At 71.7% G+C, this 57,671-nt stretch carries 40 protein-coding genes, 1 tRNA gene and 1 pseudogene (1 of these 42 only partly in view); 9 read left to right on the top strand and 33 right to left on the bottom strand.

Annotated elements, in window-relative coordinates:
- Window positions 1–169: 169 nt before the first annotated feature.
- From B7P34_RS03060 to B7P34_RS03080, 4 genes are all read right to left on the bottom strand, one after another.
- Complete coding sequence (locus B7P34_RS03060) at window positions 170–1,354, bottom strand: L,D-transpeptidase family protein (protein ID WP_106674188.1); 1,185 nt, start codon at window positions 1,352–1,354, stop codon at window positions 170–172.
- 197 nt (window positions 1,355–1,551) lie between these two features.
- Window positions 1,552–1,923, bottom strand: a complete 372-nt coding sequence (gene panD / locus B7P34_RS03065) for an aspartate 1-decarboxylase (RefSeq protein WP_106674189.1) — start codon at window positions 1,921–1,923, stop codon at window positions 1,552–1,554.
- A gap of 189 nt (window positions 1,924–2,112) precedes the next feature.
- Complete coding sequence (locus B7P34_RS03075) at window positions 2,113–2,655, bottom strand: PadR family transcriptional regulator (protein WP_106674191.1); 543 nt, start codon at window positions 2,653–2,655, stop codon at window positions 2,113–2,115.
- Window positions 2,656–2,695: 40 nt separating this feature from the next.
- Window positions 2,696–4,738 (bottom strand): NADPH-dependent 2,4-dienoyl-CoA reductase, encoded by a 2,043-nt coding sequence (locus tag B7P34_RS03080; protein WP_106674192.1) that lies wholly within the window; start codon window positions 4,736–4,738, stop codon window positions 2,696–2,698.
- 228 nt (window positions 4,739–4,966) lie between these two features.
- Here B7P34_RS03080 and B7P34_RS03085 point away from each other — a divergent pair, with 228 nt between their 5' ends.
- Window positions 4,967–5,638 (top strand): hypothetical protein, encoded by a 672-nt coding sequence (locus B7P34_RS03085; protein WP_223267440.1) that lies wholly within the window; start codon window positions 4,967–4,969, stop codon window positions 5,636–5,638.
- Window positions 5,639–5,693: 55 nt separating this feature from the next.
- Here the strand turns inward: B7P34_RS03085 and B7P34_RS03090 are convergent, their stop codons facing one another.
- The 4 genes from B7P34_RS03090 to B7P34_RS03105 all read right to left on the bottom strand — a co-directional run bounded on the left by B7P34_RS03090 (window position 5,694) and on the right by B7P34_RS03105 (window position 11,961).
- Window positions 5,694–6,905: a cytochrome P450 gene (locus tag B7P34_RS03090; protein ID WP_106674194.1), complete on the bottom strand. Its 1,212-nt coding sequence runs from the start codon at window positions 6,903–6,905 to the stop codon at window positions 5,694–5,696.
- 74 nt (window positions 6,906–6,979) lie between these two features.
- Window positions 6,980–8,239, bottom strand: a complete 1,260-nt coding sequence (locus tag B7P34_RS03095) for a cytochrome P450 family protein (protein WP_223267441.1) — start codon at window positions 8,237–8,239, stop codon at window positions 6,980–6,982.
- Window position 8,240: 1 nt separating this feature from the next.
- On the bottom strand, window positions 8,241–11,429 hold the full coding sequence (locus B7P34_RS03100) for an amino acid adenylation domain-containing protein (RefSeq protein WP_106674195.1): 3,189 nt from the start codon (window positions 11,427–11,429) through the stop codon (window positions 8,241–8,243).
- Window positions 11,430–11,490: 61 nt separating this feature from the next.
- Window positions 11,491–11,961: a pyridoxamine 5'-phosphate oxidase family protein gene (locus B7P34_RS03105; protein WP_223267442.1), complete on the bottom strand. Its 471-nt coding sequence runs from the start codon at window positions 11,959–11,961 to the stop codon at window positions 11,491–11,493.
- 455 nt (window positions 11,962–12,416) lie between these two features.
- Between B7P34_RS03105 and B7P34_RS03110 the strand changes: the two genes are divergently transcribed.
- Window positions 12,417–13,454: a PP2C family protein-serine/threonine phosphatase gene (locus B7P34_RS03110; RefSeq protein WP_223267443.1), complete on the top strand. Its 1,038-nt coding sequence runs from the start codon at window positions 12,417–12,419 to the stop codon at window positions 13,452–13,454.
- A gap of 98 nt (window positions 13,455–13,552) precedes the next feature.
- Here the strand turns inward: B7P34_RS03110 and drmB are convergent, their stop codons facing one another.
- The 4 genes from drmB to B7P34_RS03130 are packed head-to-tail and all read right to left on the bottom strand — an operon-like array spanning window position 13,553 to window position 25,348.
- Window positions 13,553–15,418, bottom strand: coding sequence for a DUF1998 domain-containing protein (gene drmB / locus B7P34_RS03115; RefSeq protein WP_106674198.1), 1,866 nt, complete (start codon window positions 15,416–15,418; stop codon window positions 13,553–13,555).
- Window positions 15,415–18,678: a helicase-related protein gene (locus B7P34_RS03120; RefSeq protein ID WP_106674199.1), complete on the bottom strand. Its 3,264-nt coding sequence runs from the start codon at window positions 18,676–18,678 to the stop codon at window positions 15,415–15,417. Before B7P34_RS03120 ends, drmB begins: the two co-directional genes overlap by 4 nt.
- Window positions 18,675–20,591, bottom strand: a complete 1,917-nt coding sequence (locus B7P34_RS03125; protein ID WP_106674200.1) for a UvrD-helicase domain-containing protein — start codon at window positions 20,589–20,591, stop codon at window positions 18,675–18,677. The genes B7P34_RS03120 and B7P34_RS03125 overlap by 4 nt, the downstream gene beginning before the upstream one ends.
- Window positions 20,588–25,348, bottom strand: coding sequence for a DEAD/DEAH box helicase (locus tag B7P34_RS03130; RefSeq protein ID WP_106674201.1), 4,761 nt, complete (start codon window positions 25,346–25,348; stop codon window positions 20,588–20,590). Before B7P34_RS03130 ends, B7P34_RS03125 begins: the two co-directional genes overlap by 4 nt.
- Window positions 25,349–26,080: 732 nt before the next feature.
- Here B7P34_RS03130 and B7P34_RS03135 point away from each other — a divergent pair.
- Genes B7P34_RS03135 through B7P34_RS03145 form a run of 3 tightly spaced genes read left to right on the top strand, consistent with a single transcriptional unit; the run spans window position 26,081 to window position 30,125 of the window.
- Window positions 26,081–28,225 carry a helix-turn-helix domain-containing protein gene (locus B7P34_RS03135; protein WP_106674202.1) on the top strand — a complete coding sequence of 715 codons (2,145 nt, stop codon included), beginning with the start codon at window positions 26,081–26,083 and terminating at the stop codon, window positions 28,223–28,225.
- Window positions 28,222–29,226, top strand: a complete 1,005-nt coding sequence (locus B7P34_RS03140; protein WP_106674203.1) for a hypothetical protein — start codon at window positions 28,222–28,224, stop codon at window positions 29,224–29,226. The genes B7P34_RS03135 and B7P34_RS03140 overlap by 4 nt, the downstream gene beginning before the upstream one ends.
- Window positions 29,223–30,125, top strand: a complete 903-nt coding sequence (locus tag B7P34_RS03145; protein WP_106674204.1) for a DUF6339 family protein — start codon at window positions 29,223–29,225, stop codon at window positions 30,123–30,125. Before B7P34_RS03140 ends, B7P34_RS03145 begins: the two co-directional genes overlap by 4 nt.
- Here B7P34_RS03145 and B7P34_RS03150 read toward each other — a convergent pair.
- Both B7P34_RS03150 and B7P34_RS03155 read right to left on the bottom strand, forming a co-directional pair.
- Window positions 30,050–31,405, bottom strand: a complete 1,356-nt coding sequence (locus B7P34_RS03150; protein ID WP_106674249.1) for a DNA cytosine methyltransferase — start codon at window positions 31,403–31,405, stop codon at window positions 30,050–30,052. The two genes, B7P34_RS03145 and B7P34_RS03150, sit on opposite strands and share 76 nt — an antisense overlap.
- Window positions 31,406–31,651: 246 nt before the next feature.
- Window positions 31,652–31,725 (bottom strand) — tRNA-Pro (locus tag B7P34_RS03155).
- Between the two features lie 409 nt (window positions 31,726–32,134).
- On the opposite strand from B7P34_RS03155, the gene B7P34_RS03160 reads away from it, so the two are divergent.
- Complete coding sequence (locus B7P34_RS03160; protein ID WP_223267444.1) at window positions 32,135–35,197, top strand: amidohydrolase family protein; 3,063 nt, start codon at window positions 32,135–32,137, stop codon at window positions 35,195–35,197.
- 286 nt (window positions 35,198–35,483) lie between these two features.
- Here the strand turns inward: B7P34_RS03160 and B7P34_RS03165 are convergent, their stop codons facing one another.
- Window positions 35,484–36,671: an MBL fold metallo-hydrolase gene (locus tag B7P34_RS03165; protein ID WP_106674206.1), complete on the bottom strand. Its 1,188-nt coding sequence runs from the start codon at window positions 36,669–36,671 to the stop codon at window positions 35,484–35,486.
- 352 nt (window positions 36,672–37,023) lie between these two features.
- Complete coding sequence (locus tag B7P34_RS03170; protein WP_106674207.1) at window positions 37,024–37,686, bottom strand: alpha-ketoglutarate-dependent dioxygenase AlkB family protein; 663 nt, start codon at window positions 37,684–37,686, stop codon at window positions 37,024–37,026.
- A 147-nt stretch (window positions 37,687–37,833) separates the two neighbouring features.
- On the opposite strand from B7P34_RS03170, the gene B7P34_RS03175 reads away from it, so the two are divergent.
- Entirely contained in the window at window positions 37,834–38,436 is a 603-nt protein-coding gene (locus tag B7P34_RS03175) for a carboxymuconolactone decarboxylase family protein (protein WP_106674208.1), read from the top strand.
- A gap of 64 nt (window positions 38,437–38,500) precedes the next feature.
- Here B7P34_RS03175 and B7P34_RS03180 read toward each other — a convergent pair whose 3' ends face one another.
- The 3 genes from B7P34_RS03180 to B7P34_RS03190 all read right to left on the bottom strand — a co-directional run bounded on the left by B7P34_RS03180 (window position 38,501) and on the right by B7P34_RS03190 (window position 40,638).
- Entirely contained in the window at window positions 38,501–39,358 is an 858-nt protein-coding gene (locus B7P34_RS03180) for an SAM-dependent methyltransferase (RefSeq protein ID WP_223267445.1), read from the bottom strand.
- Between the two features lie 152 nt (window positions 39,359–39,510).
- The gene (locus B7P34_RS03185) at window positions 39,511–39,768 is read right to left on the bottom strand and encodes a DUF397 domain-containing protein (protein ID WP_030365045.1); all 258 of its coding nucleotides are present in this window, start codon (window positions 39,766–39,768) and stop codon (window positions 39,511–39,513) included.
- A gap of 3 nt (window positions 39,769–39,771) precedes the next feature.
- A complete protein-coding gene (locus B7P34_RS03190) occupies window positions 39,772–40,638 on the bottom strand; it encodes a helix-turn-helix domain-containing protein (protein ID WP_106674210.1) in 867 nt (288 codons plus the stop codon).
- A gap of 166 nt (window positions 40,639–40,804) precedes the next feature.
- On the opposite strand from B7P34_RS03190, the gene B7P34_RS03195 reads away from it, so the two are divergent.
- Entirely contained in the window at window positions 40,805–41,263 is a 459-nt protein-coding gene (locus B7P34_RS03195; RefSeq protein ID WP_223267446.1) for an ATP-binding protein, read from the top strand.
- Between the two features lie 74 nt (window positions 41,264–41,337).
- Here the strand turns inward: B7P34_RS03195 and B7P34_RS03200 are convergent, their stop codons facing one another.
- Window positions 41,338–42,129, bottom strand: coding sequence for an SGNH/GDSL hydrolase family protein (locus B7P34_RS03200; RefSeq protein WP_030365048.1), 792 nt, complete (start codon window positions 42,127–42,129; stop codon window positions 41,338–41,340).
- Between the two features lie 212 nt (window positions 42,130–42,341).
- Between B7P34_RS03200 and B7P34_RS03205 the strand changes: the two genes are divergently transcribed.
- Window positions 42,342–43,148 carry a tyrosine-protein phosphatase gene (locus B7P34_RS03205; RefSeq protein WP_223267447.1) on the top strand — a complete coding sequence of 269 codons (807 nt, stop codon included), beginning with the start codon at window positions 42,342–42,344 and terminating at the stop codon, window positions 43,146–43,148.
- 61 nt (window positions 43,149–43,209) lie between these two features.
- On the opposite strand, the gene B7P34_RS03210 is transcribed toward B7P34_RS03205, so the two are convergent.
- The 13 genes and pseudogenes from B7P34_RS03210 to B7P34_RS03265 all read right to left on the bottom strand — a co-directional run.
- On the bottom strand, window positions 43,210–44,619 hold the full coding sequence (locus B7P34_RS03210; protein ID WP_106674213.1) for an aspartate aminotransferase family protein: 1,410 nt from the start codon (window positions 44,617–44,619) through the stop codon (window positions 43,210–43,212).
- Window positions 44,616–46,541: a 1-deoxy-D-xylulose-5-phosphate synthase gene (gene dxs / locus B7P34_RS03215; protein ID WP_106674214.1), complete on the bottom strand. Its 1,926-nt coding sequence runs from the start codon at window positions 46,539–46,541 to the stop codon at window positions 44,616–44,618. Before dxs ends, B7P34_RS03210 begins: the two co-directional genes overlap by 4 nt.
- A 77-nt stretch (window positions 46,542–46,618) precedes the next feature.
- Complete coding sequence (gene ispG / locus B7P34_RS03220; protein ID WP_106674250.1) at window positions 46,619–47,767, bottom strand: flavodoxin-dependent (E)-4-hydroxy-3-methylbut-2-enyl-diphosphate synthase; 1,149 nt, start codon at window positions 47,765–47,767, stop codon at window positions 46,619–46,621.
- 26 nt (window positions 47,768–47,793) lie between these two features.
- Window positions 47,794–48,816: an adenosyl-hopene transferase HpnH gene (hpnH, locus tag B7P34_RS03225; RefSeq protein ID WP_106674215.1), complete on the bottom strand. Its 1,023-nt coding sequence runs from the start codon at window positions 48,814–48,816 to the stop codon at window positions 47,794–47,796.
- Window positions 48,817–48,821: 5 nt separating this feature from the next.
- A complete protein-coding gene (locus B7P34_RS03230; protein ID WP_106674216.1) occupies window positions 48,822–49,472 on the bottom strand; it encodes a phosphorylase family protein in 651 nt (216 codons plus the stop codon).
- Window positions 49,472–51,511: a squalene--hopene cyclase gene (shc, locus tag B7P34_RS03235; protein ID WP_106674217.1), complete on the bottom strand. Its 2,040-nt coding sequence runs from the start codon at window positions 51,509–51,511 to the stop codon at window positions 49,472–49,474. Before shc ends, B7P34_RS03230 begins: the two co-directional genes overlap by 1 nt.
- 119 nt (window positions 51,512–51,630) lie before the next feature.
- Window positions 51,631–52,695, bottom strand: a complete 1,065-nt coding sequence (locus B7P34_RS03240) for a polyprenyl synthetase family protein (protein WP_223267448.1) — start codon at window positions 52,693–52,695, stop codon at window positions 51,631–51,633.
- 71 nt (window positions 52,696–52,766) lie between these two features.
- Complete coding sequence (gene hpnE / locus B7P34_RS03245) at window positions 52,767–53,927, bottom strand: hydroxysqualene dehydroxylase HpnE (protein WP_286157442.1); 1,161 nt, start codon at window positions 53,925–53,927, stop codon at window positions 52,767–52,769.
- A gap of 86 nt (window positions 53,928–54,013) precedes the next feature.
- Window positions 54,014–54,235, bottom strand: a pseudogene (locus B7P34_RS39255) (FAD-dependent oxidoreductase); the annotation flags it as partial.
- 82 nt (window positions 54,236–54,317) lie between these two features.
- Entirely contained in the window at window positions 54,318–55,256 is a 939-nt protein-coding gene (gene hpnD / locus B7P34_RS03250; protein ID WP_223267449.1) for a presqualene diphosphate synthase HpnD, read from the bottom strand.
- 8 nt (window positions 55,257–55,264) lie between these two features.
- A complete protein-coding gene (gene hpnC, locus B7P34_RS03255) occupies window positions 55,265–56,161 on the bottom strand; it encodes a squalene synthase HpnC (protein WP_223267450.1) in 897 nt (298 codons plus the stop codon).
- 432 nt (window positions 56,162–56,593) lie between these two features.
- The gene (locus B7P34_RS03260) at window positions 56,594–57,388 is read right to left on the bottom strand and encodes an ABC transporter ATP-binding protein (protein ID WP_106674220.1); all 795 of its coding nucleotides are present in this window, start codon (window positions 57,386–57,388) and stop codon (window positions 56,594–56,596) included.
- On the bottom strand, window positions 57,381–57,671 hold the final stretch of the coding sequence (locus tag B7P34_RS03265; protein WP_106674221.1) for an ABC transporter permease. It continues 654 nt past the right edge of the window; only the last 291 of its 945 coding nucleotides appear in the window; its start codon lies beyond the right edge, outside the window — the gene reads right to left on this strand; its stop codon occupies window positions 57,381–57,383. Before B7P34_RS03265 ends, B7P34_RS03260 begins: the two co-directional genes overlap by 8 nt.

Here is a 57,671-nt window from a genome sequence, read left to right on the forward strand (position 1 = left end):
CCTCCCACTGCATAGGCCACGGGCCTTAGTCCGCACGCCAGGCGCCCCGCGAGCCCTGGGCCGGGCTTCGCGGGGCGCGAGGGTGAGAGGGTGCCGCAGCGGCTTCGCGGGTGGCCGGAAAGCGGCGCCGTCACCCGGGGTGGTCACTGCGGGGCGCTCGTCCCTGCCGTCACTTGAGGGCGCTGCGCTTCTGCCACTGCTCCCACGTCTCCTGCCAGACCTCCAGGCCGTTGCCGGGGTCGGTGACCTTGGTGCTGGTGGTGTTCTTGACCTCGACGGTGGAGCCGATGGGCAGGAAGTCGTAGGCCCGCTTCGCGTCGGAAGTGGTCATGCCGAAGCAGCCGTGGCTGTTGTTCTCCACACCGATGGAGTTGTTCCACGGCGCGGAGTGCAGGAAGGTGCCGGAGGCGGTGAGGTGCGTGACCCACTTCGCGTCCAGCATCCACTCGTTGCCGTGGCCGATGGTGGAGGAGTCCATGACCTCGTCGGCGTTCTTGCTGCGGACGGTATGGATGCCGCCGCGGGTCGGGTCCACCGGGGAGCCGGCGGAGCCCTTGATGGTGCCGACGGCCTTGCCGTCCTCGAACATGGTGAGGGTGTGCGAGGGGACGTCGATGACGGCCTTGTGGTCGGCGCCTATGGTGAAGCCGAAGTCGTAGTTGCGCGCGAACACGCCGCCCTCGCCGGAGTCGACGCCGGCCAGCAGGCCCTTGACGGAGACCTTGGTGCCGCTGGGCCAGTACGTCTTGGGCCGCCAGTCGATGCGGTCCTGGCCGGACCAGTCCTTCACCCAGCCCCAGGCGCCCTCCACCTTCGGCTCGGAGGTGACGGTCAGGGACTTCTCGATCTCGGCGCGCTTGCTCTTGTCCACGGCGTGGTCGAAGAGGATCGAGACGGGCATGCCCGTGCCCACGGTCTGCCCGTTGGAGGGGGTGTTGGCGAGCTTGTTGACACTCGCCGCCGCCTGCGTGGTGAAGGTCGCGCTCGCGGACGCCTCCTTGCCCTTGCCCTCCTTGCCGCCCTTGGCCTTGGAGCGCACGGTGTAGGTGGTCTCCGGGCCGGCCTTGCCGTCGGAGGTCCAGGTGGCGCCGTCCTCGGCCATCCGGCCCGGAACCTCGTTGCCCTTGGCGTCCTTGACCTCGACGTCCGTCAGCCGGCCGCCCTCGGCGCGGACGGATATCGGGGAGCCGAACTTCACGTCCTTGCCGTCCCCCGGAGTGACGGTGATCTTCGGCTCGGCTCCCGCGTCGGTACTGGCCGCGCCCGACCCTCCCGAACAGGCGCTGAGCACCAGCGAGCCCACGAGAGCGGCGGATGCCCACAGGGCGGAGCGACGACCCGGTCCGAGGTGCACGGTGAGACGACCTTTCTGGCTATCTGTACGTTTCTTCCTACGCTCGTACAGATGATCCACACGCTCGTACGGTTGCAGCGAGAAAAGAAACGTTTGTGCATCGGAGCGCACCGGAACGCCCGGGCGCCCTCGCCGTCCTCACGGACAACGGCGGCCCCGGGCGCGGCGGATCGGGCGCGAAGGATCGGTGCGGAGGATCAGACCGACGGATCGTCACCGACGCTGACGGCCTTGTTCTCGCCGTCGACGAAGACGACGCGCGGCTTGAGGGCGCGGGCCTCGTCGTCCGTGACCGACGCGTAGGCGATGATGATCACGATGTCGCCGGGAGCCACGAGGCGGGCCGCGGCGCCGTTGATGCAGACCACGCCCGAACCGCGCTCGCCCTCGATGACATAGGTCTCCAGGCGGGAGCCGTTGTTGACGTCGACGATGTGGACCTGCTCGCCGGGCAGCAGGTCGGCCTGCTCCATCAGCACGGGGTCGAGGGTCAGCGAGCCGATGTAGTTGAGGTCGGCCCCGGTGACGGTCGCGCGATGGATCTTGGACTTGAGCATGGTGCGGAACATGAGGAACTCCTGAGGTGTCGGCTCCCTGCCTGCTCCTGCAGGTCAAGGGCTGTCTCCGCACCTTACAACGGGGCCCGCGCGCGGCCGGGTCGCCGGTCGCGCCGCCGTTCGTCTTCATGACGGACGTCACGGCGGAGCAGGCCCTGGTGACGAGCGGCACCACCGGCGCCGACGGCCCGGCGCCGGCGCCTAGTCCTCCTCCCGCTCCCCCACCACCGCGAGCGTCTCGGTGAGCCACTCGGTCCAGAAGGTCTCCAGGCCGATGCCGCCGCGCAGCACCGCGTGGCGCAGCCGGTCCTCCTCGCTGTCGCGCTCCGGCGGGAAGTCGCGCTCCTCGATCGCCCGGTATTCGGCCAGCTGGCGCCGGTGCAGCTCCAGGTGGCGCCGCAGCTCCTCCGCCAGCCCGGCCGTGCCCACGACGGCCGCGGCGCGCATGCGCAGCAGCAGGGGTTCGCGGACGGGCCGGGGGTCGCCGGCCTCGGCGACCCACGCGGTGAGCGCGGCCCGGCCGGCGGGCAGGACCTCGTACTCCTTCTTCTGCCCGCGCGCCGGGGCGGCGGCGGGCAGGGCGCGGATGAGGCCGGCCTGTTCGAGCTTGCCCAGTTCCCGGTAGATCTGCTGGTGCGTGGCGGACCAGAAGTAGCCGATCGACTTGTCGAAGCGGCGGGCGAGCTCCAGCCCGGAGGAGGGCTTCTCTAGGAGCGCGGTGAGGATCGCGTGCGGGAGGGACATGCCCGCATCCTACGAAGCGGGTGCGGGCGCGGTCCCCGGCTCAGATCTCCGCGGCGAGCTCCGTTCCCTGGCGTACGGCCCGCTTGGCGTCGAGTTCGGCGGCGACGTCGGCGCCGCCGATGACGTGGACGCTGTGCCCGGCCGCGCGCAGCTCGTCGTACAGCTCGCGGCGCGGCTCCTGGCCGGTGCAGAGGACGACCGTGTCGACGGGCAGGACGGTGGACGTGCCGTCGACGGTGACGTGCAGGCCTTCGTCGTCGATGCGGTCGTAGGCGACGCCGGCGGTCATGGTGACGCCGCGGTGCTTGAGCTCGGTGCGGTGGATCCAGCCGGTGGTCTTGCCGAGCCCGGCGCCGACCTTGGTGGCCTTGCGCTGGAGGAGGTGCACGGTGCGGGGCGGCGCGGGCCGGTCGGCCTCCCCGAGGCCGCCGGGCGCGCGGTAGCCGGTGTCGACGCCCCAGCGGCGGAAGTAGGTCTCCGGGTCGAGGCTCGCGCCGTCGCCGCTGTCGGTGAGGTAGGCGGCGACGTCGAAGCCGATGCCGCCGGCGCCGACGACGGCCACGCGCTCGCCGGCCTCGGCGCCGTCGCGCAGGACGTCGAGGTAGCCGAGCACGCTGGGGTGGCCGGTGCCGGGGATGTCGGGGGTGCGGGGGGTGACGCCGGTGGCGAGGACGATCTCGTCGTACGCGGCGGCGGTGAGGTCCGCGGTGGTGACGGGGGTGGACAGGCGGACGTCGACGCCGTGGCGGGAGAGCTGCGTGCGGTAGTAGCGCAGGGTCTCCTCGAACTCCTCCTTGCCCGGGATCCGTTTGGCGACGTTGAGCTGTCCGCCGATCTCGGGGGCCGCGTCGTAGAGCGTGACGGTGTGGCCGCGCTCGGCGGCGGACACCGCGAAGGCGAGGCCCGCGGGGCCCGCGCCGACGACGCCGATGCGCTTGCGGCGGCGGGTGGGGGCGAGGACGAGCTCGGTCTCGTGGCAGGCGCGCGGGTTAACCAGGCAGGACGTGATCCTGCCGCTGAAGGTGTGGTCGAGGCAGGCCTGGTTGCAGCCGATGCAGGTGTTGATCTCGTCCGCCCGGCCGGCGCCCGCCTTGGCGACGAAGTCGGGGTCGGCGAGGAAGGGCCGAGCCAGGGACACCAGGTCGGCGTGGCCCTCGGCGAGGAGCCGCTCGGCGAGTTCGGGGGTGTTGATGCGGTTGGTGGTGACCAAGGGGATGGAGACGGAGCCCATGAGCTTCTTCGTCACCCAGGCGTACGCGCCGCGCGGCACGGACGTGGCGATGGTCGGGATCCGGGCCTCGTGCCAGCCGATGCCGGTGTTGATGATCGTGGCGCCGGCGGCCTCGATCTCCTTGGCGAGGGTGATCACTTCGGCCAGGGAGGAGCCTCCGGGCACGAGGTCGAGCATCGAGAGCCGGTAGATCAGGATGAAGTCCGGGCCGAGGCGCTCGCGGGTGCGGCGGACGATCTCCAGGGGGAAGCGGATCCGGTTCTCGTACGGGCCGCCCCAGCGGTCGGTGCGCCGGTTGGTCGCGGCCGCGATGAACTCGTTGATCAGATAGCCCTCGGAGCCCATGATCTCGACGCCGTCGTACCCGGCGTCCCGGGCGAGCTCCGCGGTCCGCACGAAGTCCTCGATGGTCTCCTCGACCTCGTCGCCGGTGAGGGCGTGCGGGACGTACGGGCTGATGGGGGCCTGGATCGCGCTGGGGGCGACAAGCTCGGCGTGGTGGGCGTAGCGGCCGAAGTGGAGGATCTGCAGGGCGATCCGGCCGCCCTCGCGGTGGACGGCCGCGGTCACGGCCCGGTGCTCCTCGGCCTCGGCCGCGGTGGTCAGCTTGGCGCCGCCCGCCCAGGGGCGCCCGCGCTCGTTGGGCGCGATGCCGCCGGTGACGATCAGCCCGGCGCCGCCGCGGGCCCGGGCGGCGTAGAAGGCTGCCATCCGCGCAAAGCCGTGCTCGGCCTCCTCCAGCCCGACGTGCATCGATCCCATGATCACGCGGTTGGGGAGGGTGGTGAACCCGAGGTCGAGGGGGCTCATGAGGTGGGGATACGGGCTGGTGGCGGGGGTGGACGGGCTCATCCGGGGCCTTCCTTACGGTGTCGTCCCTCCTGTTCTAGAGCACCCTCCACCATTTTGCAACCAGTTGCATAAGGTCCTGCACCGTTCCGAGATCAACTACAACTTTGCCAACCCTTGGTGTTGTTGACCCAATCCATGCACGAGCCTCAAGATCACCCCCCGGAATCACAGGTTCCGCTGCATGGAACCCGTGGTTCCCTCACGTGAGTTGAGAGGCAGGAGATCACGTTGAACAAGCAGGCACTGCGCAACGGAGCCAGACTGGCGGCCCTTTCGGCGGCCGCCCTCGGGCTGATGGCCGCCATGGCCGCCCCGGCCGCCGCCGACGACCAGCCCACGCGCAAGCAGCTCATAGCCGACTGCTCGTCCGGCGAGGGGAAGTGCAGCTTCAACGACCCCGTGCTCGGCAAGGCGTTCCTCGGCGAGTTCCGCCAGGTGTCCAACTCGCTCTACAACTGCAGCAGCTCGGACGCCACGCAGTCGATGGGCTGGTCCGACTCGGTGGGGTCGTCGGACTCCGTCGGCGTCTCCGTCACGGCCGGCGGCAAGATCGCGGGCATCGTGGACGTCAGCGTCACCGCGAGCTACGGCCACACCTGGTCGAGCAACCATGAGGAGAACAGCTCGCTGAACATGACGGTGAAGCCGGGCGAGGTCGGCTGGATCTCCCGCGCCCAGGTGATGCAGACCGTCTCGGGCACGTGGCAGACCCACTACGACAGCCCGAAGTGGGGCCACTACTACTGGTACGTGCCGGACACCATCACGGGCCCGGCCCCCAACGGCACGGACGGCAAGAGCAACGCGGTGGTCGTCAAGTCCCGCAAGATGACCGCGGAGGAGAAGGCGTCCTGCTCCGCCGGCAGCAAGTCGGGCCGGGCGTTCGTCGTCAAGCGCTGACCCGTGACCCCGTACGGCGGCGGGAGCGTTCCGCCGCCGTACGGGGCGCCTCGGATCACCAGGTGACGGGCATCCCCGCGGGCATGATGGCCATGCGGTTGGGCACCCACGGAACCTCGTCCGCGGGCACCGCCAGGCGCAGGCCCGGCAGGTGGCCGAGCAGGGCCAGGAACGCCGTCTCGGACTGGCGGCGGACCAGGTGCGCGCCCGGGCAGTGATGCCGCCCGTAACCGAAGCGCAGGTGCGGGTTGGGCGAGCGGGTGATGTCGAAGGCCTCGGGGTCCTCGAAGGCCTCGGGGTCGAAGTTGACGGCGTCGAGGGAGAGCAGGATCAGGTCTCCTTCCTTGATCGCCGCCGTGCCGAGCTTGTCGTCCTGCGTGACGAAGCGCGGGATGGCGTTGCCCAGGACGACGCTGCAGCGCAGCAGCTCCTCGACGCACCGGGGCATGAGCTCGGGCCGGGCGCGCAGGGCGTCCATGAGCTCGGGGCGGCGGAGGAGGTTGAGGACCGCGACGCCCAGGAAGCTCGCGAAGTCCTCGTAGCTGGTGACCCAGAGCATGGCCGCGATGTTGGAGAACTGCTTCTCGTCGAGCGCCTGCTGCCGGCCGTCGAGCTCGTCGCGGTCGTTGAGGTCCGCGAGGCGGTCCAGGAGGCCGCGGGGCCCGGCCGGGCGGGCGGCGGTGTACTCCTGCATGTAGACGCGGAGCTCCTCCCAGTTGCGGGCGAGCTCCTCGTCGGTGGCCGTCTTCATGGTCAGGTCGAGGTCGGCGCGGGCCGCCAGCCAGTCGCGGTCCTCGAAGGGCAGGCCCAGCAGGCGGCACATGCACTGCGCGGCGACCCATTCGGCGAAGTGGTGCTGGAGGTCGCCGGGGGCGCCCTCGCGGACCATGGCGTCCAGGCCCTGGACGGTGATGTCCGTGACCCAGTCGGCGGGCAGGTCGGGCTGGTTGCGGCCGAGCGCCTTGAGGACCTCGTCGCGCAGCCCGGCGCGCTGCAGGTGGTTCATGGCGTCCAGCAGCTCGGGCGCGAGGATCGGGGCGTCCTGGGTCGGGCCGCCGGGGACACCCAGCACCGACCGGGCGAACTTGCGCTCCCGCAGCACCTGCTGGGCGAGCTCGTAGCCGGTGACCAGCCAGGCCTCGCCGCCCGCGTTCGTCCGGACCTTGGCCACGGGGCACCGGCTCTGCAGGTCGTGGAGTTCGGGGGCGAGCCGGTCACCCCGGTCGCTGAAGGGGTAGTGGGGCAGGGCCTGTTCGGGTGCGGACACGGTGCGCGGAACCTTTCGGGGAGCGGACGGGGCGGAAGCGGACGGGGCGGGGGTCGCCGGCGGATCGGCGGCGGTCACCAGCGGACCGGCAGCCGGGCCGGGGCGCGCAGCGGCGTGGACTCGTCCCAGGGCAGGGACTCCGCCGGCTCGGCGAGCTCCAGGTCCGGCAGCTTCTCCAGCAGCACCCGCAGGGCGACGGACAGCTGGAGCCGGGTGAGGTGGGCCCCGGTGCAGTAGTGGGGCCCGTAGCCGAAGGCGGTGTGCGCGTTGGGCGAGCGGGTCAGGTCGAGCCGGTCGGGGTCGGGGAAGGCGTCCGGGTCGCGGTTGGCGGAGGCGATCACCGGGAGGACCGCGTCGCCGGCGCGGATCCGCTGCCCGTGCAGCGTGAAGTCCTCCAGGGCGACGAGGACGTTGATGGCGTTCATCAGCGGGACGTGCCGCAGCAGTTCCTCCACCGCGGTGTCGATGCCCTCGGGTTCGTCGCGCAGCCGCCGCATCTGATCAGGGTGGGTGAGCAGCGCCAGCAGGGCGTTCGCGGTGTGCTGGATGTTGGTCTTGTAGCCCGCCATGAGCATGGTGACGACGAAGCTGACGACGTCGTCGCGGGTCAGGTCGCCGCCCTCGCGGCGGCTCTCGGCGAGGAGGAGGCTCACGTAGTCGCCTCCGTCTTCCGGCCCCTCCTTCTCCTTGCGGTCGATCAGGCCGGACGCGTAGTCCTGGAGGGCGTAGAGCGCCGCGAGGATCTCCTCCATCGGCAGGCCGGCGGCGCTGAGCAGGGTGAGGGTGTGCGGCAGGTAGAGGTCGCGGTCCTCGTGCGGCAGGCCGACGGTCTCGCACAGGACCCGCAGCGGCAGGGGCTCGGTGAAGGCCGCGACGAGGTCGCCCGTCCGGTCGCCGGAGCTGCGCACCATGGTGTCGATCAGCTCCTCCGCCATGGCCCGGATCCGCGGGGCCATGAACTCCAGCCGGCGGCGGGTGAAGAGCGGGGAGACGGCGCGGCGGACGCGGGTGTGGTGCTCGCCGGTCATCTCCAGGAAGGTGGGCAGGCACGGCGGCGGGGCGTCGGCGTCCTCGCGGGGCGGCCAGGCGGAGAGCAGGGGCCGGGTGAGCCGGGGGTCGGCGAAGGCGGCGCGCACGTCCTCGTGGCGACTGATGAGCCAGCCCGTCTCGCCGTTGGGCATGAGCGCCTTGACGACGGGCTGCTCGGTGCGCAGGCGCGCGTAGGCGCAGGGCGGGCCGGGGTCGGCGGGGTCGAAGGCGGGGACGGGCATGAGGGTGCCGTTCGCGTCCGGCGCGGGGCCCGCGGTGGTGCCCGTCTCGTCCATGGCTGTCATGTCACGCCTCCTCGGCGGCCGCGCGTGCGGGCCGGGCGATGTAGCCGGAGGTGAAGAAGTACTCCAGGTAGCGGTCGAGGAGGGCGGCGTCGACGGGCGGGCACTCCAGTCCGCTGCCGGCCAGCGCCTCCTCGGCGTTGCGCCGCCCCAAGGCGGGGAAGACGCCGTTGAGGTACATCTCCTTCACGGAGATGTCGGCCTTGTTGCTCCGGTCCACGCACAGGGAGACGAACGGGGCCGTGGGGCTGGTGGGGTTGCGGGCGACGTGCCGGACGAGTTCGCCGACCCACTGCCCGTACGGCAGCGTCCGCAGCTCGAAGCCGGCCGCCCGCATGCGGTCGAGGACGTCGGCCAGCGTGGCCGGGCGGGGGTTGGTGACGTGGTGGACCCGCCCCGTGGCCGGGCGCCGCGTGGCGATGTGGACCACGGCCTCGGCGAGGTGGTCGACGGGCACGAAGTCCATCGGGAGGTCGATGTCGGGCGCGAGGCCCGTCTCGGCGATGGTCTTGAACAGCGAGCAGATGGCCGTCTCGGTGTTGCAGGCGCCGTGTTCCCGGTCGCCGGTGACCTCGTACGGCCGGTACACGGCCGTCGGCAGGCCCTGTTCCGCCGCGCTGCGCAGCACTCCTTCGGCCACCCACTTGCTCTCCGCGTAGCCCATGGTGAGCCCGTCGGCGTGGTCGAGCGGCAGGTCCTCGTCGACCGTGCGCACGCCGGCCGTGCCGAAGCCGGCGACGACGGCGACGGTCGACAGGAAGTGGACGGGGACGCGGCGGGGGCCGGCGAGCCGGACGATCTCGCGGGTGCCGTCGACGTTGGCGGGGCGCAGGGCCTCGTACGGGTAGAGGAAGTTGACGCGCGCGGCGTTGTGGATGATCAGGTCCAGGGAGCGCGACAGCTCGGCGGCGTGTCCGGGCGCCAGCCCGAGGCCGGGGGCGGCCAGGTCGGCGGGGAAGCACCGTACGCGCTGCCAGGCCGCGGCGTCGGGGCGGAGGCCGTAGCGCAGGAGGCCGGCCTTCACGCGCCGCTCGGCGTGCGCGGGGCTCGACGCCCGGACGGGGCAGTGGACGAGGGCGGTGGTGGCGCGCAGCAGCCGGTCGAGGAGGAAGGCGCCGACGAAGCCGGTGGCGCCGGTGAGCAGCACGTGCTCGGGCCGGCCGGGGCGGGGTGCGGGGCCTTCGGCGGGCGGGAGGACGAAGCCGAGCTCGGTCTCGCGGCGGAAGTCGACGGCGTCGGACGAGGCCGGGTTCCGGGCCCCGTCGCGCGCCTCGCGCACGGCTTCGGCGAACCCCGTCAGCGTGGGCGCCTTGAGCAGGGCCCGGACCAGGGTGGAGCCGAGTCCCGCGTCGAGCTGGAGGACGGCGAGGGTGCGGGTGACGGCCTCGGCGGCCAGGAGGGAGTCGCCGCCGAGGGCGAAGAAGTCGTCCTCGGGGGCGGGGCGGACGCGCAGCACGAGCTGCCACACCTCGGCGAGCGCGTCGAGCAGGCCGGCGACGCCGGGGTCGGTGGGCCGCTTGATGCCGTCAGGGGTTCCGGTGGCCGCGGGGGACGCGTCCGCCGCCAGCCGGCTGCGGTCGATCTTGCCGCCGCTGGTCACGGGGAAGGACTCCCTGGGCACGAGCGCGGGGACGGCCTGGGCGGGCAGCCACTGCGCGCAGTACGCGCGTAACGCGGGGAGCGGCAGGGCCCGGCCGGGCTCCGCCGGGGTCACGTAGGCGGTCAGGGTGCCCGCCTCGATCTCGACGGCGGCCTCGCCGACCTCGGGGTGGGTGCGCAGCCGGGCCTCGACCTCGTCGAGTTCGATGCGGTGGCCGCGCAGCTTCACCTGGCGGTCCAGCCGGCCGCGGTACTCCAGGGTGCCGTCGGCGGTCCACGCGGCCCGGTCGCCCGTGCGGTAGAGCAGGCCGTGGGGCTCGGCGGCGGGCACGCGGACGAACCGTGCGGCGGTCAGCTCCGGGTCCCCCGGGTAGCCGAGGGCCAGGCCGTCCCCGCCGACGTACAGCTCGCCCTCCTCGCCCGGCGCCGCGGCGGAGCCGTCGGGGCGCAGGACGTGGCAGGTGGAGGCGCCGAAGGGGCGGCCTATGGGGACGCTGGTCGCGTCGGCGGGCAGGCTGCGGAGGACGTGGGCCGTGGAGACCACGGAGTTCTCGGTGGGGCCGTAGAAGTTGACGACCGTGGTGTCGGGGCAGGCCTCCAGGACGGCGCGGGCGAGCGCGGGGTCCATGGCCTCGCCGCCGGCCGAGACGAAGCGGAGCCGCTTGAGGGCGGTGGGCCTGTTCCGCGCGACGAGGTGGAAGACGCTGGTGGTCAGGTAGGCCACGGTGACGCCGTGGGCGTGGAAGACCTCCTCCAGCGCCGCGGGGGACAGCAGTTCCTCTCGGTCGGCGAGGACGAGGCAGGCGCCGGTGAGGAGCGCGCCCCAGATCTCGATGGTGGAGGCGTCGGAGGAGAGCCCGTAGGCGTGCAGGACGCCGTCGCCGGGGGCGGGCGGCGGCAGTTCGGGCTCGGAGAGGACCAGGCGGACCACGCCGCGGTGCGGTATCGCCACGGGCTTGGGCCGGCCGGTGGAGCCGGAGGTGAACATGACGTAGGCACAGTCGGTCGCGGTGGCGGTCGTGGTGCCGGTCGTGGCGACGGGGGCTGCGGCGGGGGCGCTCGTGGAGGCGGTTTCCGTGCCTACGGAGTCGGGAGCGCTCGTGAAGGCTGCTTCCGCACCCACGGCGTCGGGAGCACTCATGGAGGCCGTCTCCGCGCCCACGGCGTCGACCTCGATCCGGTTCAGCAGCCCGCGTATGCGGCGCCCGCTGCCGGGGAGGACGGCGGCGGCCCGCAGTCCGGCGTCCTCGGCCATGGCCCGCAGCCGGGCCGGCGGGAGCTCCTCGTCGAGCGGCACGTAGGCGCAGCCGGCCTTGAGGATGCCGAGGAAGGCGACGAGCGCCTCCAGGGAGCGGCTGCCGCAGACGCCCACCGGCGAGCCGGGCTCGATGCCGTGTGCGAGCAGGCGGGCGGCGAAGGCGTCGGACCGGGCGGCGAGCTGACCGTAGGTCAGGGTGCGGTCGTGGTGCCGGGCGGCAAGGTCGTGCGGCCGCTGTGCCGCCTGTGCCGTGAACAGTTCGGCCAGGCCGCGCTCCCGGGGGTAGCCGTGCGGGGTAAGGGGAGCGTGGTGCGCCGGGACGTGCAGGTCTGCCATGAGTACGGGCTCGCTTCCGGTAAGGGTTCGGGGGCTGCGGTCGTGCGGGGCGGCACGGCTCTCACCCGTCCCGGTCGATCCGGTCGGCCTCGGAGAACTCGGCGGCGAAGGCGGCGAAGTTGGCGGTGCGCCAGCGCTGCGGGCGCATCCGGAAGGTGATGTCGTCGGCGAGCTGGCCGTCGGTGGACTTCAGGTAGGCGCGGGCCTCTTCGGGGTCGAGGTAGCGGTGGGCGATGGCGTCGCGCTCGCCCGGGTCCACGGGGTCGTTGACCTCTGTGACCGGGCCCTCCACGCTCACGTAGCGGTAGGGCGGGTTCTCGTCCTGGACGCAGAGGCTGAACCGCCCCGCCGCGCGCAGCAGCCGCGCCTTGACGGTCTCCCGGCCGGTCTGCACGACGACGTCGCCGCCGGGCTCGTAGCGATACCAGACGGGCACGAGCAGCGGGGCGCGGTCGTCGCCGTCACCGTCGGCGACGCCGAGCACGCCGACGTGGAGGTCGGCAAGGAAACGTTCGCGTTCTTCTCCGGGCATCGCAGGCACCATGAAGGACTCCCAGTGTCGGTGGATCAAGGCCGGATGTCTGAGCCGGTGATCAGAAAATGTCACCCATTTGGCAGGTTTTACACGCTATATGCGATTAAAGAAGGCATAGCCAACCCGTCGACGTGACGGACGCGGCAGATGTGACCAGAGGTCCGCACGTCGGCCTGTAATCGAACAGACCTCCCCACGAACCGCCGGACGGCCACACAGGAACGCACACCTCCGCAGCCCGTCTACGCGCGGATACCTGTATCTCACCCACAACAGGGCGCACGGCAGGCCGCAAACCGGCCATGAACGAAATCGAGCCGGAGGGAACCCGTTCGCAACCGAAAAAACCTATATATCCTGATTGCCCGGATAAGATACGCATCATGGTCAAGCCCGGACAGCCGCGACCCCGTCGCCCCCAGGGCCGGTGGTCCCCAGTTCAGCTGTCACCGGTGATCCTGACCGTGGTCATCGCCAGCCTGGCGTACGCCACTCCCCCGGACATGGCCTTCAGCCGCATCCTGCCCGCGGCCCCCGCCCTCGCCGCCGCCATGTGGCCCGTGCTCCCCACGGTGCTGCTGGGAACTGTCTGCTTTCTGCTCATGATCGGCCTCAGCCTCGTGTTCCCGGGCCTGGGAGCGTGGTACACGGTGGCCGGCATCGTGGCGGTCACCGTGGCCGCCGCGTACGGAAGCCACGTCCGCCTCCAGCGCGAGCAGTCCCTCTTCCAGGTCAGGCTGGTCGCCGACGCGGCGCAGCAGGTCGTCCTGAGCCCGATGCCGCGCCGCTTCGGCGCCATCGAGATCGAGTCGCTGTACCTGGCGGCCGCGGCGGAGGCCCGCATCGGCGGCGACTTCTACGAGGTGGCCGACACGCCGCACGGGGTCCGGCTGCTCATCGGCGACGTACGCGGCAAGGGCCTGCCCGCCGTGGGCACGGCCGCGGCGGTGGTCAACTCCTTCCGCGAGGCGGCCTACGACGAACCCGACCTGGCCGGCATCGCCCGCCGCCTGGAGGCCAGCAGCACCCGCTACAACGCCGCGTTCCCCCCGGACGACCTGGCGGAACGCTTCTCCACCGCGGTCCTCGTCGAGATCCCGCACGAGGACGGCAGCAGCATCAGGATCCTCAACTGCGGGCACCCCCCACCGCTCCTCCTCAACCGCGAGGGCCTCCGCGTCCTGAGCCCCACCGACCCCGCCCCGCTGCTCAACCTCGCGGGGCTGATCGGCGATTGCTACAGCACCGACACCTTCGCCTTCGCCCCCGAGGACCAGCTGCTCCTCTACACCGACGGCGTCACCGAGGCCCGCGACCGCAACGGCGACTTCTTCCCCCTGACGGACTGGATGCGCAACCAGACCCCGGAACGCCCCCGCGAACTCCTCGACGGCCTCCACCGCGACCTGCTCACCCACAGCGGCGGAGGCCTCGACGACGACATCGCGGCACTGGCGGTGCGCTTCCGCAGAGACCCACCCAGCGGATAACCGTCCCTCTGACCTGCGCAGGAAACAGGATGAACGACGCCGGGGCGGGGGAGAGCGCTGCTCGCCTTTCCCCCCGCCCCGGCGTCACCACCCGGTGCTCACGGAGCGAGCAGGTGGGAGAAGAAACCGATCGACGCGTCCTCCGGGGTACCGACAAGGAGGGCCCGGTCGAGCAGGCCGTTGTTGTGTTCGCAGCTGGTCTCCGGGAGCATCACACAGGCGTGGCAGGCGGCCATGTTGGTGCCGCCCGCACCGGAGGTCTCGGTCTCGACGCAGAGCGGGTCGGCGGAGCACCACTCGGCTCGGTGGACGGCCGATCCCACGGCCTGTGCGAGACGGTCGGTTTCACCCTGCGCGACCAGACCGCCGAGGCTACCGGCCGAGTCGCTGGTGGCCGTGTAGATGAGCACGCCCGCCATCTCGTCACTCGAGTAGATCCGCTCGCGCAGCGAAGCCGCCGGATAGCCGGAGTCCAGGCTCCACTCATTGATCATCACGTGGGCGAGGGTGTGCAGCAGAACCATGCGCGGGGTGGCAGGAGAGGCCGGGACTCGGCCGGGGTCGGATGCCCGCTCGGCGAGAACCCGCTGGTGCCGATGGCGCATGAGCTCCACGCGGGCGGCGACGGCAGGCAATTCGGCCCAGGTGTCGACCCTCTCCTCGTCCAGCCGGAGGAAGACTCCTTCGCCGTGGACCTCCATGGCGGGCAGCCAGTCGGTCGGGGCGAGGGAAAGATCCGCTTCATGGCCCTCGGAGGAGCTCTCGGGATCGATGACCCGGGTGAAGGCCTTGAGGGCACGGACCTCGCGGAGCTTCTTCACAAGCATGGGTGTGAGCAGGCCGAGGCCCGTCAGCGGCTCGGCATCGCCGGCCGGAGGCTCGCAGACGAACTGCTCGGTGTGAGAGCCGGAGTCCTCCGGGTTACCGGCACACAGCCGCTCGTACTCCAGTTCACGCAGGGCCTGGTAGCGCCGCTCCTGATCGAGTTCGACACTGTCCTCACCGTCGGAATCCTCGGCCTCCATGGCACTGAGCAGCTCCATGACCTGCTCGGGGCTTATCGGGGAGGGCACCCCTTCGAAGATGTACTGCAGATGAATCCGGATCTCGGCAAGGGAGGAACAAGAGCGGAGCTTGTCCCAGTGCTTGTCCAGGGCGTGCACCTTGGTGTCGCTCCACGGCGGGATGGACAGAGCCGAGCGGAGCACCGGCTGCCACACCGAGGAGGAACCGCGCTGGAGAGTCCGGGGCGGCTGTGAGCAGATGAGGTCGGGAGCGTCCTTCAACCACGGGCGCTTGCCCTCGCAGCGAATGTTCAGGTCCTTGAGGGCGCCGCGCCGGAAAGAGCCTTCCATGGACACCTCGGGCACTCCGCAGGAGCACGAGAGCACGACCGAACGGAGCGAGGAGGTGCGGCCCGAAGAGCGCAGGCTCATCCGACCGCCGCAGAAACCGGCCTCGCCGTCCCCGCGTCGACCCCGGTGCAGCCACTTCCAGTACGGGAAGTCGGCGATGTGCCCGTCCTCGCAGGCCACCACGAAACGGGAGGGCACCAGGGCCTCCGCGCACTCGGCGCACTCGTTGCGTCCGGGCGGTGAGTTGAACTTCCGCACGTGATCCAGCGCGTGGCACTCGGGGCAGTGGTGCCACAACGGGAAGCGGCGCACCCGGATGCCGTCGCGGCTGTCGTCGCCTGAGGCGGGCGGGAGGCGGAATCGGCTCACGCCCAGCACCCGGGCGAGACGCGGCTCGTGGATCACCGGGGCTTCGTCGTGGGGCCACTGCCGCTCGGCGTCGTCGATGCCGGAGACGATGAACGACTCCTGCTCCACGGCGATCAGCGCCCCCACGCCGTACGTGGTGACGGCCTGGGCGCGGCGGACCGCGCCACGGCGGGGCAGGGTCCGGGTCGGTGCGGCGGAGCCGTGGGTCCCGCGCCTACGGCGGGGAGGGGGCGGGGTCATCGGGATGCCTCCATGAACAGGGCTGACTCGGCGTCGACGTCGCGGAGGGACCACAGGGTCTCCCACGCCTCGGCGTCCTCCAGGGCGTCGTTGTAGGGCTTGAGCAGCGAGGGGGCACGGCGTCCGCGCTTCGGCTCGTAGTGCAGCCCACCTTGCGCCTCGGCCTCCTCGTACCACCAGTCGACGAATTCGTCGAAGGCCGCGGCCACGTGGGAGACCTCCTTGGCTGCGGTCTCCTCCGGGGAGACCCTCTCGACCCGTTCGAGGATCAGAGGGCGGATCTTCTCCCTCAGCTCGTCCCGGAAGAGGTCGATGTCGCCCGCGGCCTCGTCGGCGCGCGCGGCGGGGATCAGGATGCGGGCCAGGGCGACGATCACCGCGTGAAGGCCGCGGTCACGGGCACGAGCCGAGAAGGGGGTCACCGAGGTGGACTCGACCTCTCGGTAGAGGGCGGAGTGGAAGTGCTGGAAGTTCTCGTAGTGGGAGCGGTCCCGGGAGCGGCCCGCGTTGAGCATCACCGCCACCAGGCCGGGGTGAGCACGGCCGACGCGGCTGGTGGCCTGGATGTACTCCGCGGTGGTCTGCGGTTGGCCCATGACGGCCATCAGGCCGAGCCGGTCCACGTCCACGCCGACGGCGATCATGTTCGTGGCCAGGAGGACGTCCACCACGTCACCGCCCGGCAGCCGCCGCTCGATCTGCTTGAGGCGGGCCGGAATGTCACTGGCGTCGACCCGGCTGGTCAGCTCGGAGTAGTTGTCGACGGAACGGGGCTCGCAGCCGTCGCGGTCCGCCAGGTGTTCCAGGTAGGCCACGACGTCGTCATGGACCTGGAGTTCGGCGGCGGACAACAGGCGCAGGCTGTTGAAGTAGCCGACCAGTGTCCAGTACGCGTCGCGCACCTCGTGAGCGGTTTCGGCCCGCATCGCCTGGTGGAGCAGGGTGGCGTAGGTGCGGATCAACAGAGTGGACTGACTGGTGCCGGGGGCGAGCAGGCCCACGTAGCGGCGGGACGCCTTCTCACCGGCCGGGGTCTCCACGGCGAACCAGGAGTCGCGGGCGTCCAGACCGGCGGGCGGGAACTGACGCACCTCACGGGCGAACAGAGCCCTGCCCTGGTCGGCGGCACGGCGGATGGTCGCGGTCGAGGCGATCACCTTGGGACGGTCGGCGAGCACGTCGACGGCCGTCTCGTACAGACCTGTCAAGGTGCCCAGCGGTCCGGAGATCAGGTGCAGCTCATCCTGCACGATCAGCTCCGGGGGCGGGGTGGAGTCCTGACGGTCCCGGTTGAAGAGGGCGGCGATCTGCGCGCGCCACGGCATCGAGGCGAACTTGTCGACGGTAGCGATCACCAGGGTGGGCCGTGCCCGGTACACGGTCTCGTCGATCAGGTGCACCGGCAGCCCGCCGGAGAACGCGCAGCCCGTGCCGGGACAGCGCACGTCCATCCGGACGGCCTCCTCGTCGACCGAGTAGTGGTGGGCGTCGAGGGCGGTACCGCACCACGGGCAGGCGTGCAGCTGGACCGGGTTCTCCCTCTGGAGGACCTTCCCCGAGCGGGCGGCGCCGAGCTGCCGAGAGGCGACCTCCAAAGTGTTCGGGGTGGCGGAACGACCCACCCACATGCCGAGGGAAATCTCCTCGTGCCCCAGCTCGGCGGGGTTCCGGCGGCGCATCTGCTCCATGGCGCAGATCAGGATCGCGGCACGCTCGAACTGCTGGAGGGTGAGCAGGCGCAGCGTGTAGCGCATCAGGACGGTGACACCGCCGCCCGCAGCGCCGAGCCGTCTCCGGCGCAGGAAGGTGGTCAACGCGATCAGCCCCAGATAGGCCTCGGTCTTGCCGCCGCCGGTGGGAAACCACAGCAGGTCCGACACGCCTCGGTCGGGGTGGTGCGGGTCGTCCACCCCGGCCAGGCACAACAGCACGAAGGCGATCTGGAACGGACGCCAGCGCGCGGAGGCAGGTTCCGGTTCCCCCCTCCGACCGTCCTTGACCCAGGCGCTGCGGGCCCTCTGGGTTGCCATCGCCCGGTTGGCCAGGCGGAACGCCCACATCAGGTCGGGCTTGTCACGCAGCAGCTCGATGCCCTTCCGGATCCGCCCCAGGGCCTCTTCGCAAGCCTTGACCTGGATCGACGCGGGCCCTTCGTACGAGGTGCCGGCGAGTGCAGCGGCTTCGGCGAGCTTCCGTCCGATCCACTGCTCATAGCCCGCGGCCAGCCCTTCCAGGGCGGCGATCACCTCGGCGTCCGGGGCCTCGGCGAGACCGAGCATGGTGAGGGCGCGATCGTCGATCTCCGGGTTGGAGTCGGTGAGCAACACCTCGAACGTGGGTATGAACTCGGTGCGCACCTCTGCCACGCCGGCGCGCTCCACATCAGTGAGACCGACCGGAGGCGGGGCCCAATCCCACACGGCTGCGCATCCATGACCAGTAGCGAAGGTGGGAGCGTGTCGGTGCAGCAGTCGGCCGGTCTCCAGCTCCGGATCCACGGCGGACAGGGCGGCGGGGCGCTCCACGAAGGCACTCGCCCCGTCGGCGGCGCGGACTGTCAGCCCGGCCTGAAACAGGGCGAAGGCGTCCTGGAGCTCCCGCTCCCCCACCTTCCGTACGTTGACCAGGGTCACCGTGACGGTGACCGTGCCGGTCTCCGCCGACGGGCGGCGCACGTGCACCTCCAGCCGGACCGTGCCGTCGACCAGGTCGCGTGAGGCACCGCGCCCCGGGTACGTCACGTCGACCGTGGTGTCGGGCAGGTCCAGCTCCACCCGACGCCAACGTTCTCGTTGTTCGGAGGTCGTGCGGGCCTCGCTGCGGCGGGCCGAGACCTTGCGGCCCTCGGCGTCCTCCGGCTCGTACACGGCGGCGCGCGAGGATACCACGATCCGCCGGCACGCGGCGAGGTCGACGGCGAAGGTCAGACCGACGGAGGAGGGGCGCCTGTCGCCGGCGTTGGGACGCTCGCCCGCCGGCGCGGATTCGTCGAGACCGTCCGCTCCGGTCACCGGCTCCTCGTCGAGGCCCTCTTCCTCGGCGGCGTCCTCCTGAAGGCGAAGGCCGGTCTCGGCGTCCGCCGGGCGCGGGAAGAGCACGCCCATGGCGTAGCGGGTGATCGGGGCGTCCTGGTCGAGCACCTCGGCACGGTCCTCGGCGCAGGCGTCGGCGTCGGGGCCCAGAAGCTCGCGGCGGAGTCGGGCCACCAGGTCCTCACGGACCTCGTAGTGCGCGGCGTGCCGCCCTGCGTGGATGGTCATTCCTGCTCCTCCCCCGCCCCGGCGGACCGCCGGAACCGTCCGATTCCGCTGATGCGCGGGGCGATCCACACCCCGCGCTCGCCCAGGCCCGCGTTGACCCCGGCGGCGGTACTGCCCGCGACCGACTCCAGGCAGTCGATCCGCAAGCCGGAGATCTCTCCGGGCCATTGGACCTCCCAGGTCGTACCGACCTTCAGGAGGGCGTACAAGTCGCTCCTGAAACCCTCGGAGGCGTCGCCGATCTCCCTCCCCTCGTGCAGCACCGCGTATCGAGGGCTCTGTTCGGGACCCATGGGGAGGGTGTCGCGCAGCCGGAACGTCACCGTGTCCCCCGGCCGCACCCGCTCCAGCAGGTACGACTGAACACCGGATGCGTCGTCGAGGGCGCCGGCCGGTTCCTGGTTGCAGACGTCGCCCGCTCGCACCTCGACGCCGTCGCGCCGCCACTTGTGGCGAGGGTTCGGGACTCCCCGGTACCAGCGCCCGGTCGGCTTGTGCTTGAGAACGGTCACCGTGTCCGGCGCGGCGACGCGATACAGATCCTCCCGGGCCCTGGTCATCGCCACGTAGAGGGCACGCGCCTCGGCGGGCACGTCGAGTTCGTCGTCACGACGACGCAGCTCGGTCACGGTGGGCGGGGTGAGCAGCACCACCCGATCGAACTCCAGGCCCTTGGAGCGGTGCACCGTGGACACGATGAGCGGGGCCGGTTCCGGGTCGGCCAGCTCGTCCGGGAAGCGGCGCTCCGCCACCAGTCCGCGCAGCCGCGCGACATCGAGCGTGCCCCGACCGGTGCCGCGCGCCGCCGCCCGCAGGGCTCGCCACACCCGGTCCGGGTCGATGCCGTCGGAGATCGGCATCCCCCCGAGGAGTTCGCGCAGCCGCTGTTCGGTGAGCACGGCGGCTTCGGTGCGACGCAGCAGCTCGGCGACCCAGGACGGCACGGGCCGGTCCTGGAGCGAGCGTCGCAGGGCGTGCGGTACGCCCTGGGTGTGCAGCAGCTCCGAAACCAGCAGGGCTTGCCGGTTGTCGCGGGCCAGGATCGCGCAGGTGCCGGGGAAGGACCGCAGCGAGTCCAGGGTGAACGGGTCGGTGAGCGAACCCATGTCGGGCTGGTCGAGCAGCAGCTCGCGAAGCTCCCCGTGGAGCCGTTCGGCCGCCGCGTCCGCTCCCTCAGGGGCGCTGCCGATGCCCTGTACGGCCTGTCCAAGAGGGAGCGCGGCGCGCGCCTCGGGGGTGCGGGCACGGAAGTTCCGCGTCAGCCGCAACTCCACCAGGTCGTCGGAGTAGGAGGCGCGCACCCAGCGGAGGAAGAGGTCCGTCCGGTCGGCGTACTCCTCCGGGTCCTTGATCTGGAAGTCGTAGATCGCCTGGGCGGAGTCGCCGACCAGGGTGAACCCGCAGGAGTCCTGCAGTTGGTCGAGCAGCGACTCCACCATCTCCCGGCGCACGCCCACCAGGTCCTGCACCTCGTCGACGATCACGTGCGCCGGCGGCCCGGCCTCCAAGGACTCCAGCGCGCCCTTCTCGATCGCTTCGGTGGCTGCCCGGATGCGCTCGTCGAAGGTGAGCGCGGACCACTCGCCGTCCGGGTGTACCTGCACCAGCACGGAGTGCGCCCAGGAGTCGAAGGTCTGCACGCGCACCCGCCGGGCGTGCTCGCCGTGCCGGGCGATGCGGTCCCGCAGCTCGCGCACAGCGGCGCGGGAGAAGCTGAGGACCAGCAGCTCGGAGGCTTCCAAGGCTTCGTCGGGGTCGACGTGTCCCACGAGCGCGTCCATGCGACGCACCAACGTGTGGGTCTTGCCCGCGCCCGCCCCGGCGGTGACCAACAGGCGAGTGTCCCAGGGCTGGTCCACGACGGCCTGCTGCTCCGCTGTGAGGACGCGGTCGTCCGCGGAGGAGAAGGTCACTTCTTGCTCCACAGGTGCTCGAACTTGGTGAAGGCCAGGGCGGTGTCGAAGTTCCGGATGGTGTCGCGGACGTTGAGGATCAGGCAGGTCTCCTTGCCGCCGTTGCGGGGACCGCGCAGACCGCGTCCGATCATCTGCTGGTACACGTTCGGGCTGTAGACGGGCCGGGCGACGACGACCGCGCGGGTCGCGGGGGCGTCGAAGCCTTGGGTGAGGACGCCGTAGTTGGTGAGCACCCGCACCTTGCCGTCACGAAAATCGTCGACACGGGCACGCCGGTCGCTGTCGGACGTGGTGGAGTCCACCGAGGAGGCGGAGATCCCGTGGTCCTTCAGCCGGGCCGCCAGGTACTTGGCGTGCTCCACCGAGGTGGCGAACACCAGCACCGGCCAGTCCTCGGGCATCGCCGCGATCTCCGAGACGATGCGACGACTGCGGTCATGATCGTCGGCCAGACGCTGCTCGGCAGCTTTGGACAGCAGGCTGAACTGCGTGGCGCTCTCCCGCTCCTCGCGGGACAGCTCGATGGTGCCGCCGGTCAGCTCCCGGTGCCGGACCTGCGCCAGGACCCCGAGCTCCTGGAGGTACCCGTAGGCGTCGTCGGACGGGAAGACGCCCTCGTCCAGCCGGCGCGCGCCGAAACGGCTGACCAGGCGGCGGGTCTCTTCCTCATTGTGGCCGCGGAACGGAGTGGCGGTGAGGCCCAGCAGGTGCCGGTCGGTCCGGTGCTGGGTGAGGCCGAGGAGCCCCAGGAGCTCGGTGTAGAGACGGCTGGTGGCCACGTGTGCCTCATCCACCACGACCAACGCCGCGCCCCGCAGCCATTCGTACCTCTCCGTGTCCAGGCACTTCTTGAGCTTGGCGTCGGTGGCCACGACGAGCTGCGGCCCGTCGAGGACGGGGGCCGCCTCGTTCGAGCTCCACAGCCGGTTGATCGTCAGGCGAACCTGTGCACCGGCCTTTTCCCACACGAACCTCCAACTCTGGACGGCCTGTTCACACAGCTCCTCGGTCTGGGCGATCCACAGGATCGGGCCCTTGAGGTCACCGGCCTGCTTCACCCACCGGATGACGGCTTCGGCTGTGACGCGCGTCTTGCCGGCGCCGGTGGGCAGCGACAGCATGGCGCGCTGCGGAGTCAGTCGGTCCAACATCTCGAAGATGTTCAGGGCGAGTCGTTCCTGGTAGTCGTGCAGGCGTGGAAAGTCACGGGGGCCGTCCACCGTCAGGCTCTGTTCGAGACTCGGGGCTCGGTAGCCTGCGAAGGGAGCGGGTAGACCGAGATCCGCGACGAAGGAGACCGCCGCCGAGCCACCGGTGTAGGACGGTGGAGCGCTCGGAAAACGCTCCTGGATGTCGCGGGCATGGGTCTTGAGAACGGTGTCGCCGTGCGCGTTGAACGCCATCTGCGCGACCCGACGCCCGGTGGGCTCCTGCCCGCCCAGCTCCTGGCGCTCGGTCTCCATCAGTCCGGCGGGCAACCGGCCGCGCAGGGCCTCCGCGCCGATCAGCAGCTCCAGTTTGGCCGTCACGTCCTCGGCCTCGCGGATCGCCTTCAGCGCGGACCGCACCTTCTCGTCCTGCTCCTGGCGGGTCTGGGCGTCCAACACCGCGCGGCACCCGGCCTCGCCCATGCGCAGGCCCAGCTCGCGGTCCACGGCCCGGAGCGTCCCGAGCCGGTCCGCCGAGTCCAGGACCTTGATCACATTGCCCTGGCGGGCGCTCTCCAGGGACTTCGCCCGCGCGCCGTGCGGGGTACGGACGACCTCTTCCAGCGTGGAGCAGCGCAGCAAGGAGTACGTGTTGACGGAGGAACCCATCTTCTGACGCAGCGTCGGGAACTCCTCGGACAGCGGGACCGCCTCCACGTTCGACTCGTGCCGGGTCTCGCGGCTGACGACATCGTCGTGGCGCAGCATGCCCCATTGCTCGACCATGAGATCGGCGGACTCCCGGTCCGGCATCAGCAGCGCCGGCACCCGCTCGGCCCGCAGCGAACGGTACTCCTCCGGGTTCGCGGCGACCGCGATCTCGCCGTCCTCCCGGGTGTCCCAGGCGTCGCCGATCCGACAGCGGGTCAGGGAGTCCTCGGGAAAGTCGATCTCCAATCGGGTCAGCAGGGCGTAGGTGGAGCCGACGAAGACGTCGTCCTCGCTGCCCTGGAGCTTCTTCAGCAGTTGCTCCCACTGTTCGGGGCGGACGTTCTCCACGCTGCCCGCGAGCCTCAGCTTGCGGGCCTTCTCCACGCCGACCTCCTCAGCCACCGGGAGAACGTCACGGTAGGCCGCGAGCTGCGGCCCCACGGCCTCCTTGAGCGTCTTGACGCCCTGAGAAGTCTCGACCCGGCCGTGCCGGGAGAGCATCCAGCGGATCGGGGACGGCACCGCTCGGCGGGTGGAGACCTGCGCCCCGATCTGGAGCGTCCAGTTCTCGATCAGCCCTTCCTCGGGGAGCACCCGCAGGAACGCGGCGCGAGCTTCTTCGGAGAGCCGGGGAAGGAGGTGCAGGGGCCCGCCGACGGCCGCCCCCTCGACCCTGGTACGGGCCAAGGTCGGTCGGCTCGCCCGGTCGTCGAGCGTGCTGCAGTACAGCGCGAGCATGGCCTCGCGGTACTCCTCGAACCAAGGCTCGCCCTCCGGCCGGCGACCGGCGGTCGGACGGTCCCGCAGGCCCAGTTCGCGGAAGAAGCCCGCGTCGTCCGAGTGGAACCGCATGTCCACCGCGACCCCGGCATCCCTCTGCGCAGTGACGACGGCACCGGGCAGCATGCAGTCCCGCAGGGCTCGGAACTGCTCGTCCGCCGTACGCACCATGAGCGTGTCCATCGGCGCGGCCACACGCTTGATCACCTCATGTCCCACCACGGAAGCGCCCGCCTGGTGGAACAGCTCCCAGAACCGGGTCCACTCGCGCGGGCCGTAGGAATCGAGGCCCTCGTCGAGCACGCTCACGAAGCGCCCACGGACGTCGGCCTCCCGAATACCGAGCGCTGTCAGGGCAGAGGACAGCGACGGGTTGTCGGACAGGGCCCGGTCCACGTAGACCAACGACTCCCGCAGGCCGTCCTCGTCGGTGCGTCGGAAGACCTTGCCCGGTACCGGGGCGACCATGCCGTGCTCCTCGGTGAGCACGATCCTGGCCTTGCGAGCCTCGCCGGCGCAGCCGGCACCCGACTCGATCATGTCGGCGACGATCCGGATCGCGGTCTCCGAAGCCTCCGCCGTGCCGTCGGAGACCAGCGCCTCCAGCCATTCGCGGACATCCGCCCGCTGCTGCTTGGTCCGTTCCAGAATGTGACCGACCTTGCCGGCGCGCAGGGCCGTGGCCTCCACCGACGGGTGCAGCCACTCCTTGGGGCGGCCGGGGTAGGCGTGCCAAGCGCGCAGCCATCGGTGGGTCGCGGCCAAGTCCTTCGACAGGTCCGGGTGGATGCGCAACTCGCGAGGGTTCCGCAACACGCCGTCCTGGTCGGGCAGCGACGGCCGCAGGGCCGCCGTGTCCCAGATCTGCTCCAGCAAATACCGGTCGGCCCAGCTGATGGCCTCCCGGGAACGGCCGGGCAGGAGCGGGAGGTACGCGGCGGGGTCCTCCGCGGGTGCCAGTTCGGGCAGGGAGTCCACCACCAGACGGGCCGCGACCCGGATCATCTCCACATTGAAGGGTGAGGCGTCCAGCAGGTTCTGCCTGTCCTCGTTGGTCTTCCAGGCGCCGTTGAGAATCCCGGTGAGCGACATCTCGTACTTGCTGGGGAAGTACGCCCAGAACTGTCCGCGACGACGCTGACCCGCAGGGGTGAGCAAGCCGTTCTCGTCGTGCTTGTAGGCGGGAACGGCCCAGGCGAGGTCGATGGTCAGGCGGTCGTGCAGCTCTCCCGCATCGCGACGCGCCGCCTCGGTGGGCTCATGGGTGTGGGTGAAGACCTGCCATCGGGAGTCGGTCGGAACCTTGCCGGTGCGCTCTTCGTGGATCGTGCACAAGGTGCCGACCCGCTCGGCGCGGAGTGTCCGACGCGCGATCGGGCGGGGTCGACGGTCCTCCAGGACCACCTGGCCCACGTGCGGGGAGAACAGATGGAAGCCGGACGGGAACTCGTCGCGGGTCTCGTGGCCGGCCGCACCCTGGTGGCCGTGCATGTCCTTGCCCAGCCGGTCGGCCGCACCGGGCAGCAGCGGCAGGCGGACCACCGTGGTGGCCCACTCCGCCAGCTCGTCCAGCACCTGGTCCCGAAGACGCTCGGCCGTCATGTCCAGCTCGCGGGCCATGCGCAGCACAGGGGCCTCGAAGTCGTCTCCCAACTGCTCGCGTACGCCGTCCACACTGCGGATCCGTTCGTACGACCAAGCCCGGTCGAAGCCGAAGCTGCCGGTGCTGCTGAAGAATTCGGGGGTGTCGGTCACCACCAGGACCGACTTGACGCCCACGCCGAACCGGCCGATCTGCCCGCCCCGCTTGCGGGACATGCTCATGCGCAGGATGGTCTCCGCGCCCTCGGGGGTCACCGGATTCCCCTGGTTGGCGCAGTACAAGTGAGTGTCGGTGAGCACCACGTGAATCCGCCCGTCGGGCTCGTCGCGGATCTCGTCGGCGGCGTTCTGGACCAGCTCGAAGAGCTGACGATCGCCGTAGCCGCCCTGGGTGATGCGGCGCTCGCCGTTGGCGTGCTCCGGGATCAGGCCCGGGTCGACACGGTAGGTCTCCAGGACGCGAAGGGATTGCTCGACGACGGTGCGGATCACAGGGGACTGAGGGCGGGTCACTAATGGTTCCAGTTCAGGACGAAGAGACGGGTCGGACGAAGAAGCGGCAGCCGATGCTGTCAACAGGGGACCTGCATGCCATGGTCGATACCGCCCATGAGGCGGAGGTAGACCTCCAGCGTCCGAGGGTCGTCGGCAAGCCGGTCGTACAGCGCTACGACGGTACGCATGCGGTCGAGCGGGGACTTCTTCGATGACACCGAGGTACCTGCGCTTTCGCTTTCGTGGAGATGTTCACGAGGGAATGGTGCGAGGTGGTGCGGGGAGGAAACCGGGCCCACAGGATTAGCGGAAGGGTTCCGGTGCGCGGGCGAAGAAGGGGCTTCCTCCGATGTGCGAGGCGGTGCGTGCAGATCTTCCGGGCGGCACGGGCGTATCCGCCCCCTGCCTTCCGACTCGTCGCGGATACCCGAGGCAGGGAAGAAGGCACAACTGTGGCCCAGAAAAGCGCAGTTACCCGAGCAATGCCCGGGGCTGCCGTGATCAACTCAAGCACGATGCCTCATCGGCACGCAAGGGTTCTCGGATCACCCGCAGAACCAACACGCGGGAACTTTCGGATGATTCAGGAACAAATAGGGGCGGACCTTCAAGTTCCACTTTCAGGGCACCCAACGAACCGCTCAAGGCGGACACCCCCCTGTCAAAGGACTGTTGACATGCAACCGCGAGCGTCAACAGCGGTGGGGTACCGTGGCTCTCACCAGTGGTCCGAGTGGAAGTAGGTGGGACGTGGAGGCGGCTGAAGACTTCGGCCCCTGGCTGGCACGCCAGCTCAGGAACGCCGGAAAGACCCAGACCGACCTGGCGGAGGAGCTGGGCATGACCCGAGCCGCCGTCTCGGCCTGGATCGTGGGCCGCTCGGTCCCCCGGGACGAGACCATCCGGCGCATCGCAGAGGTACTCAAGACCGACCTGGAGACCATTCACACCCGCAGCGTGGATGCCCAGGCGGGCCTGCCCGTCTCCTGGTACCACCGGCCGGCCCATGCCGACGGCGGCCGGGAGTACGGCAACGCCGCAGCGTTCGCGTTCGAAGCCGACGTCTCGGTCCTCGCCCGCGAAGCCACCCAGAACAGCCTCGACGCGCGGCTCGACCGCACCAAGGCCGTCCGGGTCCGTTACACGCTGCACGAACTCACCGGCGAGGCCCTCGCCCGCTTCCGCGAGGCCGTCGACTGGGAGCAACTGCTCCCGCACTACCAGGCGCTCACCTCCGACCACGGCAAGCAGGGCAAGGTCTCCCGGACGATCGCAGCGGGACTGCGTGACATGTATCAGCGTGACCGGCTGGTGCTGCTCCGCGTGGACGACTACAACGCCACGGGCCTGACCGGCGGCGACTACGACGACGGACTCTTCGCCGCCGTCGTACGTCGACAGCTCGACAGTCACAAGACGGACGCCGGTGCAGGCGGCTCCTACGGCCTCGGGAAAGCCACCCTTTGGGCCACCAGTCGACTCGGGCTCGTACTGATCAACTCCACTCTCTCCGAACCCCATGAGGGTCGCACCGAGCGCCGCCTGATCGGCCGGCTCGACCTTCCCTGGCACGAGGTCGACGGCAGGCGGTTCGCGGGCCCGGCCTGGTTCGGACGTCCTGACCCGGACGCCGCCTCCACCGACGTGGCCCGCTCGTGGTGGGCCGACGAGGCGACCGTGGAGAAGCTCTACCTCACCCGCGAGAGCGCGGCCCCCGGCACTTCCTTCCTCATTGTCGGTGCCCACGACGTCGCCAGCCTGGCGCCCGTCACGGGATCCGTCGACGAGGGGGAGGGCGCCGAGGACGACGACTCCGTCCACCGCATGCACGCTCGACTCGTCGACGCCCTCGGCCGTAACTTCTGGGCCGCCATGACCAGCGGCGGCGATCACGAGCCGCACCTCAAAGCGTCTGTCTGCACCTACCGCAACGGCGAGGTGCTCATCGCCGAGGAGCGCGTGGACCCGGCCGTCACCCAGCCCTCCCGCACCCGAGCTCTGCGTGCGTTCCTGGAGGGCGACACCGTCGACCGTCTCACCACTCCCGGTCAGGTCGCCCGCGCCACCGTGCGGTTGAACGTGCCCCTGCACGGCGGCCAGGTTCGTGGCGGTGTGCCGCACGAGGCAGTACTCCTGGTCACTCATGCCGAGGACGCCGACGGCCCTCCCAACCGGCTGGTCTCCATGCGAGGCAATCGCATGACCGTGAAGGACAGCGCCGTCACCAATGTCCCGATCGGCACCAACCCGTTCCAGGCCGTCCTCCTCGCCGGCAGAGCAGCGGGCCGGGACGCCCCCGGTGCCGAGGCCGCCGAGGAGTTCCTTCGCGCCTCCGAACCGCCCGAGCACAACAAGTGGGGCCGGACCGAGGAACTCCGCCTCACCTATTCGCCCTCCGCATACCGACGCATCGCCGCTCTGACCACCGCTGCCAACAATTCGGTGCGCGACCTGGTCGCCGTTCCCCGGGCCAAACGCCGCAGCGGCGGAGAGGCCAGGATCGCCGGTCGGCTCAAGGTGGGCGGCAGCACGAAGAAGGCGCGCCCCACCAGAGCCGCGGCACTGCCCGAGCTGGACAACGTGGATGCGCTGATCGACACGTCCGGAGCCTGGTCGGTCACCGTCGACCTGCGGGTGTCGGCAGGCGTCGACACGGACCGTCCGGTCACTCCCGTCGCCAAGTTCGACGTACGCTCGGGCCCCCGCCCCGCCGCGTTTTGGAAAGAACTCGTCGCCGTCAGCGGCTGCGAAGTCGTCGACGGGGCCCTGCACCTGACCCCGGGCAGCCGCAAGGCCGTCTTCCGCGGCGTTACCGACGTGTCCCGTCACCCGGTCCGGGCTCAACTCTCCGGGCTCGTGGTGGAACTCCGTATCGGAAAGGGGGAGCAGGCGTGAAGGTCTACCCCTACCGACGGCTCACCGGCAACGTGTCCTGGCGCGTCGAGAGCGCCCAGCTCAAGGTCGAGGGCGAGCCCTGGGAGGACGTGGAGACCAAGTACGTCTCCACCGTCGAACGCGTCGTGGCCCTCGGCCCCGACGAGGACCGCCCCGACTGGAACCAGGCCCGGCTCCGCCTCTCCGCCGGCCTTCCGGCCAAGGCGGTGGACGCGGCAGGGCCCTGGCAGGACGTCAAGGTCATCGCCGTGCTCACCGAGCGCGCCACGAACTCCCGCACGGCCGTGGAATTGTCTCCGGTGTCCGACGACGGCCGCGAACGAACCGGCGAGCTGTACATCCACCGCTGCGACCTCCTCGACCGTGCCTCGCTCGCCGTCCACGTCGTCGCCACCGTGGACCACGTTCCCGGCCGGGTGATCGCCACCTCCGACGTGGAGTGGTTCGTCGACGTCATCGAGGCCGCGCCCTCGCTCGCCCGCGAACTCGACGTCAAGTTGATCGGTTTCGCCTCGGGGGCGAGCCGGCTCCAGCGCTTCAAGGATTCCCCGTGGCTGGTCGACACCACGGGACGGATCCCCGCCGTACGCGTCAACACCGACTTCGACGGGCTCGGCGATCTGGTCGGCGCGGACGGCGGCAACGGAGCGGAGAAGACCGTCCGGGAGCTCCTTCTCGCCCAGATGTGCTCGGAGGTATGGACCGCCGTCTTCCACTCCGCCGTCGGCGACCTGGAGATCGAGGAGGACGGTACCCCGCTGTTCCCGCACGGCTGGCAGGGCGAGGTGCTCCGGGAAATGCTCCCCGACATCTACCCGGATCGCGAGCCGGAGGGCGCTCTCCGCGAAGTCCACGCGGCTCGCACCGGAGCATCCGCCACCGGCTGGGGAGAGCTCCAGCCGCGCATCCACTTCGCCGCTTCCCGGCGCGCAGGCGTCCCCCGGACGCTCTCCACCACCATCCGCGACCTCGAACGCCTCACTCAGGGGAACGACGCATGACCGAGCGACCCAGCCACCTCCCGGAGCGTCTCGCTCTGCTCACCAACGCCGAGGCGGCGGAATTCCTCGTCGAAGGACTGCTCGCCGGCCGCGAGGACGTGCCGAGCATCAAACTCAACCAGGTCGCCGAGCCGCTGCCGCACGCCGACCGGCGCGGTGACCTTCGCCCGGTCCGGGACCTGGTCGAGGACGCCATGGCGTACTGCCGGGACGGTGGGCTCAAGGCCACCCGGGCCGACGCCTGGCTCGCTCCCCGCCTGCACGCGGCCCTTCGACTCACCCGCCGCGAGGCAGCCGACACCGGCCTCTGGAACTACCTCGCGCTCGGTGTCGCGCCGGACTACGTGGTCTGGCGACACCTGCCGGAGCCCAAGGACGGCAAGGTCGCCAAAGTGGCGGCCGACCGCTTCAGAGGGCAGTACCACAAGCAGGCCTTCGCCCGCCTCTGGTGGGCGGCCGAGCTCTTCCGCGACGGCTCGGACTACGGCCCCGTGGTCACGGCCTGCAGCAACCAGGACATCCTCAACACCGCCCTGCGCATGTCCGTGATCAACCACCGGCCCACCGCCCAGGCGATCGTCCGGCTGGTGGCAAAGGGTGTGATCACCAGCGGCCGTGAGGTCAACGCCCTGGCCGGAGCCGTCAACGCCTCCGCCGCGACGCTGATGTACGACGTGATCGCTCCCGACACCGAACGCGAGTCCCGTCCGCTGCTCGAGTGGATCGACGAGGCCGAGACGGCACGCCAGGTACCACGGCAGGATCTCCCGACCGGCCCTCACGAGGAACCGGCGCCGGAACCCTCTGTGAGCGTCCTGGTGAGCTACTTCGCCGACCTCTTCGCGGACGCGCCGGTCCGGGGACGGGACGACTTGGAAGCGGTCGAGGGGGAGGACTGATCCTCGGGCTTCGGGCAGTCGGAACCACAACCGTCCGAAGCACCGCAGCCCTTCTTACGGAGAGTGGCGTAGTCCTCGCCCTCAGGGTCGAGCGTGATCCAGTTCTCCCGCAGCCCTTCTTCCCGAGGAAGCGGGAGAGCGAGCGCCGCCGCGAGCACGTGCACACCGAACAGCGGTGGCACGGCATTGCCCACCTGCTGCGACCGGTCACCTCCCGACCAGGGGTAGTTGGGGGGGAAGGTCTGAAGGATGCCGGCCTCGCGGATGGTCAGGCGGTCCGGGTCGTGCGGGGTGCCGTCCGGGTGCCGGACAGCGTTGCGGGAGACCTTTCCGGTGACGGTGAACGAGGGTTGACGGTCAGTCCGGATGCCTCGCTTCTTCGGGTCACCACCACTGCCGTAGTTCGACTTGATCTCGAAAGGAGGCTTCCTGCTGAGCACCTCTCCCATCGAGACCCAGGCCTTGGGCGGCTCGTCGGCGCCCTCCTCCGTCGGCAACGTCGACTGGACCTGTGCCACGGCCATGTCGTCGGGGCCGCCCTGCTTGGGTTTGCGCGAGTTGTAGATGTAGTGCGTCGGCTCGGGAAGCGGAGGGGTCCCATGCTCGTCGAGCCGTGCGATCAGGATCGTACGGCGGCGAGTCTGCGGCACGCCGTAGGCCTCGGTGTGCAGGGTCTTCACCTCGGCAACCTTGTACGGCACCCGCGACCCGTCCGGGCGGGGCAGGCCCTTCTCCAGAGCGCTCTTGTAGACGTCCCAGAGAGCCTTGACCTGCGGCACCTGCTCCAGGACGATCACGTCGAACGGTCGTCCCGCCCGGTTCGGGGAACCGAGAGCTTTGATCGCGTACCGGAGGGGCTCCAGGACCAGAGCCGTTCTGGGGTCGCCTCCCTTTGCCTCCAGCGCTGCCAGCCGGTCGTCGATCTTCTTCTCGTCGGCACCATCCACCAACGCGTGAATGAGCTCTTCGACCTGGACCAGGGCCTTACGGCCGGCGCCGCTGCCCGCTACCGAGTACGTCTGACACGGCGGACCACCGGCCAGCACATTCAGATCCTGCGGCAGGTCCTCGAACCTGTCCCGACGCACAGCACTGACATCCGCATGCCAGGTCGGGAGCCCCGCCTTGTAACGTGTCTCACAGGCACCCCGGTCCCACTCGATCCCGAGTGACGGAACGCCGAGCATGTGCGCGGCCACGTCAAGACCGCCCGGACCGGCAAAGAGATCCAGAATACGAGGATCCCCAAGGAATCGAGAGTCTGCGTCCGAGCTGGTCATGTGGCGGAAGTTTAGCCTGCGGCGACCTGCACGCCCCGCACCGGCCACCCCTCTCATCCGGCGCCCCCCCACGAGGTCCCGGGTGACCGTCAACCGCATCAAAGAGTGGACAGAGCGTTCCACATCCGACTCCGCTCCGCCCAGGTGGAGCTGCCCTCAGCACGACACTCGCGAGCTGCCGGACGAACAACACGAAAAAGCTCCTGATCTACGGATTTCCGCCGATCAGAAGCTTCTTTCGTACCGTCGGGACGGCGGGATTTGAACCCACGACCCCTTGACCCCCAGTCAAGTGCGCTACCAAACTGCGCCACGTCCCGGTGCTTGTCCGGCCCGGGCTTTCGCCCTCGCCGACCGCGCATGAGAACAATACCGCACTTCAGCGGGTGATCGCGCACGCCTTCCAAGGGGGCGTTCACCCCTGAATGTCTCGTTTGAGTTATTTGCTCAGCATTTGTCGGCCCCCTTCCCTCCCCACGCGGTGTTGACCGCCCTCCCGGCCCCCGTGGGACCATCGGGCCTACGGACGTCGCTCGCGACGCGGGCAACTCCCCTGCCCCAGGAGGACAGTTGGCAACCTCGGACGCCCCGATTCCCCCTTCTTCCCTCTCCCGGCGCAGGTTCCTGCAGGCCGCAGCCGGGACCGCGGCGGCGGCCGGGGTTGCGGGGGCGTTGCCCGGGGCCGTGGCCGTGGCGGCGACCGTAGAAAGCCCCGTAGAAAGCGGAGCCTTGTCGTTCACGGCCGCCACCAACGGGGCGGCCAGTCTGGCGCCCGGTGGGGACCGGCTGGTCGCCGAGGTGCAGAACGTGCTGTGGTCGGTGCCGCGCAAGGGCGGGGAGGCCGTCGCGATCACTCCGGCCGATCTCGAGCCGACCCGGCCGGTGCACTCGCCCGACGGCCGGCAGCTCGCCGTCTGTGCGTACCGGGGCGGAGGCTTCCACATCTGGACGCTGCGGGCCGACGGCAGCGGGCTGCGGCAGGTCACGGACGGGCCGTGGGACGACCGCGGGCCCGCCTGGTCGCCCGACGGCTCGCGGATAGCGTTCGCCTCCGAGCGCGGCGGCGACCCCGTCGCCGGGAGTCCGTACCGGGTGTGGGTGGTGGACGTGCGGACGGGCGCGCTGACGCAGGTCACCGGGGTGAGCGGGCAGGAGGGGCCGCTGCAGGACGGGGCGTGGGAGGACTTCGACCCGGTGTGGTCGCCGGACGGCGCGCGGCTGCTGTTCGTCCGCGGGCGTCTCGCCGGTGCCGCGCTGGAGGCCCGTACGGTCGCGTCCGTGCCCGCCGACGGGCGCGGACCGGTGCGGGTCGAGCACACCGAGGCCGCGGCCGGGCAGATCATGACGCCGGCGGTCGCCCCGGACGGGCGCCTCGCCTATCTCCGCACGACCCCCGCCCCCGCGGCCGGCTGCACGCTCGTCGTGGACGGCGAGCCCGTGGCGATCGACGGGGACGTCGAGCCGGTGCCGCCGCGCTGGACCCCGTCCGGCGAGCTGCTGCTCACCGTGAGCGGGACGTTCCGGGTCGTCCGCCCGCGGGCGCCGCGCGACGCCGAGGTCGTCCCCTTCGCCGGCCGGCTCGCGGTTCCCCGGCCGCGCTACCGCACCAAGCGGTACGACTTCGACGCGGGCGGGGTGCACGCGGTCCGCTCGCTGCACTTTCCCGCCCTCTCGCCCGACGGCCGCCGGGTCGCCTTCGGCGCGCTCAACGCGCTCTGGGTGGCCGACGTGGCGGGCGGCCGGCCGCCGCGCCGGGTCGTCAAGGCCGACCCCGCCCGCTATCCCTTCGGGCCCACGTGGAGCGCCGACGGGCGGTCCCTCGTGTACGCGGGCGACAGCGGCGGCCTGCTCGCCGCCCGCCGGCACGACCTCGCGTCCGGCGCGGACACCGTGCTGGCCGAGGGCGGCCGCGCGTACCCCGTCCTGTCGCCCGACGGCAGGAGACTGGCCGCCCTCGACCTGGCCGGGAACCTCGTCGTGCGCGACCTCGCCGCCGGTACGGACCGGGTCCTGGCGGCCGCCCTGGGCGGCGGCGGGCTCCCGGGGCGGCCGAGCTGGTCGCCGGACGGCCGCTACGTCGCCCTCTGCGACCGCAACCGGCTGAACCAGCGGTTCCGCGAGGGCTACAACCTCGTCCGCGTGATCGACACGGCCGGCGGCGGCGCCCGGCTGCACGCGCTCGCCCCGCACGTCTCGCTCAGCGACCGCTACGGCTCCGGGCCCGTCTGGTCACCCGACGGGCAGCACATGGCGGTGATCGCCGAGTCCGCGCTGTGGCTGCTGCCCGTACGGCCCGACGGCACCCCGGACGGCGAGCCCCGGCGGCTGACGGACGAGGCCGCCGAGGATCCCTCCTGGGCGGCGGACTCCCGCACGCTCCTCTACCTCTCCGCGGGCCGCCTGCGGCTGCTGGACGTCGAGAGCGGCTCCGCCCGCACCGTCCGCGTCCCCCTCGACTACCGGCGCCCGGTGCCCGCCGACACCGTCGTGCACGCCGGCCGCTTCTGGGACGGCACGGGCGACACCGTGCGCGAGGACGTCGACCTGGTGGTCCGCGACGGACGGATCGCCGCCGTCGAGCCGCACCGGGCGCGGCGCGCGGCCGGCCGCACCGTCGACGCGTCGTCCGGCACGGTGATCCCCGGGCTCTGGGACACCCACACCCACCCGTACCAGAACACCTACGGCGGCCGGCAGACCGCGCTGCAGCTGGCCTACGGGATCACCACCGCGGTCTCGTTCGGCGGCGGCGCCCACGAGCAGGCCCGCATCCGCGAGGCCGTGGCCGCGGGCGAGCTCACGGGGCCGCGGCTGCTGGCCACCGGGGAGCTGCTCGACGGCGCGCGCGTCGCGTACAGCATGGGCCGCGCGCACCGCACCCGCGAGGGCCTGCGCCGGTCGCTGTCCCGGGCCGAGGCCCTCGACTGGGACTTCGTGAAGACCTACGTCCGCGCGCCCGGCTGGCTGATGGAGGAGGCGGCCCGCTTCGCTCACGACCGGCTCGGTGTGCGGGCCGGCAGCCATCTCCTGTCGCCCGGCGTCCAGCTCGGCCAGGACCTGACGACGCATCTGCAGGCCACGCAGCGGCTGGAGTTCGGGCACGCGACGAGCGCGTCCGGGCGCGCGTACCAGGACGTGGAGGAGATCTACACCCGCGGCGGCTTCCACCTCGTCGCCACGATCTTCACGTCCGTGCCACTGCTCGGCGAGGCGCCGGCGCTGGCGCAGGACCCCCGGGTGACGCGGATGATGCCGCCGTGGGACGTCGAGGTCGTCCGCCGGACCGCGGCCGCACCGCCGACCGCCGACCAGCTGGCGACCCTGGAGCGCGAGACCGGCGTCTACCGCCGGGTGCTCGCGGGCGGCGGCCTCGTCGCGCTCGGGACCGACGCGCCCCTGGTGCCCGTGGGTCTCTCGCTGCACCTGGGGCTGCGCGCGCTGCACCGGTACGGGCTGTCCCCGGCACAGGCGCTGCGGACCGCGACGGTGCTGCCGGCGCGGGTCTTCGGCGCGGACCGGGACCTGGGCACGCTGGAGCCCGGCAAGCTCGCGGACGTGACGGTGGTGGACGGCGACCCGTTCACGGACTTCGACGCGCTGGTGCGGACGGTTTCGGTGCTGCGGGGCGGGGTGCCGTTCGAGGCGGCGCGGCTGGCCGCGGCGTACGAGCCGGCCGGCGCGCATCCGGCTCCGGCGCCGGCGCCGACCGGGGTCCGGGCCGCGGACGCGTGGCTCGCCGTGTCACGGCAGATCCGGCGGGACTCCTGCTGTGACATGGAGCTTCACCTGTAGCGGTAGGACGGCCGGGCCGGACCCGGCCGGTGCCCCGGGCCGACGCCGGTACGGCCCCGCCGGTCAGGTTGTGGGGCTTACGCGCCGTGGCGGCGGGAAGAAGAGTGCGTGCTGTGGCACGCCGCGATCAGTTCCTCGGCCGTGCCTGGTACGGCACCGCCTTACAGGTTCCGGACAGTTGCGCGCCGTTGCGGCGGACAGAAGGGGCGCGGCACTGCGCAGTCCGCCCCGCCCTTCAGCCCCCAGCCCCCAGCCCCCAGCCCCCAGCCTCGAGCGCACCCCGCGCTCACGCCCGCAGCGACACCTCCGGCACTCCCTCGGGCTCAGCCTGCTCCGCAGGCGCCGCGGGCTGACCCGCCGGGCGTGCCGCCACCGCCCGCCACCACGGATCCGTCGGGAGGCCGGCGCCGTCCGCCGGTTCGAAGGGCTGGCCGGGGCGCGGCGTCACGACGCGCGCCCCGTGGCGGCGGCCCGCGGTGACCGAGCCCTCCACCGGCTCCTCCCACGGGTGCGGGGCGAGGTTGAACGTGCCCCAGTGGATGGGCAGGAAGACCCCGTGCGCCGCGTCGCCCTGCAGGTCGGCATGGGCCTGCAGGCCCTCCTCGGGCGTCATGTGGATGTCCGGCCAGAATTCCGAATATGCCCCGATCTGCACCATCGTGGCGTCGAACGGCCCGTACTGCGCGCCGATGTCCTTGAAGCCGGGGAAGTAGCCGGTGTCGCCGCTGTGGAAGATGCGGTGCGCGGGACCGGCCACCACCCACGAGGCCCAGAGCGTGTGCTGGGTGTTGCGCAGCGCGCGGCCGCAGAAGTGGCGGGCGGGGGTCGCGGTGAAGGTGAGGCCGGCGACGTCGGCCTGCTCGTGCCAGTCGAGCTCGGTGATCCGGTCCGCGGGCACGCCCCAGTGCTCCAGGTGCGCGCCGACGCCGAGCGGCACGACGAAGCGCGCGCCGGTGCCGCGGGCGAGGGCGCGGACGGTCGGCATGTCCAGGTGGTCGTAGTGGTCGTGGGAGATGACCACGGCGTCGAGGGGCCCGGTCTCGCGCAGCGGGACGGGCACCGGGTGCAGCCGCTTGGGGCCCGCGAACGCGAAGGGCGAGCAGCGCTCGGACCAGACGGGGTCGAAGAGCACCCGGGCGCCGTCGATCTCGGCGAGGACGCTGGAGTGGCCCATCCAGGTCAGCCGCAGGCCCGACGCGGCGGGGACCGCCAGGTCGGCCACGGTCGTCGGATGGACCGGCACCGTGCCGGCGGGCGCCCGGCGGGCGCGCTCCTCGGCACGGAAGTACGTGGGCAGGAACTTCAGCATCGCGCCGGAGGGTGTGCGCTGCGCACCGACCGGGTTGGTGAAGACGCCATCGGCGAAGTGCGGCGACCGCCGGATGCGCGCCATCCGCTCCCCGGACGGGTCGGCTCCGAACGCGGCGGGGCGCAGGGCGTCGAGCGGTGAGCTGCTGAGGCGGAAGCCGGTCACGGCACCTCCAGGGCGAAAGCGGCCAGATCACCCGCCATTATCTGCCCCGGTCCGGCGGACGCCCGGGCGGCCCCCGGCCGACTGCCGGGCGTACGTTCCGGGAAGCGCCGGTGACCTCTTTCGGCTACCGCCGCCCGGGCTCACCCCCGTGATATGAGCCCGGACGCGCGGCCGGCGCACTGCCGGGGACCCACTGTGCAGGGTCGCGCCCCCACCCGCACGTGATTTTTTACGGTGCCGATCGTTCCGGTTTACGGCTCCGATCGTTCCGGTTCTACGGCGCCGGTCGTTCCGGCTTTACGGCGCCGGTCGTTCCGTTCTCCGGTGCCGCTCAGTCCGCTCGCGGGACCCCTCACCACCCGCTGACCCGGAGCGTGATGTTCAGCCGGCCCGTGAGCCCGAGCGCGGCGGGACCGGTGCCGGGGTGGGTGCGGGGCACGCCGTGGAAGGCCGCGCGCGAGGGCCCGCCGAAGACGAACAGGTCACCGCTGCGCAGCTCGACGTCGGTCCACGGGCGGTTGCGGGTGCGGGTGTTGCCGAAGCGGAAGACGCAGCTGTCGCCGAGGCTGAGCGAGACGACGGGCGCCGTGGACTTCTCGTCGCTGTCCCGGTGCATGCCCATCGTCGCGCCGCGGTCGTAGTAGTTGACCAGGGCCACGTCGTACGCGTCGGGGGCGGGCACGGACTCCGCGCGCTCGTCGCCGTAGGCGTCCCTGACGGCTTGTGCGGCCATCCGCCCCAGCCGGCCGGGGAACGGCTTGACCGGCGAGCCGTCGCCGTCGACGACCGTGCGGGCGTAGCCGTACGGGTACCAGTGCAGGCCCAGGCAGACCATGCGGACGGACATCTGCCCTCCGCTCGGCATGCGCACGGTCCGCAGCCCGCCGGGCGGTCGTGCCCAGGTGCGGCAGGCGGCGAGCAGGCTCTGCTGGGCGGCGAGGTCCAGCCAGCCGGGGACGTGGACGGCTCCCGGCGCGATCTCGGCCCGGGGGCGGGGGAAGAGCTCGTCGTCCATGCCGCCAGCGTAGGCCGCCGGCCCCGGACATCCGATCACCCGCTGTGACGACCATCACACGCCGGCAGCGCGTCACGATGTCACACATCCACCTGTCCGGACCGTCGTAAGGGCACAGGCGCAACCACTGCGACGGAGGAACCAGCCATGGCCAGGATCTCGCTCACCCCGGACCGCACCCCGCTCGTCCGGATCATGGAGTGGTACAGCAGGCGCACGTACGGCAAGGTGCTGGAGCCGCTGATGGCCCTCGCCCACAACCGGCGCGTGCTGCTCACGACGTCCCGCTTCGAGCTGTCGGTGGGCCGGTGGAAGAAGCTCGACCCGCAGCTGAAGGCGCTGGCGGAGATGGCGTCGGCGGCGGCCATCGGCTGCACGTGGTGCATGGACTTCGGCTACTGGCTCAGCCGCGGGCACGGGCTGCCGCACGAGAAGCTGCAGGACGTCCCGGTGTGGCGCGAGAGCCGCGCGTACGCCCCGCTGGAGCGGGACGTCATGGCGTACGCGGAGGCGATGACGGCCACCCCGCCGACCGTCGAGGACGACCTGGCGGAGCGGCTGCGGCAGCGCCTGGGCGACGCCGCGTTCGTCGAGCTGACCTCGATGATCGCGGTGGAGAATCTCCGCTCGCGCACCAACGCGGCGCTGGGGCTGCACAGCCAGGGCTTCAAGGACAGCTGTGACATCCCGGGCGCCGCCCCGGGCGCCACGGCCCGCCCGCAGGCGGACCGGACGTCGGCGGGCCAGTAGCTCCGCGGGCCACTGGTCTCCGCGGGCCGTCAGCCACCACGGGCCGGACAGCCACCCCTTGCGGCTACCCCTTGCGGCCCACTCCCCCGTAGAAGATCGTGTCGTTGAGCTCCTCGGGGCCCGGGACCGGCCCGTCCGGCCGCCAGAGCGGCACCCGGACCAGGCCCGGGTCCAGGAGTTCGAAGGCGCCGAAGAGCGGCTCGACGGCGGCGCGGTCGCGCAGATTGAGGCCCGCGGTGGCGTTCTTGTACGTGCCGACGACGCTGTCGCGGGCCTTCACGTCGGTGCGGCCGTCCGCGTAGCCCTCGTACGGTTCGGCCGTGGCGTGCGAGAGCACGAGGTGGCTGCCGGCGGGAAGGGCGTCCGCGAAGGCCGCGACGATGCCCGCCGGGTCCTCCTCGTCAGTGACGAAGTGGAGGACGGCCACGAGCAGCAGGGCCACCGGCTCGTTGAAGTCGATCAGCTCGCGCACCTCGGGCCGGGCGAGGATCGCCTCCGGGTCGCGCACGTCGCCGAGGACGAAGCCCGCCCGCCCGGTGCCGGTGAGCTTCGCGCCCGCGTGCGTGGCGACGATGGGGTCGTTGTCGACGTAGGCCACGCGCACGTCCGGGTCGGCCTCCCGCGCCACCTCGTGGGTGTTGGGCGAGGTGGGGATGCCCGTGCCGATGTCGATGATCTGCCGGACGCCGCCGCGGACGACCTCCCGCACGGCCCGCTGCAGGAAGGCCCGGTTGGCCCGGGCCGAGAGCCGCACCTGGGGGTGCGCCCGGATGACGTGCTCGGCGGCCTGCCGGTCGACCTCGTAGTTGTCCCAGCCGCCGAGGTAGTAGTCGTACATCCGGGCCGGGTGCGGCCGGCTGGTGTCGATGTCCTCGGCGGCGAAGCCCTGCTGGTTCATGCGGTGCTCCGATCCCGGTGTCATGCCCGTGGGGTCATGCCCGTCGTGTACTGCACGTCATGTACTCCGTCGTGTGCGCTGCACGTCATGTACCGCGTCGCGTGCGCCGCACGTCATGTACCGCGTCGTGTGCGCCGCACGTCGCCCGCCGGGCGCCGCGCCCCGCACGCGCGGCCCTACTCGCAGGCGGCTCCCGAACCGGCGAGCAGGAAGTCCGCCGCGCCCGCCTTGGCGCCGTTGATGAAGCTCTCCATCTCGTGACGCGTGTAGATCAGCGCGGGGCCCCCGGGGTCGGTGGACTGGCGCAGGGCGATCCGGCCGTCGCCCAGCAGCAGCGCCTCGACGCACGAGCCTCCGTTGCCGCCGCTCCACGGCTTGCTCCACCCCTCGGTGCCGAGGTCGGTGGCGGGCATGCCGTTGTAGATGCGATCCATGGTTCAGATCTCCTTACGAATCCCACCCAGGACGGCCTCGGTGGTCTGGGCCGGCGCGGCCTGCGCGCACATCCGGTCCAGCGCCTCCAGGAAGGCCGAGACGTCCTCGCGCTGGTCGAAGTACGAGGCGCCGACGAGGTTTTCGGCGTACGCGATGTCCGGAAGCTCCGGGAGCGGGAACCGGAAGATGTGGAACGGTCCGTACATCGCCGGGTGCGGCCCGGCGGCGAACGGCATGATCTGCAGCCGTACGTTGGGCATGGCGGTGGCCTCGGCGAGCCGGGAGACCTGCTCGCGCATGATGTCCGGCCCGCCGATGGGCCGGCGGAGCACGGTCTCGTCCATCACCACCCACAGCAGCGGCGCGCCCTCGCGGGTGAGCAGCGACTGGCGCTCCCGGCGGACGGCGACGGCGCGCTCGATGTCGGCCTCGGGGGCGTGCGGCTGGCCGGCGCGGAGCACGGCGCGCGCGTAGCGCTCGGTCTGCAGCAGCCCCGGGACGTAGTGCGGTTCGTAGGCCCGGATGAGGTTGGCCTCGCCCTCCAGGCTGACGAACGCGCTGAACCACTCGGGCAGGACGTCCCGGAAGCGGTGCCACCAGCCGGGGCGGTTCGCCTCGCGCGCGAGGTCGAGGAAGCCCTCGACCTCGGCGGGGTCGGTGACGCCGTAGACGCGCAGCAGCTTCTCCACGTAGGGGAGCTTCAGGCCGACTTCGGCCTTCTCCATCCTGCGGACGGTGGCGTGCGTGACGTCGAGGGCGCGGCCCGCCTGCTCGTAGCTGAGACCGGCCTTCTCCCGCAGGTCGTGCAACCGTTTGCCGAGGACGACCCGCAGTACGGTCGGGGCGCCCGCCGGACGCGCTTCCGCCACTGTTCCTCCCCCTCCGTGCCCACCGGTTGTCAGCTGTCCGTCAGATGCTTGTCATATGCCCGCAGTCTGTCACGGGTGGCCCCGGAGCCGACAGACTGTTCTGACGATTCTGTAATTTGCAGATTGAACCTTGCCACACCTCGGCGGTATCGCACATAGTTACGGCGTGGTCCCCTCCCATGACGCACCTTCGCTCGGGCGCTTCGGCTGTTCCATGGCCGCGCGCCTGCAGGACGCCTTCCACTTCCCGGCTCGCGGCGCCTCGGTGGCAGCCGCGCGAAAACGGGTCCTCGCGCAACTGCGGGAGTGGGGCATCGACGAAGTGGCGTGCGACGACGCCCAGTTGGTGGTGTCGGAGCTCTTCACCAACGCCGTCCGGCACACGGACAGCGCGAACGTCAGCTGTCAGCTGAGGATGCTCGGCGCGCACCTGCGCATAGAGGTGGCCGATCAGGGCCGCACGCCGACGGAGCCGCGGGCGCGGTGCAGCGGGGCGGACGAGGAGAGCGGCCGCGGGCTGCTGCTCGTGGGCGCGCTGTCCCAGGCCTGGGGGGTCCGGCCCGACGACAGCGGCAGGGGCCGCGTCGTCTGGGCCGATCTGGCTGCCGGGCGGCTCACCCCTTGAAGCCTTCTCCCCTGAAGCCCTCCCCCTGAAGACTTCCCCCGGCGCCCTTCCCCCGACTTCCCCCGAAGGCGGTGCTAGAGCGGCAGCAGGTCCGGCCGCTTCGGCTCCACGTGGTCTCCCGAGGACTCGCCGCGCAGCCGGCGGCCGATCCACGGCACCAGGTGCTCGCGCGCCCAGTGGATGTTGTCGCGCCGCACCTCGGCGGGCGAGCGGTGGTCCTCGTCCGGCCAGGCCTGGTCCGGGTCGGCCGGCACCTCCAGGCCGAGCACCTGGGCGGCCCGCAGGGCGACCCGCGTGTGCCCGTCGGGCGAGAGGTGGAGCCGGTCGTCGCTCCAGGCCCTGCGGTCCTGCACCGAGCGCAGCGACCACAGGTCCAGGACCGGGCACCCGTGCCGGTCGGCGATGGCGCGGACGTGGGCGGTGTACGTCGCGATCTTGCCTCGCAGGTGCCGCAGCACGGGCATGCCTCGGGTGTCGAAGCCGGTGCACAGCAGCACGGTGCCCACGGAGGAGGCCAGCTCGGCGACGGCCTTCTCGTAGCGCTCGGCCACGTCGTCCGGGTCGCTGCCCGGGCGCAGGATGTCGTTGCCGCCCGCGCAGAAGGTCACAAGCTCGGGACCGAGCTCCTTCGCCCGGGGCACCTGCTCCGCGACGATCTGGTCCAGGAGGCGGCCGCGGACGGCGAGGTTGGCGTAGCGGAAGTCGTGCTCGGGGCGCTGGTCGGCGAGGAGTACGGCCAGTCGGTCGGCCCAGCCGATGAAGGTGTCGTCCGGCCCTGGGTCGCCGACGCCTTCGGTGAAGCTGTCCCCGACGGCTGCGTACGACCCGATCGCGCTCTTGCTGAATGAATTCGAATCGTCTGCCACGTCAGTACATCTTTCCTCCCGGGGAGTGACCTACGCCACCGTAACCAGGGGTTGACGTGCCGTGATGTATCCCACCCCGACGAACTCCCCGCAAGCGGAATACGTCGGCGCGGCTACCGCACGGGGCGGATTGCCCGTACAACCGGTGTCGTAAGGTCGTTGAGACGCCGCGCCGACGGCCGGCGCCGGCAGCCGAGACCCAGGGAGTGCCCGTGACGCAGACGCCGCATGTGCCGTCCACCGAGCCCGAGCTGGCGGGGGTGCGCAACTTCCGCGACCTGGGCGGCCTGCCCGCCGCGGACGGCCGGCGGGTGCGGCACGGCGTCCTCTACCGCAGCGGCCACCTGGCCCACGCCACCGAGGAGGACGCCCGCTTCCTCGGCACGCTCGGCCTGCACACGGTCTTCGACTTCCGCAACGACGCCGACATCGCGCTCGACGGCCCGGACGTGGAGCTCACCGGCGTCCGCAACGTGAACCTGCCGCTCAACGACCCGGCCCACGGCGCCGAGTTCTGGAACATGGTGCGCGCCCGCGACCTCGCGCACCTGCGCACCGTGCTGGCCGACGGCAGGGCGGCGGACCGCATGGCCGAGACGTACCGCGAGGTCATCACGGGCCGGACGGCCGAGCTCGGCCACGTCCTGCGCTCCCTCGCCGACGACAGCGTGCCCGCGCTCATGCACTGCGCGGCCGGCAAGGACCGCGCCGGGCTGTCCGTCGCGGTCACCCTGCTCGCCCTCGGCGTCGCGCGCGACGTCATCGAGGCCGACTACCTGGAGTCCAACGCCCCGCACCGGCGCTACCGCATGCGGCGCGCGCCGGAGGCGACCGGGCCCGAGGACCGGGAGATCGCGGAGCTGCTCTCGCCGATGTTCGAGGCGCGCGCGACGTATCTGCGCGCCGCGTTCGAGACGATCGACGCCGTGTGGGGCACGGTCGACCGGTACCTGATCGAGGGACTGGGGCTCGCCCCTGGAGCCCGTGAGCAGTTGCGGAACCGTCTCCTCACGGACTGACACGGGGCTCCGCCCCGGACCCCGGTCCTCAAACGCCGGACAGGCTGATTTTTTGCCCGGCTCAGCGATTGGCCACCGCCTGCTTCACCAGCGTCCGCCCGAAGTCCCAGAGCAGCCCGCCTCCGCCGTGGGCGTCGTCCATCACCGCGGTGAAGGCGTCCACGAAGCGGTCCACCTCGCGCTCCCCGATGATCAGCGGCGGGATCAGCTTGATCACCTCCAGGTGGTCGCCGGAGACCTGGGTGAGGATGCGGTGCTTCTGCAGCAGCGGCACCACGACCATCTGCGCGAACAGTCCCTTGCGGGCCGCCTGGAGCATCGCCCAGCGGCTGCGCAGCCCCAGCGAGGACGGCTTGCCGAACTCGATGCCGATCATCAGGCCCCGGCCGCGGACGTCGTGCAGCAGCTCGTACTTGCCGGTGAGCGCCGCGAGCCGGGTGCGCAGCAGGTCGCCCGTGCGCCGGGCGTTCGCGACGACCTGCTCGTCCTCCAGGACCGAGAGCACCGCGAGCCCGGCCGCCATCGCCTGCGCGTTGGAGCCGAAGCTCGCGGAGTGCACGAGGACCCGGTCCATGGAGGAGAAGACCTTCTTGAAGATCCAGTCCTTGCCGAGGGTGGCGCCGACGGGCACGTAGCCGCCCGAGAGCGCCTTGGCCACGCACACCAGGTCCGGCTCGACGCCCGCCTCGTGCTGGTAGGCGAAGAAGTCGCCGGTGCGCCCGACGCCGGTCTGCACCTCGTCCGCGATGAGCAGCGCCTTGTGCCGGTGCAGCAGCTCCTGGGCGGCGCGCAGGAAGCCGGGCGGCGCCTCGTGGACGCCCTTGCCCTGGATGGGCTCGACGACGAAGGCAGCGACGTCGCCGCGGGCCAGCTCCCGCTCCAGCGCCGCGAGGTCGCCGAGCGGGACCGCCGTGTCGGGCAGCAGCGGCGCGAAGCCGTCGCGGAAGCCGTCCTCGCCGTTGACGGAGAGGGAGCCGGTGGTCAGGCCGTGGAAGGCGTGGTTGCAGTAAAGGACCCGCGGCCTGCCCGTCGCGTACCGCGCGAACTTCAGGGCCGTCTCCACCGCCTCGGTGCCGCTGTTGCCGAAGAACACCCGGTCCAGGTGGGGCGCGTACGACAGCAGCTTCTCGGCCAGCAGGCCGGGCAGCGGCTGGCAGTCGAAGCGGGTGAGATCGGCGAGGGAGGCGTCGAGGACGTCGTGCAGCGCCTTGCGGACGACGGGGTGGTGGCGGCCCACGCCCATCACCCCGAAACCCGCGAGCATGTCGAGGTAGTCCTGCCCGTCGGCGTCCCAGAAGTAGGCGCCCTCGGCCCGCTCGTAGACCTTGTCGAAGCCGATGGTGTGCAGCATGCGCGGCAGCTGGTGGTTGAGGTGCCGGGCGTGCAGGTCGTACCGCTCGGCGCCGCGCTCCGCGAGGAGCCGGGTCAGGTCGAAGCCCTTGCCCTTGATGCCCGTCGTGTCGGCTGTCATGCGTCGTCGTTCTCCTTGCTGACCACGGGAGCGCCCGCGGCTTCGATACGGGCCAGCGCCGCGCTGATCCGGCCGGCGATCTCGGCCGGCGTGAGTCCGAGGTCCGCCAGGACCTCACTGCGCTTGGCGTGCGGCAGGAACTGCTCGGGGATGCCGAAGGTGCGCAGCGGCACGTCGACGTCGGCGTCGCGCAGCGCCTGTCCGACGGCCCAGCCGACGCCGCCCGTGCGGCTGTTGTCCTCGACGACCGCGACGAGCCGGTGCCGGTCCGCGAGCGGCACGAGCGCGGGGTCGACGGGCTTGACCCAGCGGGGGTCGACGACGGTGCACGGCACGCCGCGGTCGGCGAGGAGCGCGGCGGCCTCCAGGCACACGCCGGCCATGGTGCCGACGGAGACGAGCAGGACCTGCGGCTCCGCACCGTCCGCGGGCAGGCCGATGACGTCCGTGCCGCCCTCGCGGGCGAGTGCCGGGACGGGCTCGCCGACGTTCTCCTTCGGGAAGCGGATCACGGTGGGCGCGTCGTCGACGTCCACGGCCTCGCGGAGCTGGGCGCGCAGCTGGTCGGCGTCGCGCGGGGCGGCGATCCGCAGGCCGGGCACGACCTGCAGGACCGACATGTCCCACATGCCGTTGTGGCTGGGCCCGTCGGTGCCGGTGACGCCGGCCCGGTCGAGGACGAACGTCACGCCGCACTTGTGCAGGGCGACGTCCATCAGCACCTGGTCGAAGGCGCGGTTGAGGAACGTCGCGTACACGGCGAAGACCGGGTGCAGGCCGCCGGTGGCGAGCCCCGCCGCGGAGGTGGCGCCGTGCTGCTCGGCGATGCCCACGTCCCAGACCCGGTCGGGGAAGGCCTCCGCGAACCGGGTCAGGCCCACGGGGTGCAGCATCGCGGCGGTGATCGCGACCACGTCCGGCCGCTCCTTGCCGATCCGCAGCATCTCGTCGCCGAACACCGACGTCCAGGACCGGCCGGCCGAGGGGGCCAGCGGCCGGGACGTGAGCGGGTCGATCACGCCGACGGTGTGGAAGCGGTCCGCGTCGTCCTCCAGGGCGGGCTGGTAGCCGCGCCCCTTCTCCGTGCGGCAGTGGACGAGGACGGGGCCGTGGAAGCGCTTGGCCCGGCGCAGCGCGGACTCGACGGCGGCGACGTCGTGCCCGTCTATGGGGCCGAGGTACTTCAGGCCCAGGTCCTCGAACATGCCCTGCGGGGCGAACGCGTCCTTGAATCCCTTCTTCGCGCCGTGCAGGGACTCGTAGAGCGGCTTGCCGATGGCGGGCAGGCCCTGGATCGCGTCCTTGCCCCAGGACAGGAAGCGTTCGTAGCCGTCGGTCGTGCGGAGCGTGGCGAGGTGGTCGGCGAGGCCGCCGATGGTGGGGGCGTAGGAGCGCTCGTTGTCGTTGACGACGATGATCAGCTGCCGGTCCTTGGCGGCGGCTATGTTGTTGAGCGCCTCCCAGGCCATGCCGCCGGTCAGGGCCCCGTCGCCGATGACGGCGACGACGTGGCGGTTCCAGCGGCCGAGGACCTGGTTGGCCTTGGCGAGGCCGTCGGCCCAGCCGAGGACGGTGGAGGCGTGGCTGTTCTCGATGACGTCGTGCTCGGACTCCTCGCGCGAGGGGTAGCCGGACAGGCCGCCCTTGCCGCGCAGCTTGGAGAAGTCCTGGCGGCCGGTGAGCAGTTTGTGGACGTACGACTGGTGGCCGGTGTCCCACAGGATGCGGTCGGCCGGGGAGTCGAAGGAGCGGTGCAGGGCGATGGTGAGCTCCACCACGCCGAGGTTGGGGCCGAGGTGGCCGCCGGTGCGGGCGACGGCGTGGATGAGGAAGTGGCGGATCTCCTCCGCCAGTTCGGTCAGCTCCTCGGCGTCCAGGGTCTTCAGGTCGCGCGGACTGCGGATGTTCTCGAGCAACGACACGCGGGCCCCCTCCTCGTCTTGCGGCCTGGGCCGGGGCGGCCGCTCGGTCGCTCTTCCTACGGTGGCGGGTCGCCGGTTCAGGCGACGGTGACGTGCGGTGCCCCGCCGGGGGCGCCGTCGGCCGCCATGACTTCGGCGATCTTCATTGCTTCCTCGATGAGGGTCTCCACGATCTTCGACTCGGGCACGGTCTTGATGACCTCACCCTTGACGAAGATCTGCCCCTTGCCATTGCCCGAGGCCACCCCCAGATCGGCCTCACGCGCCTCGCCCGGACCGTTCACCACACAGCCCATCACCGCGACGCGCAGCGGCACCTCCATGCCCTCCAGGCCGGCGCTGACCTGGTCGGCGAGCTTGTACACGTCCACCTGCGCACGGCCGCACGACGGACACGAGACGATCTCCAGCCGGCGCTGGCGCAGCCCCAGCGACTCCAGGATCTGCATGCCGACCTTGATCTCCTCCGCCGGCGGCGCCGACAGCGAGACCCGGATCGTGTCACCGATGCCCTCCGACAGCAGCGCACCGAACGCCACCGCCGACTTGATCGTGCCCTGGAACGCGGGACCCGCCTCGGTCACACCCAGGTGCAGCGGGTAGTCGCACTGCGCCGCCAGCTGACGGTAAGCGTTGACCATCACCACCGGGTCGTTGTGCTTGACCGAGATCTTGATGTTCCGGAAACCGTGCTCCTCGAAGAGCGAGGCCTCCCACAGCGCCGACTCCACCAGCGCCTCAGGCGTCGCCTTCCCGTACTTCTGCAGCAGACGCCGGTCCAGCGACCCCGCGTTCACACCGATCCGGATGGGAGTGCCCGCATCCGAGGCCGCCTTCGCGATCTCCTTGACCTTGTCGTCGAACTGCTTGATGTTGCCCGGGTTCACCCGAACCGCCGCACACCCGGCATCGATGGCGGCGAAGACGTACTTCGGCTGGAAGTGGATGTCCGCGATCACCGGGATCTGCGACTTCTTCGCGATCACCGGCAGCGCATCCGCATCATCCTGCGTGGGGCAGGCCACACGCACGATCTGACAGCCGGACGCCGTCAGCTCAGCGATCTGCTGGAGCGTCGCACCGATGTCCGACGTCCTGGTCGTGGTCATCGACTGCACCGAGACCGGTGCGTCGCCGCCCACGGCGACCGGCCCGACCTGGATGCGCCGCGAGGGGCGGCGCACCGCGAGGGGACGGGCCGGCACACCGGGGAGCCCGAGGGACACCGGTCCCGCGGAGGTGGCCACGGCCGTCAGCTCCGGTTCCCGGCGACGCTCTCGCGGGCCGCGCGGATCGACTCCTTCAGCGACCCCATGGTGGCGAGGACCGCCGTCGGCTCGTATCCGCAGTGGGCCATGCAGTTGTCGCAGCGCGGGTCCTTGCCGCGCCCGTACTTGTCCCAGTCGGTCTCCTCGATCAGCTGCCGGTACGTGGGGACGTAGCCGTCGCTCATCAGGTAGCAGGGGCGCTGCCACCCGAAGAGGGAGTAGTTGGGGATCGCCCAGGCGGTGCAGGGGAAGTCGACCTTGCCCTCCAGGAAGTCCAGGAAGAGCGGGCTGTGGTTGAGCCGCCAGCGGGCCCGGTTCCCCCCGGAGAATGCTTTCTTGAACAGCTCCCGGGTCTGTTCGACGCCCAGGAAGTGGTCCTGGTCGGGGGCCTTCTCGTAGGCATAGGCGGGTGAGATCATCATCTCGTCGACCTGCAGGTCGTCGTTGAGGAAGTTGAGCACCTCGACGATGGTCTGCGGGGTGTCGGTGTTGAAGAAGGTGGAGTTGGTGGTGACCCGGAAGCCGCGCCGCTTGGCCTCCTTGATCGCCGCCACCGCCTCGTCGAAGACGCCCTCCTTCGCAACGGACTCGTCGTGCCGCTCGCGCAGCCCGTCGATGTGCACCGCGAACGCGAAATAGGGGGACGGCGTGAACTTGTCCATCTTCTTGCGCAGGAGCATCGCGTTGGTGCAGAGGAAGACATACTTCCGCTTGGCCACCAGCTGCCGCACGATCTCGTCGATCTGCGGGTGCATCAGGGGCTCGCCGCCCGCGATGGAGACCATCGGCGCGCCGGACTCCAGCACGGCGCCGACGGCCTGGGCCACCGGCATGCGCTGCTTGAGCACTCCGGCCGGATGCTGGATCTTCCCGCAGCCCTCGCACTTGAGGTTGCAGGCGAAAAGCGGTTCCAACTCGACGATCAGCGGGAACTTCTCGCGCTTCCTGAGCTTCTGTTCAAAGAGATACGTTCCCACCCGGATGGACTGGCGGAGTGGCATGGCCATCTGGCTCACCTCCTGGGGAGCAGTAAAGAACGGTGCCATTCGATAAAAGCCGGGAGGACGGTGCGCAGGACCCGGAAAGCCGATATTCCACCGCGCAACGTCCCGATTCGGACGAGTTCATGTTCTGGAGCGTCCACGACCACCCGGACGGCCGCAACCGGGCGCGGGCCCGCGCGGACGGCGCTCCGGAGCGTGGCCGCGGACTCCATGTCCACCGCGAGCGCCCCCGCGGCGTGCAGGGCGGCCCGCTCCGCGCCGCGCACGACGTGGTCGGAGCCGACGAGCGGGCCGGTGTGGATCACGCGCCGGGGCACGGCGCGGGCGAGCTCCTTGGCGAGCAGCTCGACGCCCGAGCACTCGGTGCGGCCCGTGCCGTCCCGGGTCTCGTCGGCGACGACCAGGTCCCCGGGGTGCATCCCCGGGGCCAGGCCGGCGCAGAAGCCCGTGGCGACGACCGCCGCCTCGCGCATCGCCGGGTCGTGCAGGGCACGGGTGACGGCGTGGTCCGCGGCCAGCGGGCCCATGCCGGTGCGCAGGACGGTCACGGGCCCGGCCGCCTCGCCGGGGCCGCCCCCGCGCAGTGCGAGGCGCTCGATGCCGAGCGCGCAGGCGACCAGCAGCGGTGCGGGGCCGGAGCTGCCCGTGCCGTACGTCATCACGCCTCCAGGCGGTCGGGGGTGAACAGCTCCCCGTGCACGTAGCGGCCCAGGGCCGTGAGGGGGAAGACCTGGCGGTAGAGGTGGTAGTTGATGGAGAAGTCCCAGGGGAAGCCCGTACCGGTGAAGTGCGGTTCGTCCCAGGAGCCGTCCGGGCGCTGGGTGTCCACCAGCCAGGCCACGCCCCGCTCCACGGCCTTGCCCTCCCGCTCGCCGGCGGCGAGCAGGGCCATCAGCGCCCACGCCGTCTGGGAGGCGGTGGAGGTGCCGCGGCCGATCCACTCGGCGTCGCGGTACGAGCGCAGGTCCTCGCCCCAGCCGCCGTCGTCGTTCTGCACGGCCTCCAGCCAGCGCACGGCCCGGCGGATCGCCGGGTGCGAGGCGGGGATGCCGGCCGCGACGAGGGCGGGGAGCACCGAGCCCGTGCCGTAGACGTAGTTGACGCCCCAGCGGCCGAACCAGGCGCCGCTCTCCTCCTGCTCCGCCAGCAGCCACTCGACGCCGCGCCGGGTGCGCGGGTCGTGCCGCTCGCCGAGGAAGGCGAGCATCTCCACGACGTGCGCGGTGACGTCGGCGGACGGCGGGTCGACGACCTCGCCGAAGTCGCAGAACGGCAGCCGGTTGGGCAGCGTGCTGGTGTTGTCGGCGTCGAAGGCGCCCCAGGCGCCGTTCTTCGACTGCATGCCCAGGTTCCAGCGTGCGGCCCGCCGCACGGCCGTCTCGACGCGCGCCGGGTCGGGGTGGCGGACCCGCTTGAGGGCCAGCACGACCTCGGCCGTGTCGTCGATGTCGGGGTAGGTGTCGTTGTGGAACTCGAAGGCCCAGCCGCCCGGGGTCAGCCCGGGGCGGCGCACCGCCCAGTCGCCGGTGCGGTCGATCTGCTCGTCCAGCATCCAGTCGGCGGCCTTGACGAGCGCCGGGTGGTCGGGCGCCACGCCGGCGTCCGCGAGGGCGATGGTCGCCAGGCAGGTGTCCCACACCGGGGACTGGCACGCCTCGATCATGCGGCTGCCGTCCTCGCGCCGGACGGCGAAACGGTCCAGCGAATTCAGGCCCTCGCGCAGCACGGGGTGGTCCAGGTCGTAGCCGAGGAGGTGGAGGGCGATGATCGAGTAGACGGCGGGGGGCTGGATGCCGCCCCAGCAGCCGTCGTTCTCCTGGCGCTCGATGATCCAGCGGGCGGCCTGCTGCAGCGCGAGGCGGCGCAGGCGGCGCAGCGGGAACCGGCGGTAGTGGTGCAGGGCCGCATCGAGGCGCTGGAAGGCGCCGTCCCAGCTGGCGGCGGGGGCGAGCGGGCGCGGCGGGTTCGGCCGGGCCGGGTCGGTGTGCAGCTCGTCGAGCGGGAACGGCGCGGGGCGCACGGGGCGCTTCGCGGAGACCACGGTGAGCGGCACGATGGTCTGCCGGGCCCACTGGCCGAAGTCGTAGAGGTTCAGGGGGAACCACTTCGGCAGGAACATGATCTCGGGGGGCAGCTCGGGGAGGTCCTCCCACTTCCACCAGCCGAAGAGGGCGAGCCAGATGCGGGTGAAGACCCGGGAGGCGGCGATGCCGCCCTGCTCGCGGATCCACGCCGAGGCGGCGGCCATGTGCGGGGCGTCGGGGGCGTCACCGGCGAGCCGCAGGGCGACGTAGGCCTCGATGGTCGTGGAGAGCTCGCCGGGCCCGCCCAGGAAGGTGGCCCAGGTGCCGTCCGGGCGCTGCTCGGAGCGGATGTACAGGGCGGCGGCGCGGGTGGTCTCCTCGTCCTGCACGCCCAGGAACTGACGGAGCAGCAGGTCTTCGGCGTCCATGGTGACGTTGGTCTCCAGGTCGCCCTTCCACCAGCCCTGCTCGTCCTGGAGGGAGAGAAGGTGTTCGGCCGCGCGGGCCGTGGCCCGCTCGGCGGCGGCGAGGGCGCCGGGCGCCTCGCCCTCCGCGAGCGGGGGCCGTGCTGTGGTGCTCCGGGGTGCTGTGCTGCTCTGTGCGGTGGTGCTGTCGGTGGCCGCGGCAGCGCGGGGCGGCAGGGCCCCGGTGCTTCCGTCGGTCGTCGCTGTCATGGTTTCCCCTTTTTTGCAGTGAGCTTCCTTCTCTGCCTTCCTGGGGGCTCCGTCGGCCGGCGCCTCGAGCACTGGCGCCGGCCGGCGACCGCGATCCTTTTAGATCGGGTGAATGGCCATCATCTCTTTCGTACGACGACGAAGTCGGCGAGCGCCACCAGTTGGGCTCGGACTTCTGCGGGCATGTCAACTCGGTCGAGGGCTTCGATCGCGGTCGCGTGCTGGCGGCGGGCCTCCTGGGAGGTCCACTCCCGGCCGCCCGCCTCTTCGATCAACGCCGCGCGGCTGGCGAATTCTTCCTCGTCGAAGTCGGCGAGCTGGGCGTCGCTGAGCTTGGCGTCGGCCGCGAGGATCTCCGCGAGCCGCTCGGAGGCCTCCCCGCCCGCGGCGAGGGCCGCGACCACGGGCAGCGACTTCTTGCGCTGGCGCAGGTCGCTCCAGGTCTGCTTGCCGGTGGCCTCCGGGTCGCCCCAGATGCCGAGCAGGTCGTCCACCGCCTGGAAGGCGAGGCCGAGGTGGTAGCCGTAGGCCTCCAGGATGTCGGCCGTGCGGTCGTCGGCGCCGCCGAGGACCGCGCCGATGGAGACGGCGCAGGCGAGCAGGGCGCCTGTCTTGTTGCCCTCCATCTCCAGGCACTCCTCGACGGTGACCCGCTCGCGGTGCTCGTAGGAGATGTCCTGGGCCTGGCCGTCGATCAGCTTGCGGGTGGCCGTGGTCAGCCGCCGGGTGGCGCGGCCGGCCTCGACGGTGCCGAGCTCCAGCAGGATCTCGTTGGCGAGCGCGAAGAGGGCGTCGCCGACGAGGATGGCCTGCTCGGGCCCGTACACCTTCCACACGGTGTCGCGGTGGCGGCGCTGCTCGTCGCCGTCCATCAGGTCGTCGTGCAGGAGCGAGAAGTTGTGCACGAGCTCGACGGCCACGGCGCCGGGGATGCCCACCTCGGGGGCGCGGCCGGCGGCCTCGGCCGAGAGCAGGGCGAGCGCGGGCCGGACGGCCTTGCCGCTGTCGCCGTGCGCCGGCCGGCCCTCGGCGTCGATCCAGCCGAAGTGGTAGGCGGCGACGGTGTCCATGGGCGGCGCGAGCCGTTCCACGGCGGCACGCAGCACCGGCGTGGCAAGCGTCCGTCCCCGCTCCAGCATGGCATTGACGCCCGCGGTGTCGACAGCTGGGATCGCCGAAGTCACGGTCTCTCCTCTGGTGGTCGTGCTCGTGCGCGGCCCGGTCCGGGCACGCGACGCTTCATGGCTCGCCTCGGTCATACCGCCTCCCGCAGGGGGCTCACGTGCGGTCGGCCGAGCTCGGAGAGTGCCGCGCCGGCGGCGTGGACACCGCTGCGCACCGCGCCCTCCATGGTCGCGGGCCAGCCGGTGGCGGTCCACGCGCCGGCCAGGTACAGGCCGGGCGTGTTCGTGCGGGCGGCCGGCCTGTGCCTGCCGACGCCCGGGGTGGGGGCGAACGTCGCTGTCCGCTCCCGGGTCACGAAGAAGTCCCGTACGCCGGCGCCGCGTGCGGCGGGCAACAGCCGTTCCAGCTCGGGAAGATAGCGGGCGCGCAGCTCGGCGACGGGCCGCTCGATGTCGTCCTGCGCGGCGGACTGGGAGACCGCGAGGTACTGGCAGCCTTCCCAGTGTTCCCCCTTCGCGGCGAGCCCGGACGACTCGGTGCGGTCGAAGACCCACTGCACGGGCGAGCCCAGCGCGGCGAAGAACGGCTGCCGGAGGACCTTGCGGTCGTAGACGACGTGCAGGTTGAGGATCGGGGCGGTGCCGATCTCCAGCAGGCGGCCGGGCTCGTCGAGGGCGCCGTCGGGCAGCAGGGCGTGGGTCTCGCGCTGCGGCACGGCGAGCACGACCGTCTCGGCCGTGAGCTGCTCGGCGGTGCCGGGGCCGGTCTCGGCGCCGACCTGCCAGGTGCCGTCCGCGGCGCGGGCGATGCCGGTGGCGCGGGTGCGCAGCAGGGTGCGCACGCCGGCCGCCTTGAGGGCGGCGCGGGCGCGCGTGTCGTGCAGCTCGCCGAGGGGGACGTGGGCCCAGCCGATGTCGGCGGCGCCCGGGTCGGTGAGCAGCGCGGTCTTGAAGACCATGGCGGCGAGGCCGAGCGAGGACTCGCCGGCGGTGGCGTTGAGGGTGGCCACGCCGATCAGGTCCCACAGGGCCTCGACCGAGCGGGCGGACTGGCCCTTGCGGCGCAGCCAGCCGCCGAAGTCCGTGCCGTCGAGCGCGGGGTCCTGCGGGTCGAGGCCGCGCAGGGCCAGTGCGGCCCGGCCGACCGCGGCGCGCTCGGCGAGCGAGAGGTGCGGGTACGTGGCGAGGCTCTTGGCCAGGTGCAGTGGGACGGGGAGCAAAGGGGAGGCAGCGCGGCGCAGCCGGCCCAGGCGGGGCTTGCCGGAGGGGTGGCCGACGTCGAGGACGGGCACGTCGAGGCGGTCCTGCAGGGGGCGAGGTGCAGGGCGTCGAGCCGCTTCAGGAAGGAGCTGTAGGCGGTGCAGCAGCGCAGGTAGACGTGCTGGCCGTTGTCGATGGTGAGGTCGCCGCGGCGGAAGGAGAAGGCGAGGCCGCCGAGGCGGGGCCGGCCCTCCAGGAGGGTGACGCGCACGCCGGCGTCGGCGAGCTCCAGCGCGGCCGTGATGCCGGCGAGGCCGCCGCCGACGACCACCGCGCGGGCGGGCGCGGCGCCGTCCCCGTCCGCGTGGCCGTGGCCCGGTCCGGTTGTCGTGGCTGTCATGTGCCCACCCCTTCGGCTGCTGTCAGGGACGTGTCCGCAGGGCGGAGGGTTGCGCGCCGGTCGGCGGCCTGGAACAGGGAGATCAAGCGCGCCCCCCGGCGGTCCGCCGGTGGACGCTGCGGGCGTCGAGGCCGGACAGGCCGCGCACGGCGACGTAGACCTTCTCGCGGCCGGGCAGCGAGACCCGGCCGCGCAGGACCGCCTCGGGGTCCTCGGCGATCCGGTCGAGGAGCCTGCGGTAGATGCCGGCCATGGCGGCGACGCAGGCGCCGCTGCGGCGGTCGAGCATGGGCAGCAGCCGGGTGCCCTCGGCGAACAGGGCGCGGGCGCGCCGGACCTCGAAGTGGACGAGGCCGGTGAAGTCGGCGCCGGCCGGGGGCCGGGCCGAGTGGAAGCCCTCGGCGCAGCCGAACTTCGCGAGGTCGTCGGAGGGCAGGTAGGTGCGGCCGTTGGCGGCGTCCTCGCGCACGTCGCGCAGGATGTTGGTGAGCTGCAGCGCCAGGCCGAGGGTATCGGCGTACTCCGCGGCGCGCGCGGCGTCCCGCGCGCCGGGCACGGTGCCGAACACGCCGAGGGAGAGGCGGCCGATGGCGCCCGCGACGCAGCGGCAGTACACCGCGAGGTCGTCCCAGGTCTCGTACGACTGGCCGCGCACGTCCATCTGAACGCCGTCGATGAGTTCGTCCAGCCCGCCGAGCGGGATGGGGAAGCGGCGCGCGGCATGGCTGAGCGCGACGGCCACCGGGTCGGTGTCGTCCTCGGCGATGCGGCCCTCGCGGATGCGGGAGAGCAGCTCGCGCGTCTCCTCCAGGCGGCGGTGCTTGGCGTCGGCGTCCAGCGGGCCGTCGCCGATGTCGTCGACGCGGCGCGAGAAGGCGTAGAGCGCCGACATGGCGCGCCGCTTGGCGGTCGGCAGGAGCCTGATGCCGTAGCTGAAGTTGCCGGCCTGCTGGCCGGTGACCGCCTCGCAGTAGCTGTACGCGGCGAGCACCGGTGCGGACGCGTCCGGGGTTCCGTTCACGGCCTTGCTCACCCCTCTCTTCGCAGTGTCGCTCCCACCTCGCGCAGCAGGCTGAGCTTGGTGGGCTTGGGCGGTCCGGGCAGTACGTCGTGTCCTGCGGCGGCGACCGCGCGGAGCGCGGCCCTCCCCCCGCCCACGAACCCCGCGAGCAACAGCTTCAACCTGCCGTGGACGCTACCCACCAGGGGGGTGCCTTCATTCAGCAGTTCCCCGGCGCGTTCCCCCTCGTACGCGACCAGGGCGCGCAACGACGCGCCGCCGGCCGGGCGCGCGAGGTCGGCCTCGGTGACGCGGAAGCGCGCCATGTCCTCGGCCGGGAGGTAGATGCGGTCGCGGCCGAGGTCCTCGGCGACGTCCTGCAGGTGTTCCACGATCTGCAGCCCGGTGCAGACCGCGTCCGAGCGGCGGATCCGCTCGGGGCTGGAGGTGCCGGTGATGCCCAGGACGAGGCGGCCGACGGGGTTCGCGGACAGCTCGCAGTAGGCGAGCAGATCGTCGTACGTACCGTAGCGGCGGACCCGCTGGTCCTGGCGGTTGGCCTCGATGAGCCCCAGGAAGGGCTCCGGGGTCAGCCCGCAGCGGCGGACGGTGGGCCGCAGGCGGCACAGCAGCGGGTGGCGCGGGCCGGTGGGGCCGCCGAAGACGCGGAGCAGGTCGGCCTCGAAGGCGTCGAGCATCGTGAGACGGTCGTCACTCTGCTCCGGGTCGAGCCCCAGCAGCTCGGCGTCCCGCCCGCCGGGGGCCAGGTCGCCGTCGCCGATGTCGTCGACGAGGCGGGCGTATCCGTAGACGGCCATCAGGTCGTCCCGCCAGGCGCGCGGCACGAAGAAGGGGGCCACGGGGAAGTTCTCGTGCGCGGCTTTGTCGAGCACGGCGCGCTCGTGCGCGTCCGTCCCCGCCGTCACAGCGGGCTGCCCGGACCGGGGACGGCGTGCACGCCTCGGATCTGGAGAGGCCCCGCAGCCAATACAGCCATTGCCGTCACATCTCCCGTTCTACACTGCCGACCCAGAACATCCTATTTCGGACACGCCGCAGGGGTGGACACCCCCTTCGGCGCCCCCTGCTCCCCCTTCGGCACCCGCCGCCGCACCGCGTCCGACCCCGTCCCCGGAGTCGCGGATACACCGGTATCGCACGCTTCGCCGTAATTCGGCACGGTACAGCGTACGCCGCACACCTGTCCGATGCGCGACCGGGTAGGTGCTTGATCCATACAATGCCACGCGGGCAGCGAATCAACCCTGCCAATAAGCCAGTTGATCGTTACGGAACGGTCAAGGCCCCCGCCGGAGCAGACCGGCGGAGGCCCTGCGAGACGCATGTCACGACCGCGACTAGCGGGCCGTCTCCTTCTCGTACGCCCGGACCACTTCCTCGGTCGGGCCGTCCATGAGCAGCTGCCCGTGCTCCAGCCACAGCACGCGGTCGCAGGTGTCCCGGATCGACCTGTTGTTGTGGCTGACGAGGAAGACCGTGCCCGCCTGCTTGCGCAGCTCGCGGATGCGGGCCTCGGAGCGCTTCTGGAACGAGCGGTCACCGGTGGCCAGCGCCTCGTCGATCATCAGCACGTCGTGGTCCTTGGCCGCGGCGATGGAGAACCGCAGCCGGGCCGCCATGCCGGACGAGTAGGTCCGCATGGGCAGCGTGATGAAGTCGCCCTTCTCGTTGATCCCCGAGAAGTCGACGATGCCCTGGTAGCGCTCGCGGATCTGCTCGCGCGACATGCCCATGGCCAGACCGCCGAGCATCACGTTCTTCTCGCCCGTGAGGTCGTTCATCATGGCCGCGTTCACGCCCAGCAGCGAGGGCTGGCCGTCGGTGTAGACCTTGCCGCGCTCGGTGGGCAGCAGCCCGGCGATCGCCTTCAGCAGGGTGGACTTGCCGGAGCCGTTCGAGCCGATCAGGCCGATCGCCTCGCCGCGGTAGGCGGTGAAGCTCACGCCCTTCACGGCGTGCACCTCGCGCACGCCCGCGCTCGGCTGGCGCCGCACGAGACGGTTGAGCGCGGCGGTCGCGCTGCCGCGGCCGGTGTTGCCGCCGTAGACGCGGTAGACGATGTGCACGTCGTCCGCGATGACGGTGGGCACGCGGGCGGCGTCCGCCGCCGGGGTCGGGTTCTGTTCAGCCACGGCCGTACTGCTCCTCAGCCTTCCAGAAGTACACGAAACCGCCGACGCCGATCAGCAGCGCCCAGCCGACGGCCAGCGCCCACACGTGCGGCGGCAGGTCGATGTGCTTGTGCGCGGCGTGGCCGCTGATCAGGGAGGATCGCATCAGATTGATGAAGACGGCCGCCGGGTTCGCGCTCAGCACGTCGATGAGCCACTTCGGGGCGTGCTGCTTCTCCAGCGCCTCGACCAGGTTGTACATCACACCGGACGCGTACATCCAGGTGCGCAGGACGAACGGCAG

It is taken from the genome of Streptosporangium nondiastaticum (assembly GCF_003011965.1).
Taxonomy (GTDB): Bacteria; Actinomycetota; Actinomycetes; order Streptomycetales; family Streptomycetaceae; genus Streptomyces; species Streptomyces nondiastaticus.

Excerpts from the sequence above, each read along its gene's own strand:
- B7P34_RS03145 (WP_106674204.1), top strand. The coding sequence starts at position 29,223 with ATGACCGAGCGACCCAGCCACCTCCCGGAGCGTCTCGCTCTGCTCACC.
- B7P34_RS03105 (WP_223267442.1), bottom strand. The coding sequence starts at position 11,961 with ATGCCCGGAGAAGAACGCGAACGTTTCCTTGCCGACCTCCACGTCGGC.
- B7P34_RS03150 (WP_106674249.1), bottom strand. The coding sequence starts at position 31,405 with ATGACCAGCTCGGACGCAGACTCTCGATTCCTTGGGGATCCTCGTATT.
- panD (WP_106674189.1), bottom strand. The coding sequence starts at position 1,923 with ATGTTCCGCACCATGCTCAAGTCCAAGATCCATCGCGCGACCGTCACC.
- B7P34_RS03095 (WP_223267441.1), bottom strand. The coding sequence starts at position 8,239 with ATGACAGCCATGGACGAGACGGGCACCACCGCGGGCCCCGCGCCGGAC.
- drmB (WP_106674198.1), bottom strand. The coding sequence starts at position 15,418 with ATGACCCCGCCCCCTCCCCGCCGTAGGCGCGGGACCCACGGCTCCGCC.
- B7P34_RS03185 (WP_030365045.1), bottom strand. The coding sequence starts at position 39,768 with ATGGATCGCATCTACAACGGCATGCCCGCCACCGACCTCGGCACCGAG.
- B7P34_RS03230 (WP_106674216.1), bottom strand. The coding sequence starts at position 49,472 with ATGACGTACGGCACGGGCAGCTCCGGCCCCGCACCGCTGCTGGTCGCC.
- B7P34_RS03170 (WP_106674207.1), bottom strand. The coding sequence starts at position 37,686 with ATGGACGACGAGCTCTTCCCCCGCCCCCGGGCCGAGATCGCGCCGGGA.
- hpnH (WP_106674215.1), bottom strand. The coding sequence starts at position 48,816 with ATGGCCATGCCACTCCGCCAGTCCATCCGGGTGGGAACGTATCTCTTT.
- B7P34_RS03075 (WP_106674191.1), bottom strand. The coding sequence starts at position 2,655 with ATGTCCCTCCCGCACGCGATCCTCACCGCGCTCCTAGAGAAGCCCTCC.
- B7P34_RS03180 (WP_223267445.1), bottom strand. The coding sequence starts at position 39,358 with ATGACACCGGGATCGGAGCACCGCATGAACCAGCAGGGCTTCGCCGCC.
- shc (WP_106674217.1), bottom strand. The coding sequence starts at position 51,511 with ATGACAGCGACGACCGACGGAAGCACCGGGGCCCTGCCGCCCCGCGCT.
- B7P34_RS03175 (WP_106674208.1), top strand. The coding sequence starts at position 37,834 with ATGGCCAGGATCTCGCTCACCCCGGACCGCACCCCGCTCGTCCGGATC.
- B7P34_RS03100 (WP_106674195.1), bottom strand. The coding sequence starts at position 11,429 with ATGGCAGACCTGCACGTCCCGGCGCACCACGCTCCCCTTACCCCGCAC.
- B7P34_RS03120 (WP_106674199.1), bottom strand. The coding sequence starts at position 18,678 with ATGACCATCCACGCAGGGCGGCACGCCGCGCACTACGAGGTCCGTGAG.
- B7P34_RS03080 (WP_106674192.1), bottom strand. The coding sequence starts at position 4,738 with ATGAGCCCGTCCACCCCCGCCACCAGCCCGTATCCCCACCTCATGAGC.
- B7P34_RS03210 (WP_106674213.1), bottom strand. The coding sequence starts at position 44,619 with ATGACAGCCGACACGACGGGCATCAAGGGCAAGGGCTTCGACCTGACC.